General features: G+C 74.1%; 44 protein-coding genes (1 of these 44 running past the window's edge). 22 read left to right on the forward strand and 22 right to left on the reverse strand.

Annotated features, from left to right (window positions below):
* Positions 1 to 1,563, forward strand: partial view of a BTAD domain-containing putative transcriptional regulator gene (locus tag ACI78T_RS17605; protein WP_456559418.1) — the final stretch only. Its footprint begins 1,770 nt before the window's first position; only the last 1,563 of its 3,333 coding nucleotides appear in the window; the start codon falls outside the window, past its left edge; its stop codon occupies positions 1,561 to 1,563.
* A 57-nt stretch (positions 1,564 to 1,620) separates the two neighbouring features.
* Here the strand turns inward: ACI78T_RS17605 and ACI78T_RS17610 are convergent, their stop codons facing one another.
* Complete coding sequence (locus ACI78T_RS17610; RefSeq protein ID WP_456559419.1) at positions 1,621 to 2,391, reverse strand: SDR family oxidoreductase; 771 nt, start codon at positions 2,389 to 2,391, stop codon at positions 1,621 to 1,623.
* A 153-nt stretch (positions 2,392 to 2,544) separates the two neighbouring features.
* Between ACI78T_RS17610 and ACI78T_RS17615 the strand changes: the two genes are divergently transcribed.
* The 5 genes from ACI78T_RS17615 (at position 2,545) to ACI78T_RS17635 (ending at position 8,410) form a co-directional block, all read left to right on the forward strand.
* Positions 2,545 to 2,997: a DUF7144 family membrane protein gene (locus ACI78T_RS17615; RefSeq protein WP_456559420.1), complete on the forward strand. Its 453-nt coding sequence runs from the start codon at positions 2,545 to 2,547 to the stop codon at positions 2,995 to 2,997.
* Between the two features lie 49 nt (positions 2,998 to 3,046).
* Complete coding sequence (locus ACI78T_RS17620; protein WP_456559421.1) at positions 3,047 to 4,282, forward strand: arginine deiminase; 1,236 nt, start codon at positions 3,047 to 3,049, stop codon at positions 4,280 to 4,282.
* A 141-nt stretch (positions 4,283 to 4,423) separates the two neighbouring features.
* On the forward strand, positions 4,424 to 5,365 hold the full coding sequence (locus tag ACI78T_RS17625) for an excalibur calcium-binding domain-containing protein (protein ID WP_456559422.1): 942 nt from the start codon (positions 4,424 to 4,426) through the stop codon (positions 5,363 to 5,365).
* A 112-nt stretch (positions 5,366 to 5,477) separates the two neighbouring features.
* Positions 5,478 to 6,980, forward strand: a complete 1,503-nt coding sequence (locus ACI78T_RS17630) for an MFS transporter (protein WP_456559423.1) — start codon at positions 5,478 to 5,480, stop codon at positions 6,978 to 6,980.
* A complete protein-coding gene (locus ACI78T_RS17635) occupies positions 6,977 to 8,410 on the forward strand; it encodes a M20/M25/M40 family metallo-hydrolase (protein WP_456559424.1) in 1,434 nt (477 codons plus the stop codon). Before ACI78T_RS17630 ends, ACI78T_RS17635 begins: the two co-directional genes overlap by 4 nt.
* Positions 8,411 to 8,465: 55 nt before the next feature.
* Here ACI78T_RS17635 and araA read toward each other — a convergent pair whose 3' ends face one another.
* From araA to ACI78T_RS17675, 8 genes are all read right to left on the reverse strand, one after another.
* A complete protein-coding gene (gene araA / locus ACI78T_RS17640; RefSeq protein WP_456559425.1) occupies positions 8,466 to 9,977 on the reverse strand; it encodes an L-arabinose isomerase in 1,512 nt (503 codons plus the stop codon).
* Between the two features lie 11 nt (positions 9,978 to 9,988).
* On the reverse strand, positions 9,989 to 10,663 hold the full coding sequence (locus tag ACI78T_RS17645) for an L-ribulose-5-phosphate 4-epimerase (RefSeq protein WP_456559426.1): 675 nt from the start codon (positions 10,661 to 10,663) through the stop codon (positions 9,989 to 9,991).
* Entirely contained in the window at positions 10,660 to 12,282 is a 1,623-nt protein-coding gene (locus ACI78T_RS17650; protein ID WP_456559427.1) for a xylulokinase, read from the reverse strand. The genes ACI78T_RS17645 and ACI78T_RS17650 overlap by 4 nt, the downstream gene beginning before the upstream one ends.
* A 55-nt stretch (positions 12,283 to 12,337) precedes the next feature.
* Complete coding sequence (locus ACI78T_RS17655; RefSeq protein WP_456559428.1) at positions 12,338 to 13,372, reverse strand: LacI family DNA-binding transcriptional regulator; 1,035 nt, start codon at positions 13,370 to 13,372, stop codon at positions 12,338 to 12,340.
* 65 nt (positions 13,373 to 13,437) lie between these two features.
* Positions 13,438 to 14,691, reverse strand: a complete 1,254-nt coding sequence (gene mmsB / locus ACI78T_RS17660; protein WP_456559429.1) for a multiple monosaccharide ABC transporter permease — start codon at positions 14,689 to 14,691, stop codon at positions 13,438 to 13,440.
* Positions 14,691 to 16,226: a multiple monosaccharide ABC transporter ATP-binding protein gene (gene mmsA, locus ACI78T_RS17665; protein WP_456559430.1), complete on the reverse strand. Its 1,536-nt coding sequence runs from the start codon at positions 16,224 to 16,226 to the stop codon at positions 14,691 to 14,693. The genes mmsB and mmsA overlap by 1 nt, the downstream gene beginning before the upstream one ends.
* Before the next feature lie 180 nt (positions 16,227 to 16,406).
* On the reverse strand, positions 16,407 to 17,546 hold the full coding sequence (gene chvE, locus ACI78T_RS17670) for a multiple monosaccharide ABC transporter substrate-binding protein (RefSeq protein ID WP_456559431.1): 1,140 nt from the start codon (positions 17,544 to 17,546) through the stop codon (positions 16,407 to 16,409).
* A 261-nt stretch (positions 17,547 to 17,807) separates the two neighbouring features.
* The gene (locus tag ACI78T_RS17675) at positions 17,808 to 18,740 is read right to left on the reverse strand and encodes a DUF5926 family protein (RefSeq protein ID WP_456559432.1); all 933 of its coding nucleotides are present in this window, start codon (positions 18,738 to 18,740) and stop codon (positions 17,808 to 17,810) included.
* Between the two features lie 58 nt (positions 18,741 to 18,798).
* Here ACI78T_RS17675 and ACI78T_RS17680 point away from each other — a divergent pair, with 58 nt between their 5' ends.
* The 4 genes from ACI78T_RS17680 (at position 18,799) to ACI78T_RS17695 (ending at position 23,282) form a co-directional block, all read left to right on the forward strand.
* Entirely contained in the window at positions 18,799 to 19,995 is a 1,197-nt protein-coding gene (locus ACI78T_RS17680) for a cytochrome P450 (RefSeq protein WP_456559433.1), read from the forward strand.
* A 61-nt stretch (positions 19,996 to 20,056) separates the two neighbouring features.
* Positions 20,057 to 20,689: a class I SAM-dependent methyltransferase gene (locus ACI78T_RS17685; protein WP_456559434.1), complete on the forward strand. Its 633-nt coding sequence runs from the start codon at positions 20,057 to 20,059 to the stop codon at positions 20,687 to 20,689.
* A gap of 402 nt (positions 20,690 to 21,091) precedes the next feature.
* Positions 21,092 to 21,616 carry a hypothetical protein gene (locus tag ACI78T_RS17690; protein ID WP_456559435.1) on the forward strand — a complete coding sequence of 175 codons (525 nt, stop codon included), beginning with the start codon at positions 21,092 to 21,094 and terminating at the stop codon, positions 21,614 to 21,616.
* A 49-nt stretch (positions 21,617 to 21,665) separates the two neighbouring features.
* Positions 21,666 to 23,282 carry a long-chain fatty acid--CoA ligase gene (locus tag ACI78T_RS17695; RefSeq protein ID WP_456559436.1) on the forward strand — a complete coding sequence of 539 codons (1,617 nt, stop codon included), beginning with the start codon at positions 21,666 to 21,668 and terminating at the stop codon, positions 23,280 to 23,282.
* Between the two features lie 24 nt (positions 23,283 to 23,306).
* Here the strand turns inward: ACI78T_RS17695 and ACI78T_RS17700 are convergent, their stop codons facing one another.
* Complete coding sequence (locus ACI78T_RS17700; protein WP_456559462.1) at positions 23,307 to 23,636, reverse strand: rhodanese-like domain-containing protein; 330 nt, start codon at positions 23,634 to 23,636, stop codon at positions 23,307 to 23,309.
* 58 nt (positions 23,637 to 23,694) lie between these two features.
* On the opposite strand from ACI78T_RS17700, the gene ACI78T_RS17705 reads away from it, so the two are divergent.
* Both ACI78T_RS17705 and ACI78T_RS17710 read left to right on the forward strand, forming a co-directional pair.
* Positions 23,695 to 24,210, forward strand: coding sequence for a PH domain-containing protein (locus ACI78T_RS17705; protein WP_456559437.1), 516 nt, complete (start codon positions 23,695 to 23,697; stop codon positions 24,208 to 24,210).
* Positions 24,207 to 25,670 carry a PH domain-containing protein gene (locus ACI78T_RS17710; protein ID WP_456559438.1) on the forward strand — a complete coding sequence of 488 codons (1,464 nt, stop codon included), beginning with the start codon at positions 24,207 to 24,209 and terminating at the stop codon, positions 25,668 to 25,670. Before ACI78T_RS17705 ends, ACI78T_RS17710 begins: the two co-directional genes overlap by 4 nt.
* Here ACI78T_RS17710 and ACI78T_RS17715 read toward each other — a convergent pair.
* A complete protein-coding gene (locus tag ACI78T_RS17715) occupies positions 25,654 to 26,886 on the reverse strand; it encodes a glutamate mutase L (RefSeq protein WP_456559439.1) in 1,233 nt (410 codons plus the stop codon). The two genes, ACI78T_RS17710 and ACI78T_RS17715, sit on opposite strands and share 17 nt — an antisense overlap.
* Before the next feature lie 81 nt (positions 26,887 to 26,967).
* Positions 26,968 to 27,672, reverse strand: a complete 705-nt coding sequence (locus ACI78T_RS17720; protein ID WP_456559440.1) for a response regulator — start codon at positions 27,670 to 27,672, stop codon at positions 26,968 to 26,970.
* Positions 27,673 to 27,730: 58 nt separating this feature from the next.
* On the opposite strand from ACI78T_RS17720, the gene ACI78T_RS17725 reads away from it, so the two are divergent.
* The 3 genes from ACI78T_RS17725 to ACI78T_RS17735 all read left to right on the forward strand — a co-directional run bounded on the left by ACI78T_RS17725 (position 27,731) and on the right by ACI78T_RS17735 (position 29,877).
* Entirely contained in the window at positions 27,731 to 28,465 is a 735-nt protein-coding gene (locus ACI78T_RS17725) for a sensor histidine kinase (protein WP_456559441.1), read from the forward strand.
* Between the two features lie 213 nt (positions 28,466 to 28,678).
* The gene (locus tag ACI78T_RS17730) at positions 28,679 to 29,539 is read left to right on the forward strand and encodes a manganese catalase family protein (protein ID WP_456559442.1); all 861 of its coding nucleotides are present in this window, start codon (positions 28,679 to 28,681) and stop codon (positions 29,537 to 29,539) included.
* Between the two features lie 104 nt (positions 29,540 to 29,643).
* The gene (locus ACI78T_RS17735; RefSeq protein WP_456559443.1) at positions 29,644 to 29,877 is read left to right on the forward strand and encodes a hypothetical protein; all 234 of its coding nucleotides are present in this window, start codon (positions 29,644 to 29,646) and stop codon (positions 29,875 to 29,877) included.
* A 63-nt stretch (positions 29,878 to 29,940) separates the two neighbouring features.
* On the opposite strand, the gene ACI78T_RS17740 is transcribed toward ACI78T_RS17735, so the two are convergent.
* The 6 genes from ACI78T_RS17740 to ACI78T_RS17765 form a co-directional block, all read right to left on the reverse strand.
* Positions 29,941 to 31,599 carry a solute symporter family protein gene (locus ACI78T_RS17740; RefSeq protein WP_456559444.1) on the reverse strand — a complete coding sequence of 553 codons (1,659 nt, stop codon included), beginning with the start codon at positions 31,597 to 31,599 and terminating at the stop codon, positions 29,941 to 29,943.
* Positions 31,592 to 31,975 carry a DUF485 domain-containing protein gene (locus tag ACI78T_RS17745; protein WP_456559445.1) on the reverse strand — a complete coding sequence of 128 codons (384 nt, stop codon included), beginning with the start codon at positions 31,973 to 31,975 and terminating at the stop codon, positions 31,592 to 31,594. The genes ACI78T_RS17740 and ACI78T_RS17745 overlap by 8 nt, the downstream gene beginning before the upstream one ends.
* Before the next feature lie 187 nt (positions 31,976 to 32,162).
* Complete coding sequence (locus tag ACI78T_RS17750; protein ID WP_456559446.1) at positions 32,163 to 33,704, reverse strand: sodium/solute symporter; 1,542 nt, start codon at positions 33,702 to 33,704, stop codon at positions 32,163 to 32,165.
* 19 nt (positions 33,705 to 33,723) lie between these two features.
* Entirely contained in the window at positions 33,724 to 34,110 is a 387-nt protein-coding gene (locus ACI78T_RS17755; RefSeq protein WP_456559447.1) for a hypothetical protein, read from the reverse strand.
* 3 nt (positions 34,111 to 34,113) lie between these two features.
* Positions 34,114 to 34,857: a LytR/AlgR family response regulator transcription factor gene (locus ACI78T_RS17760; protein ID WP_456559448.1), complete on the reverse strand. Its 744-nt coding sequence runs from the start codon at positions 34,855 to 34,857 to the stop codon at positions 34,114 to 34,116.
* Positions 34,854 to 35,978, reverse strand: coding sequence for a sensor histidine kinase (locus tag ACI78T_RS17765; protein ID WP_456559449.1), 1,125 nt, complete (start codon positions 35,976 to 35,978; stop codon positions 34,854 to 34,856). The genes ACI78T_RS17760 and ACI78T_RS17765 overlap by 4 nt, the downstream gene beginning before the upstream one ends.
* Positions 35,979 to 36,177: 199 nt before the next feature.
* Here ACI78T_RS17765 and ACI78T_RS17770 point away from each other — a divergent pair, with 199 nt between their 5' ends.
* Together ACI78T_RS17770 and ACI78T_RS17775 are read left to right on the forward strand one after the other, a co-directional pair.
* The gene (locus ACI78T_RS17770; protein ID WP_456559450.1) at positions 36,178 to 37,350 is read left to right on the forward strand and encodes a PP2C family protein-serine/threonine phosphatase; all 1,173 of its coding nucleotides are present in this window, start codon (positions 36,178 to 36,180) and stop codon (positions 37,348 to 37,350) included.
* A 58-nt stretch (positions 37,351 to 37,408) separates the two neighbouring features.
* Positions 37,409 to 38,713 carry a Rieske 2Fe-2S domain-containing protein gene (locus ACI78T_RS17775; protein WP_456559451.1) on the forward strand — a complete coding sequence of 435 codons (1,305 nt, stop codon included), beginning with the start codon at positions 37,409 to 37,411 and terminating at the stop codon, positions 38,711 to 38,713.
* A 4-nt stretch (positions 38,714 to 38,717) separates the two neighbouring features.
* On the opposite strand, the gene ACI78T_RS17780 is transcribed toward ACI78T_RS17775, so the two are convergent.
* A complete protein-coding gene (locus tag ACI78T_RS17780; protein ID WP_456559452.1) occupies positions 38,718 to 38,867 on the reverse strand; it encodes a hypothetical protein in 150 nt (49 codons plus the stop codon).
* Positions 38,864 to 39,112 (reverse strand): hypothetical protein, encoded by a 249-nt coding sequence (locus tag ACI78T_RS17785; protein ID WP_456559453.1) that lies wholly within the window; start codon positions 39,110 to 39,112, stop codon positions 38,864 to 38,866. Before ACI78T_RS17785 ends, ACI78T_RS17780 begins: the two co-directional genes overlap by 4 nt.
* Positions 39,113 to 39,209: 97 nt before the next feature.
* Here ACI78T_RS17785 and ACI78T_RS17790 point away from each other — a divergent pair, with 97 nt between their 5' ends.
* The 3 genes from ACI78T_RS17790 to ACI78T_RS17800 all read left to right on the forward strand — a co-directional run bounded on the left by ACI78T_RS17790 (position 39,210) and on the right by ACI78T_RS17800 (position 41,716).
* Positions 39,210 to 39,761 carry a copper chaperone PCu(A)C gene (locus ACI78T_RS17790; protein WP_456559454.1) on the forward strand — a complete coding sequence of 184 codons (552 nt, stop codon included), beginning with the start codon at positions 39,210 to 39,212 and terminating at the stop codon, positions 39,759 to 39,761.
* 75 nt (positions 39,762 to 39,836) lie between these two features.
* Positions 39,837 to 41,021, forward strand: coding sequence for a sensor histidine kinase (locus ACI78T_RS17795; protein WP_456559455.1), 1,185 nt, complete (start codon positions 39,837 to 39,839; stop codon positions 41,019 to 41,021).
* On the forward strand, positions 41,018 to 41,716 hold the full coding sequence (locus ACI78T_RS17800) for a response regulator (RefSeq protein ID WP_456559456.1): 699 nt from the start codon (positions 41,018 to 41,020) through the stop codon (positions 41,714 to 41,716). Before ACI78T_RS17795 ends, ACI78T_RS17800 begins: the two co-directional genes overlap by 4 nt.
* 1 nt (position 41,717) lies before the next feature.
* Here ACI78T_RS17800 and ACI78T_RS17805 read toward each other — a convergent pair whose 3' ends face one another.
* Together ACI78T_RS17805 and ACI78T_RS17810 are read right to left on the reverse strand one after the other, a co-directional pair.
* The gene (locus tag ACI78T_RS17805; RefSeq protein WP_456559457.1) at positions 41,718 to 42,206 is read right to left on the reverse strand and encodes a hypothetical protein; all 489 of its coding nucleotides are present in this window, start codon (positions 42,204 to 42,206) and stop codon (positions 41,718 to 41,720) included.
* Positions 42,203 to 42,544: a hypothetical protein gene (locus ACI78T_RS17810; protein WP_456559458.1), complete on the reverse strand. Its 342-nt coding sequence runs from the start codon at positions 42,542 to 42,544 to the stop codon at positions 42,203 to 42,205. Before ACI78T_RS17810 ends, ACI78T_RS17805 begins: the two co-directional genes overlap by 4 nt.
* A gap of 162 nt (positions 42,545 to 42,706) precedes the next feature.
* On the opposite strand from ACI78T_RS17810, the gene ACI78T_RS17815 reads away from it, so the two are divergent.
* The gene (locus tag ACI78T_RS17815) at positions 42,707 to 43,480 is read left to right on the forward strand and encodes an ABC transporter ATP-binding protein (protein ID WP_456559459.1); all 774 of its coding nucleotides are present in this window, start codon (positions 42,707 to 42,709) and stop codon (positions 43,478 to 43,480) included.
* Between the two features lie 3 nt (positions 43,481 to 43,483).
* A complete protein-coding gene (locus ACI78T_RS17820) occupies positions 43,484 to 45,955 on the forward strand; it encodes an FtsX-like permease family protein (RefSeq protein WP_456559460.1) in 2,472 nt (823 codons plus the stop codon).
* Positions 45,956 to 46,084 lie beyond the last annotated feature (129 nt).

The following is a 46,084-nucleotide window of genomic DNA, read 5'->3' on the forward strand; positions in this document are numbered from 1 at the left end:
TGGCGGTTCACGCACGCGCTGGTCCAGGAGGTGCTGGTCGGCGACCTCCCCGCGCTGCGCCGGGCCCGCCTGCACGCTCGGCTGGGCGAGGCACTGGAGCGCCGGATCGCCACGACGACGGACGACGCCCTGGTGGAGCGGCTGGCGTACCACTTCGTCGAGGCCCTGCCGGTCAGCGGGCCGGCGCCCGCGCGGATGTACTCGGCGGCGGCCGCCCGCGCCGCCCGGGCCCGGCTGGCGCACGGGGAGGCGGCGGTGCACACCCGCCGCGCGCTGGAGCTGGTCGACCCGGCCGAGCCGGACGCCGCCCGCACCCGGCACGACCTGCTGACCGCGCTGGGCAACGACCTGCTGCGCAGCGGCTCGCGGACCGAGGCCCGCGAGGTGGTGGCCCAGGCGATCACGGTCGCGCGCCAGCTCGGCGACCGCGCCTGCCTGGCGCAGGCGGCCGCGGTCTGGGGCAGCGTCACCGTCTGGAACTGGCGCCCGCACGGCGTGGTGGACGACGACATGGTCGCCCTGCTCGAGGACCTGCTCGCCGACGGCGCCGAGGACCGCACCACCGTCCAGCTGCTGGGCACGCTCGGCGTGGAGCTGGCGTTCAGCGCCGACGACCGCGGGGTCCGCGCAGCCCGGCAGGCGATCGAGACCGCGCGCTGCATCGGCGACCCCGAGCTGCTCGGGCGGGCGCTGAACAACTTCTGCCTCGCGGTCTGGGGCCGACCCGGCGCCGCCGAGCTGCGGCTGGCCGCGGCCGACGAGTCGCTGGCGATGGTGGGCTCCGGGCTGCCGCGCTGGACGGAGTTCGTGGCTCGGCTGCACCGGGCGGCGATCCGGCTGCACCTCACCGACCTCGCCGGCTTCGAGGCCGACCACGCCGAGGCCCGGCGGCTCGCCGTCTCGCTGAGCGGCCCGGAGATCCGGCCGCACGTCCTCTGGCAGGCGGGCGGGCTGGCCTGGCTGCGGGGGAACGCGGAGCGCGCGGAGGAGCTGACCACCGAGGCGTACGAGCTGTACCGCCGGGTCACCCCGCACGCGCGGCACGCCTACGCCGCGCACCAGTTCACCCTGCGCCGCGCCGACGGGCGGCTGGCCGAGGTCATCCCGCTGCTGGTCGAGACCGGGGACGAGGGCAGCCCGCTGCTGCAGGAGATGGCGGTGCTGGCCGCGGCCGAGTCCGGTGACCTCGGGGAGGCGAGGCGGCTGCGGGCCCGGTGGGGGCGCACGCGGATCCGCGACTGGGCCAGCGACGTCGCCGTCCTGCTGCAGGCGGAGTCGGCGCTGCGGCTGGGCGACGCGCCGGAGTGGGCGTCGGCGGTGGAGTCGCTGCTCCCCTACCGCGGGCGGCAGGCGGTGCTCGGGACGCCGGCGCTCACCCTGGGCGCGTACGACGAGCTGCTCGGCCGGATCGCCGAGCGCCGCGGCGACCTCTCCACCGCGCGGCAGTGGTGGCGCGGGGCGCGCGAGCAGGGCGTGCTGGTCGGCTCCCCGCACCAGGTGGCGCTGGCGGACGCGCACCTGGCCCGCGTCGCCGCCCAGCCCGCCACCTCGTCCTCGCGGTAGGCCGGTCGAACACGCGGTGGACGGCGTGGACGGCTGCCGTACCGCGTGGTCGACCCGTCAGCGGGTGGTGGCGATCCCGCCGTCGACGGGGATGACGGCGCCGGTGACGTAGGCGCCGGCCCGGCTGGACAGGTAGACGACGACGCCGGCCATGTCGTCGGGCCGCCCGATCCGGCCCAGCGGGGCGCGGGCCGCGATCTCCGCGCCGAAGGCGTCCAGCGTGGCGGCCATCATCTTGGACTCGAACGGGCCGGGGGCGACCGCGTTGACGGTGATCCCGCGCGGCCCCAGCTCCTTGGCGAGCACCCGCGTCAGGTGGTGCAGCGCCGCCTTGCTCGACGAGTACGAGTACGTGTGCATCGGCGGGACGTGCAGCCCGTCGATGCTGCCGACGTTCACGACGCGCGCCGGGTCGCCCTCCTCGCCGGCCGCCTCCAGCAGCGGGAGGAACGCGCGGGTGAGGAAGAACGGGCTCTTCAGGTTGAGGTCGACCACCTTGTCCCACGCCGAGGACGGGAACTCCTCGAGCGACGGCGCTCCCCACGTCGCGCCGGCGTTGTTGACCAGGACGTGCACCTCGTCCTCCCGCTCCCCGACCGCCTGGGCGAGGCGGACGCACTCCTCCTCGCGGGAGAGGTCGGCGGGGATCGAGCGGACCGTCCCGAACGCCCCCAGCTCGGCGACGGCGGCGTCGCCGGCCTCGGCCTTGCGGGAGCTGATGTAGACGCGGGCGCCGGCCTGGAGCAGACCGCGGGCCATCATCAGGCCGATCCCCCGGGTGCCACCGGTGACGACGGCCACCTTGCCGGTCAGGTCGAACAGGTCCACGCGGTACCTCCGGTCGTGCGGGCCGGCCGCACTGCCGACCTCTCCCGCACCCTAGCCAGCCCGGCCGGGACCCTCGCGGCTCACCTGCTGCGGACGATGCGGCGGGCCGACCTGGCGCAGCACCATCCCGTGCACCGGCGGGAGGAGAGAACGATGACCCAGCAGTCGGACTGGCAGGCGGAAGCGGGCATCGGTCCGCGGCGATCGGTGGGGCAGGGCCCCACGGGCTGGATGGCGTGGATCTCGTTCGCCGGCGTGCTGCTCGTCGTCGTGGGGCTGCTGCAGGCCATGCAGGGCCTGGCGGCGCTCCTGGACGAGAGCTTCTACGTCGTGGGCCGGAGCGGCCTGGTGGTCGAGCTGGACTACACGGTGTGGGGCTGGACGCACCTGCTGCTGGGCATCGTCGCGATCCTCACCGCGGCCGGCCTGCTGGCGGGCAACACCGTGGCGCGGGTCGTGGGTGTCGTCCTGGCCGGCCTGAGCGCCCTGGTGAACCTCGCGTTCCTGCCGGCCTACCCCTGGTGGTCGACGATCGTCATCGCCTTCGACGTCCTCGTCATCTACGCGCTCACCGTGCACGGCGGGGAGATGCGGCGCAGCCGCTGACCCGGTGGGTGGCGGGCCGCCGCCCCCGTCGCTGTGCGAACCTCTGCGCATGATCGACGACGGCGACGCCGTGCCGGCCATGGGCGCCACCAGCGAGGTCGGCCGGCTGGGCACGGTGATGCTGCACCGCCCCGGGGCCGAGCTGCGGCGGCTGACCCCCCGCAACAACGACGAGCTGCTCTTCGACGGCGTCCCGTGGGTCGACCGGGCGCAGGAGGAGCACGATGCCTTCGCCCAGGCGCTGCGCGACCGCGGGGTCGAGGTGCTGCACCTCGACCGGCTGCTGGCCGAGGTGCTGTCCTTCCCGTCGGCGCGCGCGGAGCTCATCGCGGCGGCCGTTGACGACCCCCGCCTGGGGGCCACCCTCCAGCGGGCCACCACGACGCACCTGTCCGGGCTCGACCCGGAGGATCTCGCCGGCGCGCTCATCGCCGGGCTGGCCCACGACGAGCTCCGCGGCGGCAAGGGCCTGGCGTTCGAGGTCATGGACCGCGGGGACTTCGTCGTCCCCCCGCTGCCCAACCTGCTGTTCACCCGCGACTCGTCGGTGTGGGTGGGCGACGAGGTGGCGGTGACCTCCTTGGCCATGCCCGCGCGGCACCGGGAGAGCACGATCACCGCCGCCGTCTACGCCCACCACCCGCGCTTCGCCGGGGTGGAGCAGCTCTACGGTGCGCACCTCGAGCACCTGGAGGGCGGCGACGTCCTGCTGCTGTCCCCCGGCGTCGTCGCCGTCGGCGTCGGCGAGCGGACGACGCCCGGCGGCGCCGAACGGCTGGCCCGGCGGCTGTTCGCCCGCCGGCTGGCGCACACGGTGCTGGTCGTCCCGATCGCCCAGCAGCGGGCCACCATGCACCTGGACACCATCGCCACGATGGTCGACGTCGACGCGATGGTCATGTACCCGGCGGTGGCCGACTCGCTGGTCGCCTGGACCGTGACGGCTCCCGACGGGGTCGCCGACGACGCCGACACCGCCGAGCTGGCCGTCGTGGGTCCGCAGCCTTTCGTGGTGGCTGCCGCGGATGCCATGGGCATCGACCGGCTGCGGGTCATCGACACCGGGCTCGACCCGGTCACCGCCGAGCGGGAGCAGTGGGACGACGGCAACAACACGCTGGCGCTGGCGCCCCGGCTGGCGGTGGCCTACGAGCGGAACACCGTCACGAACGCGGCTCTCGAGGCAGCCGGGATCGAGGTCGTGCGGATCGCGGGCTCGGAGCTGGGCAGCGGCAGGGGCGGGCCGCGCTGCATGTCCTGCCCGGTGGCGCGCGCGGCGCTCTGAGCCCGAAGCGCTACTGCGCGTTGCGGCGCGCGGTCGCGTGACGGAACGGTCCTCGCGGTACCTGGAACTGGCCTCAGCGATTACCTGTTACCCGTGATACCTCTCACAGGCCACTGCTGCTGTGAGCTCTCGGGGGAGCCCATGTCCACGCGTCTGCGGATGCCGTTCGCCTTGCTCGCCGCCTCGGTCATGGTGCTGTTCTCCTCCGGTGCGGCGCTGGCCGACCCCGGGGACGCGACCGAGACCAGCAGCAGCAGCGAGACGCCCACCGGGGAGTCGCTCACCGACGCGCTCGCCGGCCTCAGCACCTCGGGGAGCGCCAAGACCGAAGAGGTCACTCAGCAGGTCGTCACGACGACGGGGTCGCTCCCCGACTCGATCGTCACACCACCGACGCTCACCCAAACCGAGACGAGCACGTCGACGTCTACCTCCACCAGCACGTCGACCTCCACCAGCACGTCCGGCTCGACGTCGACGTCCACCAGCCAGAACCCCGGCGAGTGCGTCGCGGGCGTGATCCAGAACCTGATCGAGGACCTGATCGCACTCGGCCCCTCGACGCCTCCCGCGCCCGGGCCGCTCCAGGCACAACTCGTGGCGCTGGACCCTGGCGACCTCCCGGGGATCGAGGACCTGCTCGAGGGGATCGGGGTGTCGCCCGAGGACTTCGAGACCGGGCAGCGGCTGATCGAGAACGCCATCGAGGACATCCAGGACTGCTTCCCGACCCCGCCGACCGGTGGCGGCACGCAGGGGCCGCGGCCGTCGCAGGCCTCGGGCCACTACACGCCGCCGACGACGCACCAGGCCGCCTTCACCTACAAGAACTGCGACGAGGCCCGCGCCTACGGCGCCGCCCCGGTCTATGCCGGCCAGTACGGCTACGGCTCGCACCTCGACAGCGACTACGACGGGGTCGGCTGCGAGGAGACCGTGGCCACCTATGCCCAGCCGGTCGCCTACGCCGGCACCGGGAAGCTGGCCTACACCGGGGTCTCGGTCCAGCCGCTGATCGCGTGGGGTGCCGCCCTCGCGCTGTCGGGCAGCTGGCTGATCGCCTCCGGACGCCGCCGGGCCTGACCTCGTCCGACCGGGCGGAGTTCCCGGCCGGGGGCTCCGTCCGGCCGCGCCCGCCCACTACGCTCCGGACCCTCCGCGCCACCACCCGTGGCGCAGCGGGAAGGGACCTCGGGTGACGGGGACGACGGCGCGCAGCGGCGGGCGGATCGCGGGGATCGGCGGGGGCCTCGTCGGCTTCCTGGTCTTCGTCGAGTTCACCAGCGGCGTCCTGCAGGGCTACTACATCCCGCTGCTCACCGACGTGGCGCGGCACCTCGACATCCACGACGCCGACGTGAACTGGCTCGAGGCCGCCCAGCTGATGCTGTCGGCGATCGCGGTGCCGATCCTCGCCAAGCTCGGCGATCTGCACGGCCACCGCCGGATGCTGCTGCTGTCGGCGGCGGTCACCGCGGCGGCCACGGTCGTCCTGGCGTTCGCGCAGTCCTTCCCGGTCTTCCTGGTCGCGTGGGCGGTGCAGGGCGTCTACGCGGCCTGGCTGCCGCTGCAGGTCGCGCTCATCTACGACCGGTCGCGCGGGCGCGCCGACCAGGCGGCCCAGACCCGCCGGGCCACCGGCCTGATCGTCGCCGCCCTCCAGTTCGGCGCGATCGTCGGCGCCCTGGGCGGCGGGCAGGTGGGCAGCGCCTTGGCCGGCCAGTTCTGGCTGGTGCTGCTGGTCCCCGGTTTCCTCGTCCTCGGTGTCTGCGCCGTCGTCGCGCTCCGCGTGCCCGAGAGCACCGACCGGCTGGCCGGGAACGTCGACGCCACCGGTGCGGCGCTGCTGAGCGTCGTCCTGCTCGTGATCACCGGTGGGCTGACCTTCGTGCGGATCAACGGCGCCGGCGAGCCCTGGCCGTGGATCGTGACGGCCGTCGGTCTGCTGCTGGTCGTCCCGTTCGTGCGCTACGAGCTCGGCCGCCCCGACCCGCTGGTCGACTTCCGCGTCCTCCGCAGCCCGTCGATGTGGCCGGTCCAGCTGACCGCGGGGCTGTTCGGCGTCAGCGTCCTCGGCGCCCAGGGCCCGCTGTCGACGTTCGCCCGGACCGATCCCGACGTGTACGGCTACGGGCTCGGCCTGTCCACGAGCATGGTGTCGATCGTCATCGGCGGCTACGTGATCTCGATGCTCATCGGTGCCAGCCAGTTCTCCCGGGTCTCGGCCCGCACCAGCCCCCGGACGACGCTCATCGGCGCCGCCGTGCTCGTCGGCGCCGGGTACCTCCTGCTGGTGCCGTTCCACGGAACGCTGGGTGAGACGCTGGCCTGCATGGTGGTCGCCGGGCTCGGATCGGGCGCGCTGGTCGCCGCGCTGCCCGCCGCGGCGGCGGCCGCGGCACCTGCCGGCCGGACCGGCGTCGCCACCGGCCTCACGAACACGTCGAAGGTCCTGGGCGGCAGCTTCGCGTCGGCGACGTTCGCCGTCGCGCTCGCCGCCGGGGCGCCGACGCTGGTCGACGGCTCGGAGGGGACGGCCGGCTCGCTGAGCGGCTACGTGACCGTGTGGGTCGTCTGCGGGCTCACCGCGCTGGCGGCCGCGGTGGCGCTGGTCGTCGTCCCGAAGCTGGCCTTCTCCGACGCCGCGGCGGCCGCGGACCCGCGCTCGGTCGCCCCGGCCACGGAGCCGCAGGCGTGAAGGGTGCACTGGTCGCGGCGGCCTGCGGCGCCGCCGTGACGGCGGCCGCCCGCCGGGTCGCCCGGTTCCGCCCGCCCGAGGTCTCCGCCCACCCGGCCGACCTCGACGGTCTGGACGCCGGCGCCACCGCCGAACGGCTCGCCGAGCTGGTCCGCATCCCGACGATCTCGTCGAAGGACCCCGCGGAGGTCGACACGGCCGCGTTCGAGCGGTTCCGCGAGCGGCTCGTCGAGCTGTACCCGCGGACGCACCAGGCGCTCGAGCGCGAGGTCCTCGGCGACGGCGCGCTGCTCTACCGCTGGTCGAGCGGCAGCGACGCCCCGCCGCTGGTGCTGATGGCGCACTACGACGTCGTGCCGGTCGCCGGCCAGGACTGGTCCCGCGACCCGTTCTCCGGGCTGATCGAGGACGGAGTCGTGCACGGCCGTGGCGCGATCGACGACAAGGGCGCGCTCGTCGCGATCCTGGAGGCCGTCGAGTCGCTGGTGAGCGCGGGGTTCACGCCCGCTCGCGACGTCTACCTCTCCTTCGGCGACGACGAGGAGGTGGCAGGGGTCGGCGCGCAGCTGGCGGTCGAGGCGCTGACGGCACGCGGGATCCGGCCGTGGGCGGTCGTCGACGAGGGCGGCGCCGTGGTGAGCGGCGTCTTCCCCGGCGTGCCCGGCCAGACCGCCGTCGTCGGCCTGGCCGAGAAGGGCCTGCTGGACGTCGAGCTGGTCACCAGCGACCCGGGCGGGCACGCGTCGGCGCCGGTGCGCGGCGGGGCACCCGCCCGGCTGGCCCGCGCCATCCTCCGGATCGAGGACAACCCCTTCCCCGCCCGGCTGCACGACGTCGTCCTCGGCATGGTCGACGCCCTCGGCCGCCACGCGCCCACCGGCTACCGCGCTGTCTTCGCCCACGCCGGGTACCTCCGGCCGGCGCTGGCGCTGGTCCTGTCGCGCGCGAGCCGGGAGGCCAACGCCCTGGTCCGCACCACCGTCGCCATCACGCAGCTCGAGGGCAGCAAGGCGCGCAACGTGCTGGCCACCCGCGCGCGGGCGCACGCCAACATCCGCATCGCCCTCGGGGAGACGGTGCAGTCGACGGTGGAACGGCTGCGCCGCGTCATCGACGACCCGGAGGTATCGCTGACCGTCGTCTCCGGCAACGACCCGTCCCCGGTGTCGCGCGCCGACAACGAGGCGTTCGCGCTGGTCACCGACGCGGTGCGCTCGGTCTACCCCGACGCCGCCGTGGCGCCGTACGTGATGGTGCAGGCCAGCGACGCCCGGCACTTCAGCCAGATCTGCGACAGCGTGTACCGGTTCATGCCGTTCGACCTGACGAAGGACGAGCTGGCCGCTCTGCACGCCGCCGACGAGCGGATCTCCGTGGCCGCCCTGCACCGCGGCGCCGGCTTCTACCGCTACCTGCTCCGCCACCTCTGAGGGACTTTCTGTACCGGAAGTCCCCGGACTTCCGGTACAGAAAGTCCCCGTCGGATCAGAGGCGCTGGTTGAGGCGGTGGTAGGCCGCGCTCCAGCGCAGCTCCTTGGCCAGCGACCGGCGCGTGGTCTCGGCGTCGATGAGCACCAGCTCGGTCGAGAACACCTCGGCCAGGTCGGTGAGCTCGTCGGCGCCGAGCTGCGTGGTCAGCACCGTGTGGTGCGGGCCACCGGCGGTCAGCCAGCCCTCGGTCGCCGTCGCGAAGTCCGGCCGCGGCTCCCAGACGGCGCGGGCCACGGGCAGGTTCGGCAGCGGCTCGTCGGGCTCGACGACGTCGATCTCGTTGGCCACCCAGCGGAACCGGTCGCCCAGGTCCGACCAGCCGATGACGACGCCCGGCGCGGGCGCCGCGTCGAACACGAGACGGGCGGGGTCCTCGCGGCCGCCGATGCCCAGCGGGTGAACCTCGAGCTTCGGCCGGCCGCCGGAGATGGTCGGGCAGACCTCGAGCATGTGCGCGCCGAGGATCTTCTCGCTGCCGACCTCGAGGTCGTAGGTGTAGTCCTCCATGAAGGACGTCCCGCCCGGCAGGCCGGCACCGGCGACCTTGAGCACGCGCAGCAGGGCGGAGGTCTTCCAGTCGCCCTCGCCGCCGAACCCGTAGCCGTCGGCCATGAGCCGCTGGACGGCGAGACCCGGCAGCTGGCGCAGGCCGCCGAGGTCCTCGAAGTTGGTCGTGAACGCCCCGAAGCCGCCGTCGACCAGGAACGAGCGCAGCGCCACCTCGATGCGGGCCTGGTAGCGCACCGCCTCGTGCTGCGCCCCGCCGGGCAGGACCTCGGCCGACATCGCGTACAGGTCGGCGTACTCCTCGACCAGCGCGTCCACGTCCTTGTCGGCGACCGCTTCGACGACGGCCACCAGGTCGTTCACGCCCCAGGTGTTCACCGACATGCCGAAGCGGATCTCCGCCTCGACCTTGTCCCCCTCGGTGACCGCGACGTTGCGCATGTTGTCGCCGAAGCGGGCCAGCTTCAGCCCCCGGGCGGCCGCTGCGCCGGCGGCGGCGCGGGCCCACGACCCCACCCGGGCGCGCACGCGCGGGTTGGAGACGTGCCCGGAGACCGTCGTCCGCGGGACGCGCAGCCGGGTGAGCATGAACCCGTACTCGCGGTCGCCGTGGGCGGCCTGGTTGAGGTTCATGAAGTCCATGTCGATCGTCGCCCAGGGCAGGGCGGCGTCGGCCTGGGTGTGCAGGTGCAGCAGCGGCTTGCGCAGCGCGTCGAGACCGGAGATCCACATCTTCGCCGGGGAGAACGTGTGCATCCACGTGATGACGCCCAGGCAGTTGGGGTCCTCGTTCGCCTCGCCCATGGCCCGGCGGATGGCGCCGGCGTCCTTGAGCACGGGCTTCCAGACGACCCGGGCCGGGATCTCGTCGGCGCCGTCGAGCTCGGCGGCGACCCGCCGGGACTGGTCGGCGACCTGCTGGAGGGTCTCCTCGCCGTAGAGGTCCTGGCTGCCGGTCAGGAACCAGATCTCGGCCTCGGCGAAGGGGTTGCTGCGCACGTCGGTGGTCCTCACTGTCCGTAGACGTTCTGGTAGCGGGCGTAGAGCCGGTCGACGTCCGCCTGCGGGATGGGCAGCGGCTCGCCGAGCTGGCGGGAGAAGTGGACGGTGCGGGCGACGTCCTCGGTCATGACGGCGGCCTTCACCGCGGCCTTCGCGGAGGGACCGACGGTGAAGACGCCGTGGTTGCGCATGAGCACCGCAGGCGACCGGGAGCCCGTGAGCGTCTCGACGATGCCCCGGCCGATCGAGTCGTCGCCGATGAGCGCGAACGGCCCGACCGGGATCGGCCCGCCGAACTCGTCAGCCATGGCGGTCAGCACGCAGGGGATCTCCTCGGCGCGCGCCGCCCAGGCCGTGGCGTACGGGCTGTGCGTGTGCACCTGCCCGTCGACCTCCGGCATGTGGCGGTAGACGTAGGCGTGCGCGTCGGTGTCGCTCGACGGCTTCTTCACCCCGTCGACCGGGTTGCCGTCGAGGTCGCAGACGGTGATGCCCTCCCAGGTCAGCTCGTCGTACTCGACGCCGCTGCCCTTGATGACGAAGAGGTCCTCGCCGGGCACCCGCTCGGAGACGTTCCCCGACGTCCAGGTGACCAGCTCGTAGCGGGTCAGGTACGAGTGCAGCCGGGCGACGTGCTCGCGCTGCTCGCGGTGCGTGCCGCGCTCGGTCAGGGTGGCGGTCATGCGTCTCCTCCTCGCTGGGCGGGGCTCACGTGCTCGACGGCGGCCCGCTCGACCGGGAGCGCCGCGACGTAGCGCCGCATGAAGGCGTCGAAGCCCGCGACGTCGTCCGCATCGGGCTCGGCCGTCTGCAGGCTCGTGCCGGTGAAGACAGCGCTGTCCAGGTAGTCGGCCAGGGTCTGCCCCGGCGCGCGCCGGGTGGCGAAGGCGGCCAGGACGGCGATGCCCCACGCGCCGCCCTCCCCGGCGACGTCACCGACGGAGACCGGGGTGTCGATCGCCGCGGCCAGGAAGCGCTGGGCGACGCCCTCGGTCTTGAACAGGCCGCCGTGGGCGAACATCCGGTCCAGCCGCACGCCCTCGGTCTTCTGCAGGACGTCCATCCCGATCCGCAGCGTGGCCAGCGACGCGTACAGGTGCGTGCGCATGAAGGACCCGAGGTCGAGCCGGCTGTCCGGCGCCCGCAGGAACAGCGGGCGGCCCTCCTCGAGCCCGGTGATCGGCTCCCCGGAGAGGTAGTTGTACGAGAGCATCCCGCCACCGTCGCTGGCACCGCGCAGGGCGGCGGCGAACAGCGTCTCGAACACCTCCGACGCGCTCACCTCGGAGCCCAGCGCGCGGGCGAACTCGGCGAACAGCCCGGCCCACGCCTCCAGCTCGCTGGCGCCGTTGTTGCAGTGCACCATCGCCACCGGGTCCCCGGCCGGGGTGGTCACCAGGTCCAGCTCGCGGTGCACCTGGGCGAGCTCCTTCTCGAGCACCACCATCGCGAAGATGCTCGTCCCGGCGGAGACGTTGCCGGTCCGCGGAGCGACCGAGTTGGTGGCCACCATCCCGGTGCCCGCGTCCCCCTCCGGCGGGCAGAGCGGGGTGCCGGCACGCAGCCGCCCGGTGGGGTCGAGGCGGGCCGCGCCGGCCTCGGTGAGGGTGCCGGCCGGCTCCCCGGCGGACGCGATGGCAGGCAGCAGGTCGGCCAGCGACAGCTGGGCGCCCGCCTCGGCGGCCAGCTCGTCGAAGCGGGCCAGCATCGCGGTGTCGTAGGCGCGGGTGTGGTCGTCGATCGGGAACATGCCGCTGGCGTCGCCGATGCCGAGCACCTTCTGCCCGGTCAGCTGCCAGTGCACGTAACCGGCCAGGGTCGTCAGGTGGTCCAGCCGGCCGAGGTGCTCCTCGCCGTCGAGGATCGCCTGGTAGAGGTGCGCGACGCTCCACCGGTGCGGGATGTTGACGCCGAACTCCGCGCTGAGCCGCTCGGTCGCCCGCCCCGTGTTGGTGTTGCGCCAGGTGCGGAACGGCGTGAGCAGCTCGCCGTCTGCGTCGAAGGCGAGGTAGCCGTGCATCATCGCCGAGACGCCGAGGGCACCGACCCCCGCGAGCTCGACCCCGTGGCGGCGGCGCACGTCGTCGGCCAGGGCCGCGACGCTCTCCCGGAGACCGGCCCAGACGGCGTCCAGCGAGTAGGTCCAGACCCGGTCGACGAGCTGGTTCTCCCAGTCGGAGCTGCCGACGGCGAGCGGCGCGTGGTCCGGGCCGACGAGCACGGCCTTGATCCGGGTGGACCCCAGCTCGATGCCCAGGGCGGTGCGGCCGCTGGTGAGGGCAGCGACGGCATCGGTGGTCATGGCAGGGGACCCTTTCGACTGGCGGGACGTGCGGGCGTGGACAGCGGGGCCGGCCTCATGCCGGAGCGGGCGCCGGACCGGTGCTCGACCGCACCAGCAGCGCGGGCGGGACCGGGTCGGGGTGCAGGTCCTCGCCCTTCATCCGGCCCAGGACGAGCTGCACGCCCCGCCGGCCCAGCTCGGCGAAGTCCTGCCGGACGGTGGTGAGCGGCGGCGTGAAGTACGGCGCCTCGGGCAGGTCGTCGAAGCCGACGACGCTGACGTCCTCGGGGATGCGCAGCCCGCCCTCGTGGAGGGCGGCGAGCAGGCCGAGGGCCATCTGGTCGTTGGCGGTGAAGATCGCGGTGATGTCCTCGCCGCCCCTGATCCGCGCGGCGAGGGCCTTGCCGGCCAGGTAGCCCGACGACGGCGTCCAGTCCCCGCGCAGCATCTCCTCGGGCACCGGCGCACCGGCGGCCTCGAGCTCCGCTCGCCAGCCGGCGATGCGCCCGCGGGCCTCCTGGGAGTCCGCCGGCCCGGCGACGTGGTGCACGGTGCGGTGGCCCAGGCCCAGCAGGTGCCGGGTGGCCAGGCGGGCGCCGGTCTCCTGGTCCACGCCGACGGCGGGCCGGTCCTCCACCCCGCCGACCTGGACGGCGACCAGCGGCACCGGCGGGTCGAGGGTGGCCAGGGCCGCCGCGGCGTCGTCGTACGTGGACAGCGCCACGATGCCGTCCACGCGCTGGGCCACGAACGTGTCCACGGCCTCGCGCATGTGGGCCGCGGTCGCGTCGTCGAGGATCGAGACGCTCAGCGAGTAGCCCGCCGCCCGGGCGGCGTTCTCCAGGCCGAGCATGGTCTGCGCCGGCCCGTACTGGTTGATCTTCACGGTGACCAGGCCGATGGTGCGGGTCGACCCGGTGACGAGGGCGCGGGCGGCGATGTTGGGCCGGTAGCCCAGCTCCGCGATGGCCCGTTCGACCCGCTCGCGGGTGTGCGGGGCCACGTTCGGGTGGCCGTTCACCACCCGGGACACGGTCTGGTGCGAGACCCCGGCGAGCGCGGCGACGTCGCTCATCACCAGGGCGCGGGCCGCGCCGTCGGACTCCACCGCTCCTCCCCCTCGTCGCCCGGGCCGGCCGCCGCGACCTGCGACCGCGGCGACCGGCTCGGCGCTCAGCGGGAGGCCCCTGCGCGGCGCTTGTTGTAGACGTCGAACGCGACCGCCAGCAGCAGGACCAGGCCCTTGACCACCGACTGGATCGACTGGTTGACGCCCATGAGCTGCATGCCGTTGCTCATGACGGCCATGATCAGACCACCGACCATGGCGCCCACGACCGTGCCCACACCGCCGGTGACGGCCGCGCCACCGATGAACGCGGCGGCGATGGCGTCGAGCTCGAACATGTTGCCCGCGGCGGGCTGGGCGCCGTTCGACCGCGACGAGTAGATGATCCCGGCGACCGCGGACAGGAAGCCCATGTTCACGAAGATCCAGAAGTTGACGACCTTGACCTTGACGCCGGAGAGCTGCGCCGCGGCCAGGTTGCCGCCGATGGCGTAGATCTGGCGGCCGAAGACCGTCCGCTTCGAGACGACGCCGTACACCAGGATCAGCACGGCCAGGATGATCAGCACGATCGGCAGGCCGCGGGCGTGGGCCAGCTGCCAGGCGAACGCCATGACGACCGCGCCGACCGCCACGACCCGCGCGATGAACAGCGGGAAGGACTCGACGGGCTGCGAGTACTTGATGCGGGCGACGCGGGTGCGGAAGCCGCTGACGGCGTACCCGGCGACCGCGACCACACCGATGAGAAGGGTGAACGCGTCGTAGCCGTTGCCGCCGAGCAGGCCGTTGAGGAAGCCGCTGGCGACCTTGCTGTACTCCGAGGGGAACGGCGAGAGCGAGATGTTGTCCAGCACCTGCAGCGTGAGGCCGCGGAACAGGAGCATGCCCGCGAGGGTCACGATGAACGCCGGGATGCCGACGTAGGCGACCCAGAAGCCGTGCCAGGCACCGACGGCGAGCCCGACGGCGAGGGCCGCCAGCATGCCGACCCACCAGGGGTAGCCGTTCTTGATGACCAGGACGGCCGACACGGCGCCGGTCAGCGCCACGACGGAACCGACCGACAGGTCGATGTGCCCGGCGATGATCACCAGGACCATGCCGATCGCCAGCACCAGGATGTACGAGTACTGGAGGACGATGTTGGTGACGTTGTTCGGGCTGAGCGAGACGCCGTCGGTGAGGATCGCGAACAGCGCCACGATCGCCACGAAGGCGACGTAGATGCCGCTCTGCCGCAGGTTGCGGGTGATCAGCTTGCGCAGGTCGCTCGTGCCCGTGTGCAGGGCTGCCGCCTGGGCGTCCTCCGGCTCCTTGGGAGCCGGGTCGGCCTGCGGGGTCGCGGTCGTGGCCATCAGACGGACTCCCTTTCCTTGGTCATGAGCTCCATGAGGCTCTCCTGGGTGGCCTCACGCACCGGCAGCTGACCGGTGATCCGGCCCGCCGACAGCGTGTAGATGCGGTCGCAGATGCCGAGCAGCTCGGGCAGCTCGGAGGAGATGACGACGACGGCCTTACCGGCCGCCACCAGACGGTTGATGATCGTGTAGATCTCGTACTTGGCGCCGACGTCGATGCCGCGGGTGGGCTCGTCGAGGATCAGCACGTCGGGGTCGGTGAACAGCCACTTGGACAGCACGACCTTCTGCTGGTTGCCGCCCGACAGCTTGCCGACGACGGACATCACGCTCGGCGCCTTGATGTTCATGCTGCGCCGGCTCTCCTCGGCGACCCGGGTCTCCTCGTTGCCGTTGACCCAGCCCCGGCGGGACAGCTTGCCGAGGGCGGCGGCGGACACGTTGCGCCGGATGTCCTCGATCAGGTTCAGGCCGTACCGCTTGCGGTCCTCGGTCGCGTAGGCGATGCCCTTGTCGATGGCCTCGGCCACCGAGCGGGCCTTGACCTCCTTGCCGTGCACGAAGATGCGGCCGCTGATGTCCCGGCCGTAGGAGCGGCCGAAGATGCTCATGGCCAGCTCGGTGCGCCCGGCGCCCATGAGGCCGGCGATGCCGACGACCTCACCCGCGCGGACGGAGAAGCTCGCGCCGTCGACGACCTTGCGGTCCTGGGTGGGGTGCCAGACGGTCCAGTCCTCGACGCGGAGGACCTCCTCGCCGGGGTGGGACTCGCGGTCGGGGTAGAAGCTCTCGAGGTCGCGGCCGACCATCCCGCGGATGATCCGCTCCTGGGTGACCTCGCCGGCCTCGAGGCTCAACGTCTCGACGGTCTTCCCGTCGCGGATCACGGTGACGCGGTCGGCGATCGCGGTGATCTCGTTGAGCTTGTGCGAGATCATGATGGAGGTGATGCCGCGCTCCTTGAGCCGGCGCAGCAGACCGAGCAGGTGCTCGGAGTCGGTGTCGTTGAGCGCCGCGGTGGGCTCGTCGAGGATCAGCAGGCGCACGTCCTTGGACAGCGCCTTCGCGATCTCGACCAGCTGCTGCTTGCCGACGCCGAGCTGACCGACGGGGGTCACCGGGTTCTCGTCGAGGCCGACGGACTCCAGGAGCTTGCCGGCCTCGGCGTTCGCGAGGTTCCAGTCGATGAGGCCGCCGCGGCCGCGCCGCTCGTTGCCCAGGAAGATGTTCTCCGCGATCGACAGGTACGGCACGAGGGCCAGTTCCTGGTGGATGATCACGATCCCGACGTGCTCGCTGTCGCGGATGCCGCCGAACGAGGCGGGCTCGCCGTCGAAGACGATCTCCCCGTCGTAGCTGCCGCTGGGGTAGACCCCCGACAGGACCTTCATGAGCGTGGACTTGCCGGCGCCGTTCTCACCGCAGATCGCGTGGATCTCGCCCCGGCGGACCGCCAGGTTGACGTTCTCGAGCGCCTTGACGCCCGGGAAGGTCTTGGTGATCGAGCGCATCTCCAGGATGTTGTCGTCCATGGACTCCGTCGTCCTCACCGTCGTGCGCGTACGGGACGGGGCGGGTGCGCGCGATGTGCAGAGTGTGGGGTGTACCGGGCCGCCGGGCGAGACGTCGTGCGCCCCGCCCGGCGGGACCGGGTGGTGCGGCCGGGCCCGGCAGCGATGCTCGCCACCGGGCCCGGCCGGTCGTGCGCTGGGTCAGTCGGCCTGACCGGAGGCGACCTCTTCGGCCGTCCAGTAGCCCGAGTCGACGAGGACGGGCTGGATGTCGTCCTTGAAGACCTTCTCGACCGGCAGCAGGTAGGACGGGACGACCTTGACGCCGTTGTCGTACGTCTCGGTGTCGTTGGCCTCCGGCTCGTCGCCCTCGAGGAACGCCTCGGCGGCGATGACGGCCTGCTCGGCCAGCAGACGGGTGTCCTTGAAGATCGTGGAGCTCTGGACACCGTCGGCGATCAGCTTGACCGAGGCGATCTCGGCGTCCTGACCGGTGACGACCGCCATCGGCTTGTCGGCCGCGCCGTAGCCGGCGTTCTGCAGGGCGGTGATGATGCCGCGCGACAGACCGTCGTAGGGCGAGAGGACGCCGTTGACGACCGAGCCGTCGTTGTAGCTCTGGGTCAGGAGGTCCTCCATGCGCTTCTGCGCGGTCTCCTGCTGCCAGCGGAGGGTGGCGGCCTGGTCGATGTCGGTCTGACCCGACTTCACGACCAGCGTGCCGTCCTCGATGTAGGGCTGGAGGGTGTCCATGGCCCCGTCGAAGAAGAAGTGGGCGTTGTTGTCGTCCAGCGAGCCGGCGAACAGCTCGATGTTGAACGGCCCGGTGGCGGTGCCCTCGGCACCGTCGGCGGTGGTGACGCCGAGACCGGTCAGCAGCGACTCGGCCTGCGCGACGCCGACCTTGTAGTTGTCGAAGCTGACGTAGAAGTCGACGTTCTCGGTGTCGCGGATGAGGCGGTCGTAGGAAATGACCGGGATGCCCTGGTCCGCCGCGGCCTGCAGCTGGCTGCTGAGCGCCGTGCCGTCGATCGCGGCGACGATGAGCAGGTCAGCGCCCTGCGTGATCATCTGGTCGACCTGCTGGGACTGGGTGGGGATGTCGTCGCCCGCGTACTGCAGGTCGACCTCGTACCCCTTCTCCTCCAGCTGCTCCTTCACGGAGTTGCCGTCGGCGATCCACCGCTCGGACGTCTCCGTCGGCATCGCGACGCCGATCTTGAGGTCCTCGGGCTCCGCATTGCTGTTGGACGAGCCGCTACCAGCGCCCTCGCCGCCGCATGCCGCCAGGGCGAGCGCCATGACGGCGGTCGCGGCGGTCAAGCCGAGCTTCCTGCTCACGTGTGATCTCCTCTTCGAGACATCTGCTGCCACTCGACCCGGCGCAGGCCCGCGCTACGCGAGCGAAGCCAATGTGAGCGCTAACAACCGGTGCCGTCAACCCCAGATCGCTCATTCGTTGTCACGGTCGCGTAACGCTCCCGTCACCTGGCTCCGATAACGATTTCCGCCGGTCAGCGGGGCGTCACGGCGCGCACACGGGCTCCGTGTCGACGGCTCGGTTCACCGTCCGGGTCGTGTGAGCGCAAACACTTCCGCGCCTCAGCGCAGGGTGATCTGCCGCGAGATCAGGCCGGCGCGGGCGCGGCGCTCGTCGGACGTGAGCGGCTCGGTGACCTGCAGGGCCTGCTCCAGGCGGCCCTGGAACTCCGTGGCCGGACCGACCCAGCTCTCCGCCGCCGCGTCGGCCGGCAGGTCCCACACCGGGACGACGAGGCCCAGCGCCCTGAACGCGCCGGCGTAGCGCGTCCCCTCGCCGAGCAGGATCTGCCCGGACGCCGAGAGCCGCGCCAGCGCGTCGAGCAGCTTCTCCTCCGGCTCCGGCCGGACCCACCGCAGGTGCGCGCGCTCGTCACCGGGGCGGACCCAGTAGGCGGCCTCGAGCCCCTCCAGCCGGACCGTGGGCAGGATCGCCTCGTTGGCGTGCTCGAGCCCTGCCAACGCCGCCGCGGACGGGTCGGTGCCCTCCAGCCAGAAGCCGAAGTCGTCGTGCACGGTCACCTCGAACGGCGCCGTGAGGTCGAGCAGCTCCTGCAGCCGCGGTCCGGCCGAGCCGGCGGCGCCGATCGGGCCCGGGTCGACCGGGGCGCCCGCGGGGGCATCGAGCGCGGCGGCCAGCGCGGTGCCGATGTCGCGGCTGACGTCGTCGGACGAGGTCTGCATCTGGACCCCGAGCACGATTTCCCCGTTGGCGCGCACGAGGGCCGGGGTGCCGCCGGGCAGGACGCTGGCGAGCGTGACCTCGCGGCCGTCCGTCGTCCTCAGCGTGGCGGTGGCCGCCGGCACGAGCTCCCGCAGGGCGACCCAGTCGGTCTCCCCCGGCAGGCCCTCGAAGGGCCGCGTCACCGGCGGCGCGTAGCCGGAGCCGTGGCAGTGCTTGTAGCGGCGGCCGGAGCCGCAGAAGCAGGGGGCCTTCGGGTTGATGCCCTCCGGCGCGGCAGCGGCGGGGGCGGAGGAGCGCTTGCGGGAAGCCATGCGGTGCAGCGTATGCGGGTGGCCCGGCCCGTTGCCGCCGTCCCTAGGGTCGGGAGACGTGGCACCGCTCGACCTCACCGACCCCGCCGTCGTCGCCGATCCCTACCCGGCCTTCGCGGCGGCCCGCGCCGTGGCGCCCGTGCAGTGGCACGAGGGGCTGGGGCTCTGGCTGGCCTTCACCCACGCGGAGTCGAACGCGGTCCTGCGCGACCGGCGGCTGGGCCGGATCTGGCGGGACAAGGAGCCGGCCGAGCGGTTCGGGAGCTTCAACCTCATCCACCGCAACGCGATCCTGGAGATGGAGCCGCCCGACCACACCCGGCTGCGGCGGCTGATCAGCACCGCCTTCGCCCGCGGGCACGTCGAGCGGCTGCGCCCGTGGGTCGAGGAGCTGGCCGGCACGCTCGTGGACGGGCTCGTCGAGCGCTCGGCCGGCAGCGAACCCGTCGACGTCCTGTCGGGCATGGCCGAGGAGCTGCCCGTCGCGGTCATCGCCGAGCTGCTGGGCGTGCCCGACGCCGACCGCCCGCTGCTGCGCCCGTGGTCCAACGCGATCGTGAAGATGTACGAGTACGGCCGGACGACGGAGGTCGAGGACGCCGCCGAGCGCGCGGCCGACGAGTTCGTCGCCTACCTGCGGCAGCTGGCTGCCGAGCGTCGGAAGCACCCGGGCGAGGACCTGCTCTCCCACCTCGTCGGCGTCCGCGACTCCGAGGGCGACCGGCTGACCGAGGACGAGCTGGTCACCACCTGCATCCTGCTGCTCAACGCCGGGCACGAGGCGACGGTGAACGTCAGCGGCAACGGCCTGCTGGCGCTGCTGGAGCACCCCGACCAGCTCCAGCGGCTGCGTGACGACCCGGCGCTCCTGCCGACCGCGATCGAGGAGCTCATGCGGTTCGACAGCCCGCTGCAGCTGTTCGAGCGGACCGCGACCGAGGACGTCGAGATCGGCGGGATCACCGTCGAGGAGGGGCGGAAGATCGCGGCCCTGCTCGGCGCGGCGAACCACGACCCTGCCGTGTTCGACGCGCCGGAGACCCTCGACGTCGGCCGCACCGACAACCCGCACATCTCCTTCGGCGCGGGCGTCCACTTCTGCATCGGGGCGCCGCTGGCCCGCGTCGAGCTGCAGGCCTCGTTCGGGGCGCTGCTCGCGCGGACCTCGCGGCTGGAGCTCGGCCGGCCCGCGCGGCGCCGTCCGGAGTTCGTGATCCGGGGCCTCGCCGAGCTGCCCGTCGTCCTCACCGCCTGAGGCGTTGCCGGACCGGCAACGGGAGTGGCCGTCCCGGACGTCCCGGGGTCAGGCTGCGCCCATGACCGAGGAGTACGCGGGCGACCCCGCCGTCCAGGAGCACTGGGACCGGCGGTACGCCGACCGGGAGCAGCTGTGGAGCGGCCGCCCCAACGGCGCGCTCGTCGCCGAGGTCGCCGGCCTGGCGCCGGGACGGGTGCTCGACGTGGGCTGCGGCGAGGGGGCGGACGCCGTCTGGCTGGCGCGTGCTGGCTGGGACGTGACCGCGCTCGAGGTCTCCGGCGTGGCGCTGGAACGGGCCGCCGGCCACGCGAGGGACGCCGGTGTCACCGTCCGCTGGGTGCACGCGGGGCTCGTGGAGGCGGGGCTGCCGCCGCGGTCCTTCGACCTGGTGTCCGCGCAGTACCCGGCCCTCCTGCGCACGCCGGACGCCGCGGCCGAGCGCGCGCTGCTCGACGCCGTGGCGCCGGGCGGTGTGCTGCTGCTGGTGCACCACGCGGGGATGGAGCACCACGAGGTGCTCGACGGCGGCGACGACCCCGCCGACTACGTCTGGCCGTCGATGGTCGCCGCGATGCTGGGCGACGACTGGCGCGTGGAGGTGGACGAGCAGCGGCCCCGCGTGATCCCGGAGGGCGGTGCCGGTGCGCACCACGCCGAGGACGTCGTCCTGCGCGCCCGCCGGCTCCGGTGACCGCGACCGGCCCCGCCGTTACGGAACCGAGACGTAGCGGTGTAGCTCGTCGCCGCCCGGCCGAGGCGTCTTCCTGGTGCGGTCTCCAGGGAGGACGACGACATGGTGCGCTGGACCGACGAACCGGGCGGAACGCGGGCCCCGCACGGGCGGGCTCTCCGGAGGCCCTCGCGGCGCGCCGCGGCGCTGCTCGTCTGGTCCGCCGCGGCGCTGCTGGCGGTCGCGGTCGTGCTGACCGTGCGGCCCGGGCCGGGGACCGCGCAGCCCGCGCCCACCACCTCCGCGGCACCGTCGTCAGCCGCGGAGACGCCGGCGCCCCCGACCACGCCGGGCCCGTCCACCCCGTCTGCCGACCCGGTCGCGCAGCGGGAGCTCCAAGCGGTGGCCGCCGGACTGCCTCCCGTGAGACTCAGCTCCCCGGTCGCCTGGGACCGGTGGCTCCCCGGGAGCAAGCCCTATCCCGGCGTCGACACCGCGGACGACATGTCCACCTGCCCGCGGCTGACCGACCGGCTCGAGGCGGTCCTCGGCGTCGAGATGAGCTACTGGAGCGGCACCCTCCCCCAGGGGCCCAGCGGGTGCACGTGGGTCCCGGTGCCGCTGCAGTACGGCCTCGACCCCTACGACTACGCCTACCTGGCCGACGTGGGCTTCCTCTCGGACGGCACCACCACCGAGCAGATGAGCCGCGGCTTCTTCCACCGCCAGGGCCAGATCTGCCCGAGCACGAAGGCGCCGGCGGTCGGCGACGAGGCCTTCCTGGTCAGCTGCGAGGAGCTCGACGGCACCACCTACGTGCTCGCGCTGCCCGACGCCCGCGGCCGCGGCATCTGGGTCCTGAACGTCAGCGCGCGGTCGGACGCGGCGCACCCCGCGACCGACCTGCTCGTGCCCGTCATCGACGGGGTGGTCAGCGCCTTCGGCTGAGCCGCGACCACCTGTGGAACGTGAGCGTGGTCACTGGCAAACTCCGGCCATGCGCGGGCTGATGCAGGACTACCCCCTCACCATCGACTCGATCTTCCGGCACGTCGAGCAGCACTACGGCGACGGGACGATCGTCACCAACAACCCCGGCGGGAAGACGACGGCGACCTACGCCGAGTGGGCCGAGCGCACCCGCCGGCTCGGCGGCGTGCTGGACACCCTCGGCATCAGCGGCGACGGCCGGGTCGGCACGTTCGGCTGGAACAGCCAGCGCCACCTCGAGCTCTACTTCGCCGCACCCTGCACCGGACGGGTGCTGCACACCCTCAACGTGCGGCTCTTCCCCGAGCAGCTCACCTACATCGCCAACCACGCCGAGGACGAGGTCGTCTTCGTCGACCGCACGGTGCTGCCGCTGCTGTGGCCGCTGATCGACACGATGACGACCGTCCGGCACGTCGTCGTCATGGACGACGGCGGCGACAACGAGATCCCCGACGACCCGCGGGTGCTCGACTACGAGACGCTCCTGGCCGACGCGCAGCCGGTCGAGTTCCACGTCGAGGACGAGAACCTGGCCGCCTCCATGTGCTACACGAGCGGCACCACGGGCAACCCCAAGGGCGTCGTCTACTCGCACCGCTCGACGTTCCTGCACACGATGGGCGTGATGGCCCCGAACGCGTTCGGGCTGGGCATCCACGACGTCGCGATGCCGGTCGTCCCGATGTTCCACGCCAACGCCTGGGGCATCGCGCAGGCGGCGCCCGCGGCCGGCGCCTCGCTCGTCATGCCCGGTGCGCTGATGCAGCCCGAGGCGCTGGCGAAGCTGATCGTCGACGAGGGCGTCACCTTCACCGCGGGCGTGCCGACCATCTGGCAGGGCGTCCTCCCCCACCTGGCGGGCAAGCCGCACAAGCTGCGCGACATCGGCTGCGGCGGCTCGGCCGTGCCCAAGGCGCTGTCGGAGGCCTACCGCGAGCAGGTCGGCATCCCGATCCTGCAGGCGTGGGGCATGACCGAGACCCACCCCGTGGCGTCGTCCGGCGTGCTGCCCAACCGCTACGAGAACGCCGACGACGAGACGAAGGCGACCCAGCGCGCCCGCGCCGGCATCCCGTTCCTCGGCGTGGAGGCCCGCATCGTCGACGCCGACACGCTCGAGCCCCAGCCGTGGGACGACAAGGCCACCGGCGAGCTGCAGGTCCGCGGTCCGTGGTGCGCGAAGGACTACTACAACCCCGACGCCGGCGTCGTCCTCACCACCGAGGACGGGTGGATGAAGACCGGCGACGTCGCGGCGATGGACCCCTACGGGTCGATCCGCATCGCCGACCGCACCAAGGACCTGATCAAGTCCGGCGGCGAGTGGATCAGCTCGGTCGATCTGGAGAACGTGATCATGGCCCACCCGAAGGTGAAGGAGGCCGCGGTCGTCGGCATCCCGCACCCGAAGTGGGACGAGCGCCCGCTGGCCTGCGTCGTCCTGAACGAGGGCGAGGAGGCGACCGAGGAGGAGATCCTCGACTACCTCAAGCCGCAGGTCGCCAAGTGGTGGCTGCCCGACGCCGTCGAGTTCATCGACGAGGTGCCCAAGACCAGCGTCGGCAAGTTCTCGAAGAAGGACCTGCGCGCCAAGTTCGCCGAGTACGAGCTGAAGAGCTGAGGGGACTTTCTGTACAGGAAGTCCCTAGCGGACGAAGGGGGGCTGGCCGGTCTCGCTGACCATCGGCTTGCCGGCCGCCTCCCAGCCGCCCATGCCCTCGGCGACGTTCACGGCGTCGTAGCCGTTGTGGTTCAGCCAGGCGGCCACCCGGGCTGACCGGCCGCCGCTGCGGCAGGTCACGTAGACCGGGTCGCCCTCGGGGACGTCGTCCAGGCGGGAGGGCACCTCGCCCATCGGGATGTGGGTCGCGCCCTCGATGTGGCCGTGCACCCACTCGTCCACCTCGCGGACGTCGAGGACGACGGCGTCGTCGGGCAGTTCGCGGACGGAGACGGTCGGGACCTGCTGCGGCATCACGCGTCCCATCGTGGCACGCGCTGACGGAGAGCCGGTCGCTGACAGGATGGGCGCGATGACCACCGTCCCGCCCTCGCCGGTGCGCGAGCCGGCCTGGCCGCTGTCCCGGTCGGCGATCGGCCTGTGGGTGACCGAGAACGTGATCAGCAGCCTGTTCCTCGGCATCGGGGCGGCGCTGTTCGTGATCTTCGTGCCACCGGACGCCCCCGGCCCCTTCCCGGTGCTGCGCTGGGTGATCCCCGCCGTCGTGCTGGTGGGCTCGGTGATCGCCATCGGCATCCAGCCGTGGGTCCGCTTCCGGGTGCACCGCTGGGAGGTCACCGGCGAGGCGGTCTACACGCAGACCGGCTGGCTGACCCGGACCTGGACGCTCGTCCCCATCTCCCGCATCCAGACCGTCGACGTCACCCGCGGTGCCCTCCAGCAACTGTTCGGCCTCTCGACCGTCGCCGTCCTCACCGCCTCCTCGCAGGGCACCGTGCGCATCTGGCACCTCGAGGCCGACGTCGCCCAGCAGGTCGCCGACGACCTCGCCCACCGGGCCGAGCAGGTCCGCGACCAGGCCACGTGACGACGCGGACCAGCGGGCCGCCCCCGGCCGGCCGGCGCACCTCGCCGCGCATCGTGCTGGTGCACACGGCGACCTTCCGCCAGGCCCGCCAGTTCGTCCCGGCCGTCATCCCGGTGGTCGCGGCGACCGGTTTCGGCGGCGGGACGACGACGGTGGTGGTCCTGGTCGTCGCCGTCACCCTGCTGTCGCTGCTCACCGCGCTGCTCTCCTGGTGGCGCTTCACCTACGCCGACGGGCCGACGTCCGTGGTCGTGACCCGCGGCCTGCTGTCCCGGTCGGTGCGCACGGTCCCGAACGACCGGATCCGCGGCGTCGAGGTGGAGGCCGGTCCCCTCCACCGCCTGTTCGGACTGGTGCGCGTGCGGATCGACGCCGCCGCCGGTGCCGCGGACAAGGACGAGGAGCTGCTCGTCGACGGCGTGAGCAGGGCCGAGGGCGACCGTCTGCGGGCCGCCGTCCTCACCCACCGTTCGGCGCCGGTCGTCGAGCAGGCGGAAGCGGAGTCCGAGGAGGTGGTCGCCCGCTTCGACAACCGCTGGCTGCTCTACGCGCCGCTGGTCGGCAGCTACCTCGCCGTCCCGTTCGCCGCCGTCGGCGCGCTGTTCCGCCTGGCGCAGGAGCTGCCGGAGCGCTTCCGGCCCGACCTCGACGGCGTCCACGTCTCCGGCGTCCAGGTCCTCCTCGTCGTGCTCGGCGCGGGCCTGGTGGTCCTGGTCGTCGGCTCGGTGATCGGTGCGGCCGTCGTCAACTGGGGCTTCCGGCTGACCCGGCGCGGCGGCTCGCTGGTGGCCGCCCGGGGCCTGGTGACCACGCGGCACACCGAGCTGGAGATCGACCGGATCCGCGGCTGGACCCTGTCGGAGGGCCTCGGCATGCGCTGGGTCCGCGCCGCACGCTCGGGCGCGCTCGTGACCGGGCTGGGGGACGCCGCCCGGCGCGGGCAGCTGCTGCCCCTGGGTCCGCGGGAGGAGGCCCGGGCGCTGGGCGTCCGCCTCGTCCCCGATCCCGGGCCGCTCGTGCCCCACCCACCCGCCGCCCGGCGCCGGCGCATCGTGCGGGCGCTCATCGCGGGGCTGGTCGTGACGGCGGCCGGTGCGGTGGTCACCCCGCTGCTGGGCTGGTGGTGGCTGCTGGCCGCGGGTCTGGTGCTGCTCGTGTTCGGCATCCCGATGGGACTCGGCCGGTACGCCGCCCTCGGGCACGCGGCCGGGGAGAGCTCGTTCGCCGTGCGCGGCGGCTGGCTGGTGCGCGAGGAGGCGGTGATCCAGCGGCGGGCCGTCGTCGGCTGGGAGGTGCGGCAGTCGCCGTTCCAGCGGCGCGCGGGCCTGGCGACCGTCACCGCCTGCGTGGGCGCCGGCCGCGGCGGCTACGTCGCCGTCGACATGGCCGCCGAGGAGGTCCCCGCCTTCACCGCGGCGGCGTCCGACCGGTGGGCCGAGGGATTCACCCGACCGGCGTGACGAGCCCGCGCGCGAGCGCCGCCGCGGCGTCCGGCTGCTCGGCCGCCAGCAGCCCGACGGCGGCCAGCACGTAGCTCCGGTCGACGACCACCGGCGTGTCCCGGAGCACGCTGCCCGCGCCCCCGGCGTCGGTCGAGATCCGGGCGACCACGCCGTCGACGGCCGGCGGGTCCGCGTGCCGGAACACGCCACCGGACAGCACGACCAGCCCGGCCGAGCGGGCGCTCGCACCGCCCGGCCCGTAGCCCGCCTCGGCCCGGAGGTGCCGGCGCAGCGCGATCGTCGCGGCCGCCTCGCCCAGGGCCAGCGGGTCGTCACCGGGCTCGGGCAGGCCCTCGGCAGCAGCCGCCGCCCGCAGCGCGTCGCCGCTCCACGAGACGCCGAGGTCGCCCTCCACGGTGCGCCGCCGGGCCGGGATCCCGACCGCCTCGCGGCCCAGGGCCGCCTGCTCGGCGTCGGGGTCGGGCACGCAGTAGACGTCGGTGGTCGCGCCCCCGACGTCGAGGACGACGACCGGCCCGGTCGCACGCGCCAGCACGGTCACGCCCTCCAGCACGGCGTCCGGGGTGACGGCGCGGACCCACGCCCGCAGACGGGGGTCGGTGGACAGCCGGTCGCCCCCGATGACGTGCTCGAGGAACACCTCGCGGATCGCCGCCCGCGCCGACTCGGGCGCGAGCCGGCCGATGTCGGGCAGCACGTTCTCCGCCTCGTGCACCGGCAGTTCCCCGGCACGCAGCACGGCCGCGACCTCGTCCCGCACGGAGGCGTTACCGGCGAGCACGATCGGGACAGACCATTCCGCACCGGCCAGCGCCGCGGCGTTGGCGCGCAGCACCGAGGACTCCCCGCCGTCCGTCCCGCCCACGAGCAGCACGACGTCGGGCCCGGCCGCCCGCAGCGCGGCCAGCCCGGTGTCGTCGAGGACGCCCGCGGCCACGTGCACCACGCGGGCGCCCGCCGACAGCGCCGCCCGGTGCCCGGCCTCGGCGCTGATCAGCTCCTCGTAGCCGACCACGGCCAGCCGCAGCCCGCCGCCGGCGCTGGAGCAGGCGACCACCGGGGCCTCGCCGAAGCCTGCGGTGGCGGCGAGGACGCCGGTGACGACGTCGTCGAGCGTGGTCGGCGCCTGCGCCGTCGCCAGCAACCGCCCGGCGGGGTCGACCAGTGCGGCCTTGGTGAACGTGGAGCCGATGTCCACGCAGGCGACGGTCACCGGCGGACCTTATCGACGCGCCGATCCAGGCGTGACGATCACCGGGGCGGGTAGGCGGCCTGCGATGTGGTCGTGCGGGACTCAGCCGGAGGGCCGTCCCGCGCTGCCCGCGTCCCGGCCCAGGCCGACCCTCCCGGCCAGCGTCGCGGCCTCGACCCGGGTGGCCACGTCGAGCCGGCGCAGCAGGTGGGCGACCAGCCGCTTGGTGGTCCGCTCCGACACGTGCAGCGTCGTGGCGATGTCGACCGTGCTCGCCCCGTCGGCGATCAGCCGCCAGAGCCGCCGCTCGTCGGCGGTCAGGCGCTCGGCCACACCCTGCTCACCCGTCGGCTGGGCGTCGGCCAGCAGCTGCCGGAGCAGCGCCTCCGGCACGACCGACCAGCCGTCCAGCACCGCCAGCAGCGGCCGCACCAGCAGCTCCGGGTCGGCCGTCTTCGGCAGGAACGCGGCGGCACCGGCGCGCAGCGCCTCCAGCGCGGCGTCGGCCTCGGCGAGGCCGGACAGCGCCACCACGCGGACCAGCGGGTCGGCCCGCCGGATCGCCGCGATGGCCCTCGTCCCGCCGGGCGGCGGCATGTGCAGGTCGACGATCGCGACGTCGGCGTGGTGCCGGCGCACGAGCGCGGCGGCGGCCGAGGCGTCGTCCGTCGTCCCGACCACCCGGACCCGGCCTCCGCTGAGGCCCGGCAGCAGGAGGGAGAGGCCCCGGCTGAACAGCGGGTGATCGTCGATCACCACCACGTCCACCGGCGGTCCAACAGCGGCGCCGTCGTCGGTCTGACCCACGTCTCTCCTGAAGTGTTCGTCGGCCCGGCGCGTGCGCCGGGCCGACGTGGAGGTGCCCATGACCCTGACCGCCGACACCCCCGCCAGCAGACGCCACCGGGGCCTGATCAGCGACCTCGCCCGCGTCGTCCGCGACCACCGCCCCTGGGCCCGCCGCGCGGCGGCCGAGGAGGAACCGCCGCCCACCACCGACGACGCGCTCGTGCGTGCGCTGTGCCACGACATGCGCAGCCCGCTCGCCTCGCTGGAGGCGGCGCTCGGGTCGCTGGGCCGCACGCCCGAGCACGCCGCCGAGATGCTGGAGCTCGCCCGCGCCCAGACCGCGCACCTCGCCTCGATGCTGCGCACGGCCGACGCCACCGGTGGCGCGGTGCGCCGGAGCGGGCCCCGCGTCCTGCGCGACGTCGTCCAGGCAGCCGTGGCCGCGTCCGGCCTGCCCCGCTCGCAGCTGGCGGTCGAGCTGCTCGGGGAGGTGGGGGACGTGCCCGTCGGCGACGCCCGCGTGCAGCGCATCCTCACCAACCTCCTGGAGAACGCCCACCGCCACGGCGGAGGGTCACCGGTGCGCCTGACGGCCGCGAGCCGGCCGGGCTGGGTCGACCTGGCGCTGGCCCAGGACGGTGTCCCGGCCGACCGGGTCGTCGGTCACCTGCGGACCGCGCGCCCACCGCTGGACCTGACCGGCCTGGGGCTGTGGTCGGTGCAGCGGCAGACCCACGAGCTGGGCGGCCGCGTCGTGTGGGAGGACGACGGCGCGCGCTTCACGCTGACCGTCCAGCTCCCCGACCGATGACACCGTCGTCCTCCGGACGACACCGCGGCCACGTGCCGTCCCGGACGGCCGACGAGCGCGTCCGTCGCGCCTGCGCGGGACCCTCCGGGCCCCACTCGGCCCGCACATTGGCACCACCGGGCCAGGGGTCGGCACCGGCGGGCCAGCGGGGGCGGGCAGGTCCCTGGTGCCACCGCAGCGGCGGCGGCATCGACCGCGCACCAGGGAGAGCCCGTGTTCACGCACACCCACGCACTGCAGTACGAGGCCAAGCCCGACGGTCCCGACCCGGACTTCGCCCGCAAGATGCAGGAGGTCCTCGGCGGGCAGTGGGGCGAGATGACCGTCGCCACGCAGTACCTGCTGCAGGGCTGGAACTGCCGGCTGCCCGGCAAGTACAAGGACCTGCTCCTCGCCATCGGCACCGAGGAGCTCGCGCACGTCGAGATGATCGTGACGATGATCGACCGGCTGCTCGACCACATCCCGCTGAAGCCGGACGCCGCCGACCGGTCGAAGGAGGCCGCCGCCGGCTACGGGCAGCACAACCCGCAGCACCCGATCGTCAACGGCGCCGGCGCCAGCTACATGGACTCCATGGGCAACCCGTGGACCGGCGCGTACGTGACGGCCAGCGGCAACCTGTACGCCGACTTCATGTACAACGCCACGGCCGAGATGCAGGGCCGGCTGCAGGTGGCCCGGCTCTACAACATGACCGACGACCCGGGCGTGAAGGACATGCTCCGGTTCCTGATCACCCGCGACCACTACCACCAGCAGCAGTGGCTGCACGCGCTCGAGAACCTCAAGGAGGACGGCCTCGAGGGCGTCCCCGTGCCGGAGGCCTTCCCGCTGGAGGAGGAGGTCGCCGACCTCGGCTACACCTTCATCGACGCCTCCGACGGCCCGGAGGCGGCGTCCGGCCGCTGGGCGTCCGGCCCCTCCTACGACGGCCGGGGCACCTACTCGGCCCGGCCGATCGAGGCCACCGCCGACGCGCCGATCCTGCCCCCGGGTGACCCGCGGCTGTACCCGACGCCGCAGACCGACACGAAGAACCTGCTGCAGAAGGCCAAGGACATGCTCACGTGAGGTCCTGACCTCACCCGCTCCCAGCGCCGTCGCCGGCCCGGCGGCCGGTCCTCCCGGGGACCCGGCCGCCGGCCCGGCGGGACGCCTCCACCGGAGGTCTCGCCGTGCACCTGCACCTGCCCCACCTGCCAGCTCCGCTGGTGGTGCTCACGCTGCTCTACGCGACCGCGATCGCCGTCGCCCTCGCTCACCCGGGCGCTCCCACGCTGGGCGCCCTCGTCGTCCTCGCGGGGCTCACCACCCGCCTGGTCGCCCGCCACCGCCGCTCCGTCGCCCGGGCGGCCGTCGTCCTCACGCCGGAAGCCGCCCCGGCACCCGCCCCGGCCGCGGCGGCCTGACCGTCGCCGGGAACGCGCGTGGCGCGCGCCCCCCGGCAGGGGACGCGCGCCACGCGACGTGCCTCAGTGCTGGACGGCCTTCTCCGCCCCGATGCCGGTGAAGGCACGCACCTCGAGCTCGGCGGTCTTGAGCTCGTCGGGGCGCTCCTTCGACAGCTTCGTGCCGAGCCAGCCCAGGAAGAAGGACAGCGGGATCGACACCAGGCCGGGGTTGTTGAGCGGGAACCAGGAGAAGTCGACGTCCTGGAGCAGCGACGTGCTCTTCCCGGTCGTCGGGTTGATCGGCCCGCCGGAGACCACCGGCGAGAAGATGATCAGCACGATGCAGGAGATCAGCCCGCCGTAGATCGACCACAGCGCGCCCTGGGTGGTGAAGTTTCGCCAGAACAGCGTGTAGAGGATGGTCGGCAGGTTGGCCGAGGCCGCCACCGCGAAGGCGAGGGCCACCAGGAAGGCGATGTTCAGGCCTGCCTGCAGGGCGAGGATGCCCAGGCCGATCGAGATCGCCCCGATCACGACCGCCGTGAGGCGGGCGACGCGCACCTCACCGTTGGGCGGCACCTGTCCCTTCTTGATGACCGAGGCGTAGACGTCGTGCGCGAAGGACGCCGACGCGGTGATCGTCAGGCCGGCGACCACCGCCAGGATCGTGGCGAACGCGACGCCGGCGATGATGCCCAGCAGCACCGTGCCACCGAGCTCGAAGGCCAGCAGCGGCGCGGCGGAGTTCACGGCCCCTGGGGCGCCGAGGATCCGCTCGGGGCCGACCAGCGCGCCGGCGCCGTAGCCGATGATCAGGCTGAACAGGTAGAAGATGCCGATCAGCCAGATGGCCCAGACGACCGAGCGGCGGGCGTCCTTGGCGGTGGGCACCGTGTAGAAGCGCATCAGCACGTGCGGCAGGCCGGCGGTGCCGAGCACCAGGGCCAGGCCGAGCGAGACGAAGTCCAGCTTCGACGTGCTCGTCGCGCCGTACTGGGCGCCGGGAGCCGCCACGTCGCGGCCCTCGACGGCGAGCTCCTGCGCGCCGCCGATCAGCGAGGACAGGTTGAACCCGTACTTGCCGAGCACCCAGACCGTCATCACGAAGGCGCCGACGATGAGCAGCGTGGCCTTGATGATCTGCACGTAGGTGGTGCCGCGCATGCCGCCGACGAGGACGTAGAAGATCATCAGCGCGCCGACGATGGTCACGACGATCGCCTGCGCCGCCTCGCCGGTCACACCCAGCAGCAGGGTGACCAGGCCGCCGGCGCCACTCATCTGCGCCACGAGGTAGAAGAGGCAGACCGCCAGTGTCGAGATGGCCGCGGCCATGCGGACCGGCCGCTGCCGCATCCGGAAGGCCAGGACGTCGGCCATCGTGAACCGGGCGGTGTTGCGCATCAGCTCGGCGACCAGGAGCAGCGCCACCAGCCAGGCGACCAGGAAGCCGATCGAGTAGAGGAAGCCGTCGTAGCCGAAGACGGCGATGGCACCGGCGATGCCCAGGAACGAGGCCGCCGACAGGTAGTCGCCGGCGATGGCGAGGCCGTTCTGCGTGCCGCTGATGTTGCGGCCGGCGGCGTAGTAGTCCGCCGCGCTCTTGTTGTTCCGGCTGGCGCGGAACGTGATGAACAGCGTCACGAGGACGAACGCGCCGAAGATGGCGATGTTGACGGCGGGCTCGCCGATGGTGCCGCTGTCGGCGGCAGTCACGTCGACGGCGGAGAGGTCAGGCACGGGTCGCCCCCTGGGTGTCGGTGCCGCGCGAACCGGCGTAGTCGTGGTGCTCGAGGCGCTCGCGCATCTCGTCGGCGATCGGGTCGGTGTTCTTGTTCGCGTGGTTCACGTAGAGGTGCGTGATCACGAACGTGGAGACGAACTGGCCCAGCCCCAGCAGGAGCCCGATGTTCACGTTGCCGAAGACGTCGGTCGCCATGAAGTCGGGCGCGTAGGTGGAGAGCAGGACGTAGAGCAGGTACCAGGCGAAGAACGCGAACGTCATCGGGAAGGCGAAGGCGCGGAAGCGCCGCTTCAGGTTGACGAACTCGGGGGAGTTCTGGGCGGCCAGGTACTCCTCCGGGCTCAAGAGCCGACGTTCGGTGGGCTCGGACACGGGGCGGCCTCCTGGGCTGGTTCCGGCAGGACGGGACTCGGGTGCGATTGTGAGCCCCGTCACGGTAGAAGCGCGCGTCCGCCCGGTCAGCGGGCCGCGCGGACGCTGCGCCGAGCGGCGACCGCCCGTCGGCGTACGGCAGGTCCGGCGGGACGAGCGGTCGGGGTGGAGACGGTCTCCGGACGGCTCAGCGGGGCGGGTTCCCCGCGGCGGGGGTCCCGCGGTCGAGCTGCACGGCCTCGGGCGTGTGCAGCCTGACCATGGTGCGGGCGGCGTGCCGCGGCACCCGGCGAGGGGTCGCCAGCGAGACCACCACCATGGTGAGGAACGCGAGGGGGACGGTCCAGGCCGCCGGCTGGGCGAGCAGGGCGCCCGGCCAGCCCGCCGGGGACGCGCCGAGCAGGGTGCCCAGGACCGCGCCTCCGGCGCACCCGCCGCCGACGAGCATGCCGGCGATCGCGCCGACGTCGGTGAGCCGGCGCCACCAGATGCCCAGCACCAGCAGCGGGCAGAACGTGGAGGCGGCGAACGCGAAGGCCAGCCCGACCGCCTGCGCGACGCCCACCCCGTCTGTGAGCAGCGCGAGCCCGAGCGGGACGAGGACGGCGACGACGGCCCCGGCCTGGAAGGCGCGGACCCCGCCGAAGCGGCGGCCCATCACGTCCTGGCTGATCACCCCGGCGACGGCGACGGTCAGCCCGGACGACGTCGACAGGAACGCCGCGAACGCCCCGGCCGTGGTGAGCGCGGACAGCAGGTCGCCCGGCGTGCCGGCGAGCATGCGGGCCGGCAGCTCCAGCACCACCGACTCCGTGCGGCCGCTGGCGATCAGGTCCGGCGCGTAGAGCCGGCCGAGGCCGCCGTACACCGGCGGCAGCAGGTAGAAGAGGCCGAGGAGGGCGAGCACGAACAGGGTCGTGCGGCGGGCCGCGGCCCCGTCGGGGTTGGTGTAGAAGCGCACCACAACGTGCGGGAGGCCCATCGTGCCCAGGAACGTCGCGATGATGATCGAGTAGGTCGTGTACAGCTCGTGCCGGCCGGTCCCCGCCAGGGGTGAGACCCACGAGTCCCCGGCCGCGCCGCCGACGTCGACCGAGGCGGGCGAGACCCCGCCGTCGCCGAGCCAGATCGTGGCCATGAACAGCAGGGGGAACAGCAGCGCGGTCAGCTTCAGCCAGTACTGGAACGCCTGGACGAACGTGATGCTCCGCATCCCGCCGAACAGCACGTTGACCAGCACGACGGTCGCCACCAGGACGCCGCCCAGCCACGGGCCGGTCCCGGTGGTGGAGGCCAGCGCCAGTCCGGCACCCTGGAACTGGGGCATGAGGTAGAGCCAGCCGATGGCCACGACCAGCAGCGCGGACAGCCGGCGCACGCCGCGGGACTCCAGCCGGCTCTCGGCGAAGTCGGGCAGCGTGTAGGCGCCCGACCGGCGCAGCGGTGCGGCGACGAGCACGAGCAGCACCAGGTACCCCGCCGTCCAGCCCACCGGGTACCAGAGCATCTCCGTGCCGAAGGCGAGCACGAGGCCGGCGACCCCGAGGAACGACGCGGCGGAGAGGTACTCGCCGCCGATGGCCGAGGCGTTGAGCCCCGGCCGCACCGTGCGGGAAGCGACGAAGAAGTCGCTGGTGGTGCGGGAGAACCGCCAGCCGTAGGCGCCGACGGCCAGCGTGGCCACGAAGACCGCCGTGACGCCGAGGACGCTGTAGCCGGCGGCGGTCACGGCCGGTCGCCGGGGCGGGTCACGACCGGTCCACCACGTCGGCGAAGTCCCGCTCGTTGCGTTCCGCGGCACGGACGTAGAGCCAGCCGATCGCGAAGAGGAACGGGTAGACGGCGAACGCGAGCAGCAGCCAGGGCAGCGGCACCGCCAGCACCACGACCGAGGACAGGTCCGGGAAGAGCCAGAAGAGCAGCGGGATCCCGCCCACGAGCAGTGCGAGGGTCGCGAGCGCGAGCAGCGCCAGCCGCAGCTGGGAGCGCAGCAGCGAGGTCATGTAGACCTCGCCCAGCAGGGTCTGGGCGTCGATCTCGCGGGCCGCGGGGACGCGCTGCGCCCGCGCCGCGCCGGTGCGCGGGCTCGTGACGCGCACCCGGCGGGGCCGCGGCGGGGACGGGGCCTCGGACACCGCTCAGCCCCTGGCCGAGGTGCCCGGGCGCGCCCGCCGCACCAGGAGGTCGCGCAGCTCCCGGGTGTGCCGCCGGCTCACGCCCAGGTGGGTGCCGCCGACGACCACGGTGCACCGGCCGCCGTCCATCCGGACCTCCTCGACGTGCTGCAGCGCCACGAGCAGCGACCGGTGGATGCGCACGAAGCCGGCGTCCTTCCAGGACTCCTCCAGCGTGGTCAGCGGCACCCGCACCAGGTGGCTGCCCGACCGGGTGTGCAGGCGGGCGTAGTCGCCCTGCGCCTCGACGTAGCCGACGCTGGAGCGCGGGACGAACCTGGTCACGCCGCCGAGCTCGACGGCGATGTCGTCGTCCACCGGCGCGGAGCCCCCGGCCCGGGAGCCGACGACGCGGCGGACCGCCTCGGCGAGGCGGTCGTCCCGGACCGGCTTGAGGACGTAGTCGACGGCGCCCAGCTCGAAGGCGTCGACGGCGTGGTCGTCGTAGGCGGTCACGAAGACCACCGGCGGCGGCACCTTGAACCGCGACAGCACGCGCGCCAGGTCGACCCCGCTGAGCCCGGGCATGCGGATGTCGAGGAAGACGGCGTCCACGCTGCGCTCCTGGAGCAGCCGGAGCGCCTCGGTGGCCGAGTCGGCCGTGAGCACGGTGTCGATCCGCTCGTCCCGCTCCAGCAGCCAGCGGAGCTCCTCGAGCGCCGGGCGCTCGTCGTCGACGACGAGGACGGCCAGCCGGTCGACGGTCACGGGCGCACTCCGGGGGCGAACTTCGGGACCCGGACGATAACCTTCGTGCCCGCGCCGGGACCGGTCTCGACGACCAGGCCGTAGTCGTCGCCGAAGGCGGTGCGCAGCCGGGCGTCGACGTTGCCCAGGCCCACGGAGTCCACGGAGACGTCGCCGGCCAGGGCCCGCCGGACCTTCTCCGGGTCCTCCCCCACCCCGTCGTCCTCCACGGAGATCAGGCACTCGCCGCCCTGGTCTGCGGCGATGATGGTCACCGTCCCGGTGCCCGGCTTGCGCTCCAGCCCGTGCCGGACGGCGTTCTCCACCAGGGGCTGGAGGCAGAGGAAGGGGACGGCGACCGGCAGGACCTCCTGCGCCACCCGCAGCGTGACCTGGAGCCGGTCGCCGAAGCGCGCCTTCTCCAGCACCAGGTACCGCTCGATGGAGCGCAGCTCCTCGGCCAGCGTCGTGTACTCGCCGTGCCGGCTGAACGAGTACCGGGTGAAGTCGGCGAACTCCAGGATCAGCTCGCGCGCGCGTTCCGGATCGGTGCGCACGAACGACGCGATGGCGCCCAGGGAGTTGTAGATGAAGTGGGGGCTGATCTGCGCCCGGAGCGCCCGCACCTCCGCCTCCATCAGCCGCGTGCGCGAGGCGTCCAGCTCCGCCAGCTCCAGGTTGCCCGACACCCAGCGGGCGACCTCCGCCACCGCGCGGACGAGGCCCGCGGACGCGGAGGAGGTGAACGCCTGCAGGGTGCCGACCACCCGGTCCTCCACGACGAGCGGGGAGACCACCACCTGCCGCAGCCCGCAGCCGGCGTGCGTGCAGGAGAAGTCCTTGCGGTCGCGCACCACGGTGTTGCCGGACTCCAGGACGATGGCGGCGAGCGCCGCGGCGTCCTCCTCGTGGTGCGCGAAGCGGCCGTCCCACGCCAGGAGGGCCACGGTGTCGGTGAGCGCCACGGCCGGCACCCCGAGCAGGTCCCGCAGGTGCCGGATCGCGCGCTCGGCGGAGCCCGTCGTCAGGCCCTCGCGCAGCTCGGGCGCGGTGAGCGAGGCCGAGTGGAGGGTGCGGAAGGTCGCGTGCTCGGCCTCCGTGCCCAGGTGCCCGGGGCGCAGCCACCGCAGTGCCTCGCGCATCGGCGGCGCCTCCCTCCCGTGGGTCGGCCCACCGTCGGACGGTGAGCCAGCGCACGGTAGATCCTGCGGCATCGCGCACACCAGCGGACGCGGGCCGTGTCACCGCGTCGTGGCACGCGCCGGGGCGGCAGCTCCCGGCGGCGCGACAGCTCGGGCCCGGATCGGCGGCGGGGGTCCGTCCGGCTGTTAGGTTCGGCCGGTGGCTGCGGGGCGGAGCGGAGCGCCGCCCGGCGACCGGCCGGGCGGCCGGTTGACCCGCCCTCGGGACCGGGTCCTCGTCGTCGTGGTCCTGATGGCCGCGCTCTGGGCGCTGATCACGACCGCGTCGACCCCCGGGCTGGCCGTGGCCATGTACGGGCTGGTCCCCATCGTGCTCGCCGGCTACTGGTTCGGTCTGCGGGGTGCCCTGCTGACCGCCACCGCGGCCACCGCGATCTTCCTGGCCGACAAGCTGCTGTTCCCGCACCCCGACCTGGCGGGGACGACGCTCTGGCTGGCCGCGCTCAACCGCGCCCTGGTCTTCTTCTCGGTCGGGATCCTCGTGACGCTCCTGCTCGGCCGGGAGCGCTCGCTCACGCTGCGCCTCCGCGCCCAGGAGGAGGAGCTGGCCGAGCTCGAGTCGCTGCGCGCCGTCCTGACGCCGGCCGAGGTCCCCGACCGCCCCCACCTGCGCATCGCCACGTCCTTCACCCCGGCCGATGGGCTCGTCGCGGGTGACTTCTTCCTGGTCGTCGAAGGCCCGCTGGGCAGCACGACGATCGTGGTCGGCGACGTCGTGGGGCACGGCCTTGAGGCGGCCCGGTGCGCGGCCTTCGTGCGCGCCGCCTGCTCGACCTTCGGGCGGTTCACCAGCGACCCGGTCCAGCTCCTGCAGATGGCCAACGCGGCACTGGCCGAGCACGGGACGGCGGAGGCCCAGTTCGTCACGGTCGTCTGCCTGAACATCGCGCCGCCACCCGAGCAGGCCGTCCGCTGGGCCGCGGCCGGTCACGACGTGCCGTGGGACCTGGACACGGCCGCACCGCTGCCCGGTGGGCGGATCGGCACGCCGCTGGGCATCGGATCGGGGCCGCTCGCCGTGGAGGCCGGCTCCGCGGAGCTGGCGGGAGGCCGGGGGCTCCTGGTGTTCACCGACGGTCTCCTCGAGGGACGGCCGGCGCACCGCGACAGGTCACGCCCCCTGGAGCTCTTCGGCGAGGAGCGGGCCCGGCGGATCGTGCGCGAGCACCGGGGTGAGCCCCCGGCTTCCGTCCTGGAGGCCCTGGTCTCCGCGGTCGTCGACTTCGCCGGCGATCCGCCGGCCGACGACCTCTGCCTGGTCGCACTCCGCACCGAACCCGTCCGTTCGGGAGCGTCCGCGGCGACCGGCTGACCCACGACGTTGCCCGGTCCGTAACCCCGCGGGAACGCGGCACCGCTGCAATGGGGGCATGGGTTCGACGTCGACGGGCTGGTACCCCGTCGCGCGCGCCACCGACGTGGGGACGACCCCGCTCCCGGTCGGCGCCGGCGGCAGGGCGTTCGTGGTGGTGCGGCTGCAGCCCGGCGGCGAGGTGAGCGCCTTCCCGGCGCGTTGCCCGCACCGGCTGGTCCCGCTGGCCACCGCCACCGTGCGCGACGGCAGGCTGCAGTGCCCGGCGCACGGCTGGCGCTTCGACGGCGAGGGGCGCTGCGTGGACATCCCCTCGCTCGGCGCCACCGGCACCCCGCCGCCGCGGGCGGACCTGGCGACGCCCTGGGCGGTGGAGGAGCGGCACGGCTGGGTGTGGCTGGCGCCGGACCGGACGGCGACGCCCTCGCCTCCGCGACCTGTCGCCGCGCCGTCCCCGGAGCGACCTCCCGCACCGGCCGGACCCCCTGGGCCGCTGTTCGACAACCTCGACCCGTCCCTGGACCACGCCTGGCACCCGGTGGCGCTGTCCCGCGAGCTGCGACCGGGCGGCTGGCTGCAGGTCCGCCTGCTGGGCCGGAACCGGACGCTGCGGCGGGAGGGCTCCGCGCTGTCCGTCGAGCCACCCGTGCACGGTGTCCGCGAGCGGTTCGGCGTCATCTGGCTGGCGCCGGCGGAACCGGCCGACGTGCCGCTGGAGGTCCCCGAGGCCGCCGACCGCCGCTTCGTGAGCCGCTGGCTGCCGCCGCTGCGGTCACCCGGGCCGGCGGGCCCGATGGCCGACACCTTCCTCGACGCCACGCACGGCCCCTTCGTCCACGCCGCGACGATCGACCCGTCCGACGGCGCCGACGTGGGACCGCTGCAGGTTCAGCACGAGCCGGGCGGCTTCACCAGCGTCCAGGAGCAGTGGATCGACAACCCGGTCGACCCGGAGGTCGCGCTCGGCGGCCGCCCGCTGCGGCAGCGGCGGCGCACGACCTACACCTTCCGCGCCCCCTTCCAGCTCCGACTGCGGCAGGAGTTCCTCGACTCGGGGGCGACGACGACGATCGTCTACCTGCTGCAGCCGGAGGACCTCGACTCCTCCCGGCTCTACGTCTGCCTGCTGCTGTCGGCCGGGCCGGGGCAGCCGCTGCCGACCCCCGCGACGGCGGCCGGCCAGATCGCGCTCCAGCAGCGGATCCTCGACGAGGACATCCGGTCCCAGGCGGCGCTGCAGCTGGGCGGGCTGCCGCTGGACGGCCGCGACGAGCTGCACGTGCCGGCCGACGCCCGGGGGGTCGCCCTCCGGCAGGCGCTCTGCGACTTCGTGGCCGTGGGCCGGCGGCAGCTGGCCGCCTGACGGCTCAGTCCGGGTCCACCTCGGCGCCGCAGCCGGGGCAGGTGGTGGGCGGGTCCTCGTCGGCCACCCGCCCGCAGACGGGGCAGACCCGCCGCAGCAAGCAGGCCGGATCCCCGCCCTCGTCCGGTTCCGGGGTCGGGGGCGTCTCGCTCACGGGACGGGGACCGGGGCGCCGGTCAGCTCGGCGAGGGCCGCCACCACGTCGGGACGGCGGCCGGGCGGAACGGCGTCCGCGAGACCGCGCAGCTCGACCAGCCGCAGCTCGTCGTAGCGCCCGAGCAGCTCCCGGCCGAGCGGCGTGACGACCACGGCCACCTCCCGGCGGCTGCGCGGGGAGGGGTGGCGGTCGAACAGCCCGGCGGCCACAAGCCGGCTGACGTCGTCCTCGCTCGCCGTCATCTGCATGACTCCTCTGTTGCAGCACGACAACAGGTGGCATGGTGCCAGCCCTGTCGGATAGGAGGCGGACACGCATTTCTCGACGACAGGAGCTTCGATGTCCGCCCCGGCTGGATCCCGGTGCCGTCGGGCGGCGGTCGGTCTCGTCGCCGCCCTCGCCCTCACCGCCTGCAATCAGGACAACCCCGTCGCGAACGAGGGCTCCGAGGTCGAAGGCGGGAACGCCGGCGCCGACGAGGCGGTGACCGAGGACCTGAAGATCACTGCGCTGCTGCTCGACTACCCGGCCGACGGCCAGTGGGAGGAGGGCGAGGAGGTGCGGGTGTTCGCCGCCATCACCAACACCGGCACGACGCCCTACCGGCTCGTCGACGTCACCGGCGAGGACTTCGGGGACGCCGATCTCGTCGGGCTCGACGGCTCGGACGGCGCCATCGAGATCCCCGAGGAGGACAACGTGTACCTCCAGCCCGAGGGGCCGCCGACGGTGGTGCTGACGGACCTGGAGACCTCCCTGCGTTCCTCGCAGTCCATCCCGGTGACCTTCGTCTTCGACGACGCGGGCGAGGTGACGATGGAGGCGTCGGTCGCCTCGGCGCCCCCCGGTCAGGGCGACTTCACGGCCCCGCAGGACCCGACGGACGAGTGATCGGACCCCGGTAGGACACGCACGTCATCCCGAGGGGCGACGACGCAGGCACCCCCGCTGCCTAGGGTCGTCGCGATGGACAGGCCACTGGACCGCGCGACGACGTGGGGGCGGGAGCACCCGTTCGCCGTCGACTCGTTGCTCGCCGGTGCGATCTTCCTGGTCACGGTGCTGTTCCCCGCCGGCAGCTTCTGGCCGTACGAGGGCACCGCCTTCGCCATCGGCACGCTGCTCGTCGTCCCGCTCGCGTGGCGGCGGCGCGCGCCGGTGCCCGCGGCCGGTGCGGTGGTCGCCGCCGGGCTGCTGGAGCTCGTCACCGTCGACGTGTTCCTGCCCGCCAACGTCGCGGCGCTGGTGATGGTCTACGCCCTGGCGGCCTACTCGCCGGGCTGGGGCAGCCGGGCCGGCCTGGTCGCCGGCTTCGCCGGTGCGGGGCTCGCCGGGCTGCGCTTCGCCTACCCCTCCGGCGGACCCGACGACCTCGTGGTCGCCTCCGGCGCGGTGGGCGTCTCGGTCGTCGCCGCCTGGGCGCTGGGCGACCTGCGCCGGGCCCGCGTGCAGCGGCTGGCCGCCCTGGAGGAGCGGGCGCAGCTGCTCGAACTGGAGCGCGACCAGGAGATGCGCCTGGCCGCCACCGCCGAGCGCGCGCGGATCGCCCGCGAGCTCCACGACGTCGTCGCGCACTCCCTGTCGGTGGTCATCGCCCAGGCCGACGGCGGCCGTTACGCGGGCCGGGCCGACCCCGAGGCGGCGACCGGCGCGCTGGAGGCGATCGCCGCGACCGGCCGGCAGGCCCTCACCGACATGCGTTCCCTGCTCGGGGTGCTGCGGGAGGGCGGCGGCGAGGAGTACGCGCCGCAGCCCGACGTCTCCGCCGTCCCGGCGCTGGTCGAGGACGTGCGGGCCAGCGGCCTCGACGTCGACCTGATCATCGAGGGCGAGCCCCGGCCGATGCCGGCCGGCCCGCAGCTGGCCGCCTACCGGATCGTGCAGGAGTCGCTGACCAACGTGCTCAAGCACGCCGGCCCGGCCTGCCGGGCGTGGGTGCGGCTGCAGTGGCGGCCGGACGCGCTGGAGCTGTCCGTGCTCGACGACGGCCGGGGCGCATCGGCCGCCATGGTCTCCTCCGACGGCAACGGCCAGGGCGTCCGCGGCATGCGCGAGCGGGCCACCCTGCACGGCGGCCGGCTCGAGGCCGGGCCGCGGACCGGCGGCGGCTTCGGCGTGCACGCCGCCCTCCCCTACGGTCGTCGGCGATGAGCGAGCAGATCCGCGTGGTCCTGGTCGACGACCAGCAGATGGTGCGGGCCGGTTTCCGCATGGTGATCGACTCCCAGCCCGACCTGACGGTGGTGGGGGAGGCCGGGGACGGCGCGGGCGCGGTGGAGCTGCTGCGCCGCACGGCGGCCGACGTCGTCCTGATGGACGTGCGGATGCCCGGCACCGACGGCATCGAGGCGACTCGGCAGGTCACCGCGCTGCCGGAGGCGCCGCGCGTGGTCGTGCTGACCACCTTCGACCTCGACGAGTACGTGGTGGCCGCGATCGGCGCGGGTGCCAGCGGCTTCCTGCTCAAGGACGCCCCGCCGGAGGAGATGCTGGCCGCCGTCCGCACCGTGCACGCCGGCGACTCGGTGATCGCGGCCAGCTCCACCCGCCGGCTGCTGCAGCACGTGGCGCCGATGCTCCGGGGGGCAGCGGCGGCGGCCGTCCCCGGGGCGGACACGAGGGCGCTGGCCGACCTCACCCCCCGCGAGCGCGAGGTGCTGGAGCTCATGGCGTTCGGCGCGACCAACACCGAGATCGCCGAGCGGTTCGTGGTCAGCGAGGCGACGGTCAAGACGCACGTCGGCCGGGTGCTGGCCAAGACCGGATCCCGCGACCGCGTGCAGGCCGTCGTCCTCGCCTACCGCACCGGCTTGGTGCAGCCCGCGGACCTGCTGCGCGACGCGTAGCTCAGCCCCCGGGGCACTCGGTGTCGCCGCCGCTGTACTCCTGGCAGAACCGCGGCTCCGGCTCCGGCCGGTCGGGCCGGTCCTCGGCGGCCAGCCAGTAGCTCCCCAGCCCGACGACGAGCGCGACCGCGATCGCTGCGGCCGAGGTGGTGAGCACGAGGCGGCGGCGCCACCAGAGGCCCAGCACCACGCCGATCACCGCGATGCAGGCCGCACGGAGGGTGAGCGCGAGGAGGTCTTCCCGCAGCACCGCACGGCCGGTGGACCGCGACTCCCCCGCGATGGAGAACGCGTTGTCGCCGGCCCAGCCGAGGAGGTCCCCCGCGACCGTGAACGCACCATGGACGGCGGTCACCAGGTACGCCAGCGCGACGACCGCGAGCACCGCGTTCTGCCACAGCGGCGACCGCCGCCGTTCCTCGGCCGGCGCCTCCTGCGTGCCGAGCCCGTCGAGCCACGTCTCGTCGTCGCCGACGTCCGAGCGCCTCATCCGGGCCGGACCGGGGAGTCGGTGAACAGCAGCAGGACGCCCGACACGAGGACGGCGAGCATCGCGCCGACCAGGAAGGTGGCGGTCCACCCGGCCGACCGCCAGAGCCGCGCGAGGACCAGGCCGACGAGCGGCGGTACGACCGACACGACGGCGGCCGCCTGCACGTTCGACCGGGCCTGCTGCAGCTGCTCCGCCGTCGGCAGCTCGGGCGGCGGCGGCCAGTCGGAGGCCAGCGCGTTCCCGGCCGCGAGGAGGAAGAGCAGCAGCCAGACGCAGAGGAGCACCCCGAGGGCCCGCTGCTGGTGGCCCTCCAGCGGCGCGACGGGCGCACCCATCCTGACCTCCTCCGATCCGCAACTCCGACCGGAGGATGACACGGCCTCAGCCCCCGGGAGCAGCAGCGCGCTGCGGAAGACCCGTCCGCGCTCCGACGCGGGTGGACGGCCCGCCCCGGCAGCGTGATCACCGTCCGAGATCCCTGCTTCCGGAGGTCCGAAGTGCCCGTCCCCGTCATGACCGTCCCCGGCGAAGCGCCGGCCCCGCTGTCGACCGCCGCCGTCCGGGCGACCGGGCTGCGGAAGACCTACGGCACCGGCGAGACCGCCGTCCACGCCCTGGCCGGTGTCGACGTCGCCTTCACCGCCGGTGAGTTCACCGCCATCATGGGCCCGTCCGGCTCGGGCAAGTCCACGCTCATGCACTGCCTGGCCGGTCTCGACACGGCCACGGCCGGTGAGGTGTGGCTCGGCTCGACCGAGCTCACCCGCCTCCGGGACGACGAGCTGACCCGACTGCGCCGCCGGCGGATCGGCTTCGTCTTCCAGTCGTTCAACCTGCTGCCCGTGCTGGACGCGCGGGAGAACATCGTCCTGCCCATGACGCTGGCGGGGCAGCGCCCCGACAAGGCCTGGCTGGACGCGGTCATCGCCCGCCTCGGCCTGCGCGAGCGCCTCGGCCACCGCCCGCACGAGCTCTCCGGCGGCCAGCAGCAGCGCGTGGCGATCGCCCGCGCCCTGCTCCCCCGCCCCGACGTCGTGTTCGCCGACGAGCCCACCGGCAACCTGGACTCCCGCTCCGGCGCCGAGGTGCTCGGCCTCCTGCGCTCGAGCGTCAAGGAGACCGGCCAGACCGTCGTCATGGTCACCCACGACCCGGTGGCCGCGTCCTACGCCGACCGCGTCGTGCTGCTGGCCGACGGCCGCCTGGCCGGCGAGCTGACCGACCCCACGGCCGAGACGGTGCTCGACGCGCTGCGCGGACTGGGGGCCTGACCGGTGCGCACCGTCCTCCTCGCGCAGGTCCGGGCGCACGCCGCCCGGCTGCTGGCCTCGACGCTGGCCGTCGTCATCGCGGTCGGGTTCGTCGTGGCCACGCTCGTGCTCAACCAGACCGCCCGCAGCACCGTGCTGGACGCCGTCGGCGCTCGGTACACCGGTGCCGCCGCGGTCGTCACCTCCGACGACGGGTCCTCCCTGGAAGACGAGGCCGACGCCGTGGCCGGGCTGTCGTCGGTGCGCGCCGTCGCCCCCTCCTGGGAGACGTCGGTCCAGGCCGACGTGCCGGGCCGCACCGGCTCGCAGTACCTCTCGGTCGACACCGTCGCCGACGATCCCGCGCTGCGCTGGCAGCGCGTCTCCGAAGGGACGCTGCCGGACCGGGCGGGCGAGATCGCCGTGAGCGACCGCGCCCGCGCCGCCGTCGGCGACGTCCTCACCCTCACCACCTACGACGACGAGGGGAACACGACCACGTCCGAGGCGACGGTCACCGGCGTCGTCGACCTCAGCGGCGATCCCGAGGCAGGGCTGTACGGGCGGGGCTTCGTGACCCCGGAGCAGGCCCGGGCCTGGGGCGCCGTCGACCCCACGGAGCTGCGCGTCGCCGCGGCGCCGGGGGTCTCGGACGAGCAGGTCCGGACCGACGTGGCGTCGCTGCTGCGCGACCGGCCGGTCGCGGTGGTCACCGGTACCGAGCGCGCCGAGGACGCCGCCGCCTCGATGATGGGCAACGCCACCGCCCTGGCCGCCGTGCTGCTGGTGTTCGGCACCGTCGCCGTCCTGGTCGCCGGGCTGGTCATCGCGAACACCTTCGCCGTCCTCCTGGCCCAGCGCACCCGCGAGCTGGCGCTGCAGCGCTGCGTCGGCGCCACCGCCCGGCAGGTCCGGCGCAGCGTCCTCGGCGAGGCGCTGCTGACCGGGCTGGCCTCCTCGGCGCTCGGCGTGGCCGCCGGTATCGGCCTGGCCGCCGGCATGTCGGCGCTCGCCGGCAGCTCGGACACCCCGATCCCGCTCGCCGGGCTGTCGGTGCCCTGGTACGCGCCGGTGGCCGGCGTCCTGCTCGGCACCCTGGTCACCCTGCTCGCCGCGCTCGCCCCTGCCCGCGCCGCCACCCGGGTCGCGCCCCTGGCGGCCCTCCGCCCGGTCGACCCGGCGCCGCTGCGCTCCCGGCCCGGCGTCCTGCGGCTGGTCCTAGGGCTGGCGCTGCTCCTGCCGGGGATCGGCCTCATGGGGCTCGGGGTCGTCATGGGCAGCGTGCTGGTCGCCCTGCCCGGCGGGGTGCTCAGCTTCCTCGGGGTCGTGCTGCTGGCCCAGCGGGCGGTGCCGCCGGTCGTCGCTGCCGCGGGCCGGCTGGCCGGGCGGTTCGGCGGGGTGCCGGCGCACCTGGCCGCCGGCAACGCCACCCGCAACCCCCGGCGGACGGCGGCGACGGCCACCGCGCTGCTCATCGGCGTCACGCTCACCAGTGCCTTCGTCGTCGGTGCCGCCTCCACCCGCGCGACCGCCCAGGCCGGGCTGGTCGCTGAGTTCCCGACCGACATCGTGGTGAGCAGCTTCGACGGCGGCCTGCCGGAGTCGCTGCTCGGGACGCTCGGCGACCTGGACGGCGTGGAGCGCGGCGCCGGCGTCCTCCAGGCCGACGTCGCAGGACCCGGCGACGTGCCGAACTGGACGTACGGCGTCGACACCGCCCGGACCGAGCCGGTCCTGCGGTCGACGGACGACATGCCCCTGCCGCTCCCCGGTCAGGCGCTGGTGCCGGAGTGGCTGGCCCAGGAGTGGGGGGTGCGGGACGGCGACGGCGTGAGCCTCGGCGAGCCGGGGCGGGAGCGCGACTTCTCCACGCTGGTCGTCGACAGCGACCAGCCGTTGATGCTGACCGCGGAGGACCTGCGCGCCCTCGCCCCGGAGCCGGTGCTCGGCGAGCTGTGGCTGCGGCTCGCCGACGCCGACCCCGACGGTCAGGTGGACGTGGTCGACGAGATCACCGACGTCGTGGCCGAGGCGGACCCGTCGGCGCAGGTGACCGGCCTGGTGACGCTGCGGGACCAGATCGACGAGGTGCTCGACCTGCTGCTCCTCGTGGTGACCGGGCTGCTGGGTGTCGCGGTGGTCATCGCGCTGATCGGCGTCGGAAACACGCTGGCGCTGTCGGTGGTCGAGCGGCGTCAGGAGAACGGGCTGCTCCGCGCGCTGGGGCTCACCCGCCGTCAGCTGCGCGGCCTGCTGGCCTGGGAGGCGGTGCTGGTCGCCGGGGTCGCGGCGGTGCTCGGCGTGCTGATCGGTGGCGCGTACGGGCTGATCGGCGCGGCGTCGGTGCTGGGCTCGGTGGGCGAGATCGTGCTGTCGGTGCCGTGGCTGCAGGTGGTCGCGATCGTCGCCGCCGCCACCCTGGCGGGCCTGCTCGCCTCGGTGCTGCCGGCCCGGCGCGCCGCCCGCACCGCCCCGGTCGCCGCCATCGCCGGCTGACCCCGCCCGGGGGGGGGGGGGGGGGGGGGGGGGGGGGGGGGGGGGGGGGGGGGGGGGGGGGGGGGGGGGGGGGGGGGGGGGGGGGGGGGGGGGGGGGGGGGGGGGGGGGGGGGGGGGGGGGGGGGGGGG

The sequence above is a fragment of the Blastococcus sp. SYSU D00922 genome, from assembly GCF_054050495.1.

What these genes read in the sequence shown, in the direction of transcription:
- mmsA (WP_456559430.1), bottom strand. Translation starts at nt 16,226, where the DNA reads ATGGACGACAACATCCTGGAGATGCGCTCGATCACCAAGACCTTCCCG.
- ACI78T_RS17805 (WP_456559457.1), bottom strand. Translation starts at nt 42,206, where the DNA reads ATGAGGCGCTCGGACGTCGGCGACGACGAGACGTGGCTCGACGGGCTC.
- ACI78T_RS17795 (WP_456559455.1), top strand. Translation starts at nt 39,837, where the DNA reads ATGGACAGGCCACTGGACCGCGCGACGACGTGGGGGCGGGAGCACCCG.
- ACI78T_RS17785 (WP_456559453.1), bottom strand. Translation starts at nt 39,112, where the DNA reads ATGACGGCGAGCGAGGACGACGTCAGCCGGCTTGTGGCCGCCGGGCTG.
- ACI78T_RS17810 (WP_456559458.1), bottom strand. Translation starts at nt 42,544, where the DNA reads ATGGGTGCGCCCGTCGCGCCGCTGGAGGGCCACCAGCAGCGGGCCCTC.
- ACI78T_RS17695 (WP_456559436.1), top strand. Translation starts at nt 21,666, where the DNA reads ATGCGCGGGCTGATGCAGGACTACCCCCTCACCATCGACTCGATCTTC.
- ACI78T_RS17615 (WP_456559420.1), top strand. Translation starts at nt 2,545, where the DNA reads ATGACCCAGCAGTCGGACTGGCAGGCGGAAGCGGGCATCGGTCCGCGG.
- ACI78T_RS17625 (WP_456559422.1), top strand. Translation starts at nt 4,424, where the DNA reads ATGTCCACGCGTCTGCGGATGCCGTTCGCCTTGCTCGCCGCCTCGGTC.
- ACI78T_RS17765 (WP_456559449.1), bottom strand. Translation starts at nt 35,978, where the DNA reads ATGCGCGAGGCACTGCGGTGGCTGCGCCCCGGGCACCTGGGCACGGAG.
- ACI78T_RS17725 (WP_456559441.1), top strand. Translation starts at nt 27,731, where the DNA reads ATGACCCTGACCGCCGACACCCCCGCCAGCAGACGCCACCGGGGCCTG.
- ACI78T_RS17790 (WP_456559454.1), top strand. Translation starts at nt 39,210, where the DNA reads ATGTCCGCCCCGGCTGGATCCCGGTGCCGTCGGGCGGCGGTCGGTCTC.
- ACI78T_RS17645 (WP_456559426.1), bottom strand. Translation starts at nt 10,663, where the DNA reads ATGACCGCCACCCTGACCGAGCGCGGCACGCACCGCGAGCAGCGCGAG.
- ACI78T_RS17800 (WP_456559456.1), top strand. Translation starts at nt 41,018, where the DNA reads ATGAGCGAGCAGATCCGCGTGGTCCTGGTCGACGACCAGCAGATGGTG.
- ACI78T_RS17700 (WP_456559462.1), bottom strand. Translation starts at nt 23,636, where the DNA reads ATGCCGCAGCAGGTCCCGACCGTCTCCGTCCGCGAACTGCCCGACGAC.
- ACI78T_RS17675 (WP_456559432.1), bottom strand. Translation starts at nt 18,740, where the DNA reads ATGGCTTCCCGCAAGCGCTCCTCCGCCCCCGCCGCTGCCGCGCCGGAG.
- ACI78T_RS17705 (WP_456559437.1), top strand. Translation starts at nt 23,695, where the DNA reads ATGACCACCGTCCCGCCCTCGCCGGTGCGCGAGCCGGCCTGGCCGCTG.
- ACI78T_RS17650 (WP_456559427.1), bottom strand. Translation starts at nt 12,282, where the DNA reads ATGACCACCGATGCCGTCGCTGCCCTCACCAGCGGCCGCACCGCCCTG.
- ACI78T_RS17775 (WP_456559451.1), top strand. Translation starts at nt 37,409, where the DNA reads ATGGGTTCGACGTCGACGGGCTGGTACCCCGTCGCGCGCGCCACCGAC.
- ACI78T_RS17620 (WP_456559421.1), top strand. Translation starts at nt 3,047, where the DNA reads ATGATCGACGACGGCGACGCCGTGCCGGCCATGGGCGCCACCAGCGAG.
- mmsB (WP_456559429.1), bottom strand. Translation starts at nt 14,691, where the DNA reads ATGGCCACGACCGCGACCCCGCAGGCCGACCCGGCTCCCAAGGAGCCG.
- ACI78T_RS17685 (WP_456559434.1), top strand. Translation starts at nt 20,057, where the DNA reads ATGACCGAGGAGTACGCGGGCGACCCCGCCGTCCAGGAGCACTGGGAC.